General features: G+C 61.5%; 38 protein-coding genes and 1 pseudogene (1 of these 39 cut by a window edge). 18 read left to right on the forward strand and 21 right to left on the reverse strand.

Annotated features, from left to right (window positions below):
* On the forward strand, window positions 1-678 hold the 3' portion of the coding sequence (locus NHF53_RS20050) for a TetR family transcriptional regulator C-terminal domain-containing protein (RefSeq protein WP_252835758.1). The gene continues 24 nt to the left of window position 1, outside the view; 678 of the gene's 702 nt are visible here — the last part of the coding sequence; the start codon falls outside the window, past its left edge; its stop codon occupies window positions 676-678.
* 274 nt (window positions 679-952) lie between these two features.
* A complete protein-coding gene (locus NHF53_RS20055) occupies window positions 953-9,454 on the forward strand; it encodes a GH36-type glycosyl hydrolase domain-containing protein (RefSeq protein ID WP_252835759.1) in 8,502 nt (2,833 codons plus the stop codon).
* 95 nt (window positions 9,455-9,549) lie between these two features.
* Here NHF53_RS20055 and pyc read toward each other — a convergent pair whose 3' ends face one another.
* Together pyc and NHF53_RS20065 are read right to left on the reverse strand one after the other, a co-directional pair.
* Window positions 9,550-13,011 (reverse strand): pyruvate carboxylase, encoded by a 3,462-nt coding sequence (gene pyc / locus NHF53_RS20060; RefSeq protein ID WP_252835760.1) that lies wholly within the window; start codon window positions 13,009-13,011, stop codon window positions 9,550-9,552.
* Window positions 13,012-13,122: 111 nt separating this feature from the next.
* Complete coding sequence (locus NHF53_RS20065) at window positions 13,123-13,863, reverse strand: LuxR family transcriptional regulator (protein WP_112686316.1); 741 nt, start codon at window positions 13,861-13,863, stop codon at window positions 13,123-13,125.
* A 331-nt stretch (window positions 13,864-14,194) separates the two neighbouring features.
* Between NHF53_RS20065 and NHF53_RS20070 the strand changes: the two genes are divergently transcribed.
* Both NHF53_RS20070 and NHF53_RS20075 read left to right on the forward strand, forming a co-directional pair.
* Window positions 14,195-15,934: a glucan ABC transporter ATP-binding protein/ permease gene (locus tag NHF53_RS20070; RefSeq protein ID WP_252835761.1), complete on the forward strand. Its 1,740-nt coding sequence runs from the start codon at window positions 14,195-14,197 to the stop codon at window positions 15,932-15,934.
* Window positions 15,935-15,995: 61 nt separating this feature from the next.
* Window positions 15,996-16,763: an SDR family oxidoreductase gene (locus NHF53_RS20075; protein ID WP_252835762.1), complete on the forward strand. Its 768-nt coding sequence runs from the start codon at window positions 15,996-15,998 to the stop codon at window positions 16,761-16,763.
* 35 nt (window positions 16,764-16,798) lie between these two features.
* Here NHF53_RS20075 and NHF53_RS20080 read toward each other — a convergent pair whose 3' ends face one another.
* Genes NHF53_RS20080 through denD form a run of 3 tightly spaced genes read right to left on the reverse strand, consistent with a single transcriptional unit; the run spans window position 16,799 to window position 20,474 of the window.
* Window positions 16,799-18,583, reverse strand: coding sequence for an IlvD/Edd family dehydratase (locus NHF53_RS20080; protein ID WP_252835763.1), 1,785 nt, complete (start codon window positions 18,581-18,583; stop codon window positions 16,799-16,801).
* Window positions 18,584-18,594: 11 nt separating this feature from the next.
* Complete coding sequence (locus tag NHF53_RS20085; RefSeq protein ID WP_308218688.1) at window positions 18,595-19,494, reverse strand: NAD(P)-dependent oxidoreductase; 900 nt, start codon at window positions 19,492-19,494, stop codon at window positions 18,595-18,597.
* The gene (denD, locus tag NHF53_RS20090; protein ID WP_252835764.1) at window positions 19,491-20,474 is read right to left on the reverse strand and encodes a D-erythronate dehydrogenase; all 984 of its coding nucleotides are present in this window, start codon (window positions 20,472-20,474) and stop codon (window positions 19,491-19,493) included. Before denD ends, NHF53_RS20085 begins: the two co-directional genes overlap by 4 nt.
* A 136-nt stretch (window positions 20,475-20,610) precedes the next feature.
* On the opposite strand from denD, the gene NHF53_RS20095 reads away from it, so the two are divergent.
* The 6 genes from NHF53_RS20095 (at window position 20,611) to NHF53_RS20120 (ending at window position 27,075) form a co-directional block, all read left to right on the forward strand.
* On the forward strand, window positions 20,611-22,050 hold the full coding sequence (locus NHF53_RS20095) for an FAD-binding oxidoreductase (protein WP_252835765.1): 1,440 nt from the start codon (window positions 20,611-20,613) through the stop codon (window positions 22,048-22,050).
* Between the two features lie 35 nt (window positions 22,051-22,085).
* Complete coding sequence (locus tag NHF53_RS20100; RefSeq protein ID WP_252835766.1) at window positions 22,086-22,802, forward strand: FadR/GntR family transcriptional regulator; 717 nt, start codon at window positions 22,086-22,088, stop codon at window positions 22,800-22,802.
* A gap of 236 nt (window positions 22,803-23,038) precedes the next feature.
* A complete protein-coding gene (locus NHF53_RS20105; RefSeq protein WP_252835767.1) occupies window positions 23,039-24,205 on the forward strand; it encodes a fumarylacetoacetate hydrolase family protein in 1,167 nt (388 codons plus the stop codon).
* Between the two features lie 5 nt (window positions 24,206-24,210).
* Complete coding sequence (locus tag NHF53_RS20110) at window positions 24,211-24,744, forward strand: TRAP transporter small permease (protein WP_114362808.1); 534 nt, start codon at window positions 24,211-24,213, stop codon at window positions 24,742-24,744.
* Window positions 24,744-26,021, forward strand: coding sequence for a TRAP transporter large permease (locus NHF53_RS20115; RefSeq protein WP_114362807.1), 1,278 nt, complete (start codon window positions 24,744-24,746; stop codon window positions 26,019-26,021). Before NHF53_RS20110 ends, NHF53_RS20115 begins: the two co-directional genes overlap by 1 nt.
* Window positions 26,022-26,067: 46 nt before the next feature.
* The gene (locus tag NHF53_RS20120; RefSeq protein WP_252835768.1) at window positions 26,068-27,075 is read left to right on the forward strand and encodes a TRAP transporter substrate-binding protein; all 1,008 of its coding nucleotides are present in this window, start codon (window positions 26,068-26,070) and stop codon (window positions 27,073-27,075) included.
* A 66-nt stretch (window positions 27,076-27,141) separates the two neighbouring features.
* Here the strand turns inward: NHF53_RS20120 and NHF53_RS20125 are convergent, their stop codons facing one another.
* The 5 genes and pseudogenes from NHF53_RS20125 to NHF53_RS20145 all read right to left on the reverse strand — a co-directional run.
* On the reverse strand, window positions 27,142-28,062 hold the full coding sequence (locus NHF53_RS20125; protein ID WP_252835769.1) for a DMT family transporter: 921 nt from the start codon (window positions 28,060-28,062) through the stop codon (window positions 27,142-27,144).
* 35 nt (window positions 28,063-28,097) lie between these two features.
* Window positions 28,098-29,300, reverse strand: coding sequence for a mandelate racemase/muconate lactonizing enzyme family protein (locus NHF53_RS20130; RefSeq protein ID WP_252835770.1), 1,203 nt, complete (start codon window positions 29,298-29,300; stop codon window positions 28,098-28,100).
* Window positions 29,301-29,309: 9 nt separating this feature from the next.
* Window positions 29,310-29,972, reverse strand: a complete 663-nt coding sequence (locus NHF53_RS20135) for a FadR/GntR family transcriptional regulator (protein WP_252836016.1) — start codon at window positions 29,970-29,972, stop codon at window positions 29,310-29,312.
* A 134-nt stretch (window positions 29,973-30,106) separates the two neighbouring features.
* Window positions 30,107-30,598, reverse strand: a complete 492-nt coding sequence (locus tag NHF53_RS20140) for a helix-turn-helix transcriptional regulator (protein ID WP_252835771.1) — start codon at window positions 30,596-30,598, stop codon at window positions 30,107-30,109.
* Window positions 30,599-30,795: 197 nt separating this feature from the next.
* Window positions 30,796-30,978: pseudogene (locus tag NHF53_RS20145) on the reverse strand (IS3 family transposase); the annotation flags it as partial.
* A 452-nt stretch (window positions 30,979-31,430) separates the two neighbouring features.
* On the opposite strand from NHF53_RS20145, the gene NHF53_RS20150 reads away from it, so the two are divergent.
* From NHF53_RS20150 to NHF53_RS20170, 5 genes are all read left to right on the forward strand, one after another.
* The gene (locus NHF53_RS20150) at window positions 31,431-32,900 is read left to right on the forward strand and encodes an ABC transporter substrate-binding protein (protein ID WP_252836017.1); all 1,470 of its coding nucleotides are present in this window, start codon (window positions 31,431-31,433) and stop codon (window positions 32,898-32,900) included.
* A gap of 115 nt (window positions 32,901-33,015) precedes the next feature.
* On the forward strand, window positions 33,016-33,966 hold the full coding sequence (locus tag NHF53_RS20155) for an ABC transporter permease (RefSeq protein WP_252836018.1): 951 nt from the start codon (window positions 33,016-33,018) through the stop codon (window positions 33,964-33,966).
* Complete coding sequence (locus NHF53_RS20160; protein WP_252835772.1) at window positions 33,963-34,838, forward strand: ABC transporter permease; 876 nt, start codon at window positions 33,963-33,965, stop codon at window positions 34,836-34,838. The genes NHF53_RS20155 and NHF53_RS20160 overlap by 4 nt, the downstream gene beginning before the upstream one ends.
* Window positions 34,835-35,821, forward strand: coding sequence for an ABC transporter ATP-binding protein (locus tag NHF53_RS20165; RefSeq protein WP_252835773.1), 987 nt, complete (start codon window positions 34,835-34,837; stop codon window positions 35,819-35,821). Before NHF53_RS20160 ends, NHF53_RS20165 begins: the two co-directional genes overlap by 4 nt.
* Window positions 35,818-36,789: an oligopeptide/dipeptide ABC transporter ATP-binding protein gene (locus NHF53_RS20170; protein ID WP_252835774.1), complete on the forward strand. Its 972-nt coding sequence runs from the start codon at window positions 35,818-35,820 to the stop codon at window positions 36,787-36,789. Before NHF53_RS20165 ends, NHF53_RS20170 begins: the two co-directional genes overlap by 4 nt.
* Window positions 36,790-36,839: 50 nt before the next feature.
* Here NHF53_RS20170 and NHF53_RS20175 read toward each other — a convergent pair whose 3' ends face one another.
* The 5 genes from NHF53_RS20175 to NHF53_RS20195 form a co-directional block, all read right to left on the reverse strand.
* The gene (locus tag NHF53_RS20175) at window positions 36,840-37,700 is read right to left on the reverse strand and encodes a dipeptide ABC transporter ATP-binding protein (protein WP_114362794.1); all 861 of its coding nucleotides are present in this window, start codon (window positions 37,698-37,700) and stop codon (window positions 36,840-36,842) included.
* Window positions 37,697-38,548, reverse strand: coding sequence for an ABC transporter ATP-binding protein (locus NHF53_RS20180; RefSeq protein WP_114362793.1), 852 nt, complete (start codon window positions 38,546-38,548; stop codon window positions 37,697-37,699). Before NHF53_RS20180 ends, NHF53_RS20175 begins: the two co-directional genes overlap by 4 nt.
* A gap of 1 nt (window position 38,549) precedes the next feature.
* On the reverse strand, window positions 38,550-39,458 hold the full coding sequence (locus NHF53_RS20185) for an ABC transporter permease subunit (protein WP_252835775.1): 909 nt from the start codon (window positions 39,456-39,458) through the stop codon (window positions 38,550-38,552).
* Between the two features lie 14 nt (window positions 39,459-39,472).
* Window positions 39,473-40,477, reverse strand: coding sequence for an ABC transporter permease subunit (locus NHF53_RS20190; RefSeq protein ID WP_252835776.1), 1,005 nt, complete (start codon window positions 40,475-40,477; stop codon window positions 39,473-39,475).
* Between the two features lie 164 nt (window positions 40,478-40,641).
* A complete protein-coding gene (locus NHF53_RS20195) occupies window positions 40,642-42,237 on the reverse strand; it encodes an ABC transporter substrate-binding protein (RefSeq protein WP_252835777.1) in 1,596 nt (531 codons plus the stop codon).
* 501 nt (window positions 42,238-42,738) lie between these two features.
* On the opposite strand from NHF53_RS20195, the gene NHF53_RS20200 reads away from it, so the two are divergent.
* Window positions 42,739-43,326, forward strand: a complete 588-nt coding sequence (locus NHF53_RS20200) for a YigZ family protein (protein WP_252835778.1) — start codon at window positions 42,739-42,741, stop codon at window positions 43,324-43,326.
* A gap of 22 nt (window positions 43,327-43,348) precedes the next feature.
* Here the strand turns inward: NHF53_RS20200 and ftsZ are convergent, their stop codons facing one another.
* A complete protein-coding gene (ftsZ, locus tag NHF53_RS20205) occupies window positions 43,349-44,386 on the reverse strand; it encodes a cell division protein FtsZ (protein WP_252835779.1) in 1,038 nt (345 codons plus the stop codon).
* Window positions 44,387-44,621: 235 nt separating this feature from the next.
* Window positions 44,622-44,783: a hypothetical protein gene (locus NHF53_RS20210; RefSeq protein WP_170141835.1), complete on the reverse strand. Its 162-nt coding sequence runs from the start codon at window positions 44,781-44,783 to the stop codon at window positions 44,622-44,624.
* Between the two features lie 208 nt (window positions 44,784-44,991).
* Here NHF53_RS20210 and NHF53_RS20215 point away from each other — a divergent pair, with 208 nt between their 5' ends.
* Both NHF53_RS20215 and NHF53_RS20220 read left to right on the forward strand, forming a co-directional pair.
* Entirely contained in the window at window positions 44,992-45,387 is a 396-nt protein-coding gene (locus NHF53_RS20215; RefSeq protein ID WP_114362787.1) for a cupin domain-containing protein, read from the forward strand.
* A gap of 62 nt (window positions 45,388-45,449) precedes the next feature.
* Complete coding sequence (locus tag NHF53_RS20220) at window positions 45,450-46,205, forward strand: SDR family NAD(P)-dependent oxidoreductase (protein ID WP_114362786.1); 756 nt, start codon at window positions 45,450-45,452, stop codon at window positions 46,203-46,205.
* 15 nt (window positions 46,206-46,220) lie between these two features.
* Here the strand turns inward: NHF53_RS20220 and NHF53_RS20225 are convergent, their stop codons facing one another.
* The 4 genes from NHF53_RS20225 to abc-f all read right to left on the reverse strand — a co-directional run bounded on the left by NHF53_RS20225 (window position 46,221) and on the right by abc-f (window position 49,818).
* Window positions 46,221-46,679, reverse strand: coding sequence for an OsmC family protein (locus NHF53_RS20225; protein ID WP_252835780.1), 459 nt, complete (start codon window positions 46,677-46,679; stop codon window positions 46,221-46,223).
* A 39-nt stretch (window positions 46,680-46,718) separates the two neighbouring features.
* Entirely contained in the window at window positions 46,719-47,330 is a 612-nt protein-coding gene (locus tag NHF53_RS20230) for an N-acetyltransferase (RefSeq protein ID WP_252835781.1), read from the reverse strand.
* Window positions 47,331-47,492: 162 nt separating this feature from the next.
* Entirely contained in the window at window positions 47,493-48,026 is a 534-nt protein-coding gene (locus NHF53_RS20235) for a DUF992 domain-containing protein (RefSeq protein WP_252835782.1), read from the reverse strand.
* Window positions 48,027-48,195: 169 nt separating this feature from the next.
* A complete protein-coding gene (abc-f, locus tag NHF53_RS20240; RefSeq protein ID WP_252836019.1) occupies window positions 48,196-49,818 on the reverse strand; it encodes a ribosomal protection-like ABC-F family protein in 1,623 nt (540 codons plus the stop codon).
* Window positions 49,819-50,141 lie beyond the last annotated feature (323 nt).

Consider the following 50,141-nt stretch of genomic DNA (forward strand, 5'->3'; position numbering starts at 1 on the left):
CAGGAGCAGGAAACGCCCGCTCGACGGAGCTTCCATCGTGCTGGGGAAGCTGAGCGGCGAAAGGCCCTGATTCAGGCAACCCTCGACTGCATCAGCGAATATGGCTTGGAAGGCGCTACGGTTCGGCAGATTGCCGCGAGAGCTGGCGTGACTGGCGGCCTCATCCGTCACTATTTCTCCGGCAAGGACCAGATGCTAGAGGCGGCCTACCGCGAAATCATGGACACGATGAGTTCGGCGGCCTTCCATGCGCTGGAACACGCTGGCGACAGCGCACGGGTACGCCTGCACGATTTCATTGTCGCAAACCTGACGCCCCCAGTCACGGATCCCCGCACGATGTCGCTCTGGGCGGCCTTCATCAGTCACGTCCGGGTCGATCCGGGTTTTGCGGAGATCCAGCGCGAAAACTATCTGGCCTATCTGGCCGTCCTTCAGCAACTGGTGGAGAAATTCCTCGCGGAAGCCGGGCGCCCGGCCACCACAGAAACCTGTCGAAAGCTTGCGATCGCGATCAACGGGATGATCGACGGCCTTTGGCTCGAAGGTTCCTTGGCAGACGACCTCTTCGAGGACGACCCTCTGCCCGGCATCGCCCTTGCAGCGGTGGAATTGCTTCTTGGAGGCCTGAGCCTTTCGGAAAAGCATGGCGCCGACTCTGAAACGCCCGGGCGCTGAAGCAACGGGACAAGGAGAGCGATCAATGAATCGCGTCGCCCGCACGTCAACGCAATAGCTCTTGGCTACTGCTTTGAAATAAGGCATAAAAAAGCCCATTTTCCCGTAGAGGGCAGTCTATCTCCGTCTAGGTCCAGTTTTCTTTCACCAGCGTCATTCGCCAGCGGCTTGAAGTTCGGCATCGGAACATGAGCAAGGCCGTCGTGTTGACACGCCGGGGATAGAGGCAGGTCGGGACAGTCCGGCAATCATCTTTCTGACAGAACTCGAGAATATGTCCCTACCCATGACGTCGCTCACCTCGTCGCGCGAATTCGAGACAAAACAGATCGATCACAACGATTCGATCCGCGCTGCCTACTTCTCGAACGAAGAACTTTGCGAAAGCGCAGCAGCACTCGCTCGCGACGGTGCCAACGAGTTGCCGGCGCTCTTCGCCTTCGACTTCTTCGCGCGCCACAAGGAGAACGAACGGGAGATCCTGCGGGTCTACCGGGCAACCGCCGCCGACGTCGAAAACGGCGCGACGATCACGCCTGCGGCCGAATGGTTGCTCGACAACCACTATATCATCGAAGAGGCTATCCAGGAGGTCCGCCGGGACTTCCCGCGTCGGTTCTATCGACAGCTACCGACAATGAGGATCGGGGAACACGAAATCCCCCGCACCATGGCGCTCGCCTGGCTTTATGTCGCCCACACGCACAGCACCGTGTCCCAGGAAAGCATGACCGCGCTGGTCGAGGGCTTTCAGTCGTCGCAGACGCTTGAGATCGGCGAACTGTGGGCTCTGCCGTCCATCGTCCGGTTCGTCCTGATCGAAAACCTCCGACGGATTTCGACCCGCGTCGACCGCTCGCGCCGGATGCGGCGAAAGGCAAACGAGATTGCCGACGAAGTAATCCGCCTCAACGACCCCGCCGCCTGCAAGGAGCTCTTCAGCCGCATCGAACCGCTGGCAGAGGACAATACCTTCGCGACCCAATTCCTCTACCGCATGCGGAACGGCTCGCAGGACACGAGCTTTGCCGTCAACTGGCTGGAGGAGCATCTGGAACGCTCCGGCCGCACCGCCGACGAGGCGATGACGGCAGAGCATAACCGCCTATCGTCCGGCAACGTGACAACCGGCAACATCGTCAAGAGCCTTCGCGAGATCGACGACAAGGAGTGGTCCGTCTGGGTCGAGCAGGTTTCGCAGGTCGACAAGATCCTCGGCCAGCATACCGACTACCACGAACTTGATTTCGGCTCGCGCAACGCCTATCGCAACACCATCGAGCGCCTCGCCCGCCGTTCCGAAAAGACCGAGATCGAGATCGCGCAACTCGCAATCGACATGGCGGCCGAAGCCGCTCGCGATCCCGCACGCGTCGATGCACAATCCAATGTCGGCGGCTTACTGGTGGGATCGCAGCGCAAGCGCCTCGAACAGGCGATCGGCTATCGTCCGCCGCTGCACCTGCGCATCGCCAATCTCGTGCGCCGCATGAACTGGATGGCGATCGCTATTCCCGTGATCGCGATCACCATCGCGGTGCTGGCGGCGGTTGGCTGGTTCCTCGCCGACGCCGGGCTTTCGTCACCGCTGATCTTCGTTTTGCTTCTGATGCTGTCATTGCCGGCCTCCGAAGGCGCGACCGGCCTTTTCAATACGCTGGTCACCTTTGTCGTCAAGCCGGCCCGCCTTACCGGCTACGAATTCAAGGAAGGCATCCCGGAGGATGCGCGCACGCTGGTCGTGGTGCCGTGCCTCATCGCGAAGCGTGACGATGTCGATGAGCTCATTCGCAATCTCGAGGTGCACTACCTCACGAACCCGCGTGGCGAGATATCCTTCGCCCTGCTTAGCGACTGGCGCGACAGCCCGGTCGAAGAGACGCCCGCAGATCTCGAAATCCTCGAATATGCAAAGCGCGAAGTGGCGACCCTCAGCGCCCGCTACGCTCACGACGGCAAGACGCGTTTCTATCTCCTTCACCGGCGCCGGCTCTTCAACCCGGCCGAGGGCGTCTGGATGGGCTGGGAACGAAAGCGTGGCAAGCTGCACGAGCTCAATCTCCTGCTGCGCGGCGACCGCGACACGACCTACCTGCCCGGTGCCAACATCGTGCCGGAAGGCGTCCAGTATGTCATGACGCTCGATGCGGATACCCGTCTCATGCGCGACGCAGTGACCAAGCTCGTCGGCAAGATGCACCATCCGATCAATCGGCCGGTCCACGATCCGGAAACGGGCCGGGTCGTCAGCGGCTACGGCGTACTACAACCCCGCGTGACGCCGTCGCTGACCACCGGTGAAGACGCTTCGGTCTTCCAGCGCGTTTTCTCGATCAATCGTGGTGTCGACCCTTACGTCTTCACAGTATCTGACGTCTATCAGGACATCACAGGCGAGGGCACTTTCACCGGCAAGGGTCTCTACCATGTCGACGCCTTCGAGCGGGCCTTGAAGGGCCGAATCGATGAGAATACGGTTCTCAGCCACGACCTGCTCGAAGGGTCTATGGCACGGTGTGCTCTGGTTACGGACGTCGAATTCGTCGAGGACTTCCCGACCCGATACGAAGTCGAGATTTCCCGCCAGCACCGTTGGGCGCGCGGCGACTGGCAACTCCTCCCCTATATCTTCGATCCGTCACGCGGCATCACCGCTCTCGGGCGCTGGAAGATGGTCGACAACCTTCGCCGCTCTCTGACCCCGATGGCCTGGTTCCTGGCATCGGCGATCGGCTGGTACGCCATGACCCCGGTCGGGGCGGCGATCTGGCAGCTCCTGCTGATCTTCTGCATCTTCGTCGCGCCGACACTCTCGCTGCTTTCGGGCCTTGTTCCGCGCCAGACCGATATCGTGCCGAAGGCGCACTTCCAGTCGCTCTGGTCGGAGGTTCGGTCCGCCAATGCGCAAGTTGCCCTCCGCATCGTCTTCATCACCGATGCGGCATGGATGATGGGCGATGCGATCGTCCGCTCTCTCTATCGCCTCTTCGTCAGCCGCAAGCTCCTGCTCGAATGGCGCACCGCCGGCAGCATCCAGTCGGTCGCTCAGGGCAATATACTGACCTACTACCGTTCGATGCGTCACGCGCCGGCGCTCGCGCTCGCGGCGATCGGCCTTGCCTCGTTGTCCGGCAATTACGGCTTCCTCATCGGCCTGCCGTTTGCCACCTTCTGGCTCCTGTCGCCCGTTGTCGCCTGGTATGTCAGTCAATCGGCCGAGACCGAGGATCGCCTGTTCGTGCCTGAAGAGGTGACGGTCGAGCTACGCAAGATCGCTCGCCGGACCTGGCGCTACTACGAAGCGTTCGTAACGGCCGACGACAACTATCTGCCACCTGACAACTTCCAGGAAACGCCGGAGCCGGTTCTCGCCCGCCGCACCTCGCCGACGAATATCGGCGTCTATCTGCTCTCGGTCGTCTCGGCTCGCAATTTCGGCTGGATCAGTTTCGAACAGACGATCGAGCGGCTGGAGCAGACGATCGCGACCGTCGAGAAAATGGAGAAATTCCGCGGCCACCTCTACAACTGGTACTACACAGACACGCTGAAGACACTCGGTCCGCGGTATATTTCGGCCGTCGACAGCGGCAATCTGGCCGGCCATCTCATCGCCGTTTCGTCCGCCTGCCGGGAATGGGCCGAGGCACCGTCGGCCCACCTGCAGGGCAATCTCGATGGCATCGGCGATGTCGGCGGCATCCTTCTGGAAGCGCTTGCCGAACTGCCGGATGATCGCAAGACCGTGCGCCCGCTGCGCCGCCGGCTCGAAGAGCGTATCAACGGCTTCAACAACGCACTTGCCGCCGTCAAGCGCGAGCACGAATTCGCATCCATCCGGGTCATCAATCTGGCGGTACTCGCGCGCGACATCCAGAAGCTCGCCTCGAACCTCCACCACGAGGTGCGTTCCGAACAGAGCAGCGAGGTTACCCGCTGGACGGAAGCACTGGTCAGGGCCTGCGAGGCGCACATCTCCGACAGCACGTTCGATCTTTCCAATATCGAACCACTCCGTCAGCGGCTTGCGACCTTGCGCGACCGCGCCCGTGACATCGCCTTCTCGATGGACTTCGGCTTCCTGTTCCGTCCCGAACGTCGCCTTCTATCAATCGGTTATCGGGTCGACAGCCGTGAGCTGGACGAAGCCTGCTATGATCTGCTGGCCTCGGAAGCCCGCCTGACAAGTCTTTTTGCCATAGCCAAGGGAGACCTCCCGACTGAGCACTGGTACCGTCTCGGCCGCCAGGTCGTGCCGATCGGCGCCCGTGCCGCCCTGATTTCCTGGTCGGGCTCGATGTTCGAGTACCTGATGCCGCCGCTCGTGATGCAGGAGCGGCAAGGTGGTATCCTCAACCAGACGAACAATCTCGTCGTCCGGGAGCAGATGAACCACGGGAAGCGTCTCAACATTCCTTGGGGTATTTCGGAAGCCGCCTTCAATGCCCGCGACCACGAATTGACTTATCAATATACCAATTTCGGGGTCCCGACCCTCGGGCTGAAGCGCGGCCTCGGCCAGAACGCGGTCATTGCGCCCTACGCGTCGATCCTGGCCAGCCAGTACTTCCCGAAAGCTGCTCTGGAGAACCTCGAGCGGTTGCGCAAGCTCGGAGCGCTCGGCGCCTACGGCTTCCACGATGCGGTGGACTTCACGCCAACCCGCGTGCCCGAAGGAAAGACCTGCGCGGTCATCTACAACTACTATGCCCACCATCACGGCATGTCGATCGCGGCCATTGCCAACGTGGCCTTCAACGGGCACCTGCGCGAGCTCTTCCATTCCGATCCGGTGATCGAAGCGGCGGAACTCCTGCTGCAGGAGAAGGCCCCTCGCGAAATCCCTGTCATGAGTGCGAAATACGAACCCCAGACACCCGGAAAGGGTCAGGCCGATCTCCTGCGGCCGGAGATTCGCACGATCGTGGATCCCGCGACGAAGGATCGCGAACTGGCCTTCCTATCGAACGGACACTACTCGGTCATGCTCACGGCGACCGGCTCCGGTTTCTCGCGCTGGAACGGTCAGGCCGTTTCGCGCTGGAAGGCAGATCCGACCGAGGATCGCTGGGGCACCTTCATCTTCTTGCGCGACATGGGAAGCGGCGAGTGGTGGTCGACCACGGCGACGCCCCGGCGCGCCGAAGACGAGAAGACCAAGACGATCTTCGGGGACGACAAGGCGGAATTCTTCAAGACCGTCGGAGACATCTCGAGTTCCGTCGAATGCATCGTGGCGACCGAACACGACGCCGAAGGTCGTCGTGTCACGCTCCTCAACACCGGACCCGAGGACAGGTTCATCGAGGTGACGTCCTACCTCGAACCCGTCCTAGCCTATGAAGACGCGGACAATGCCCACACGGCATTCTCGCGGATGTTCATCAAGACCGAGTTCGGCCGACGCCGTGACGTCATCCGTGCAGAGCGCAACAAGCGCAGCCCCTCCGATCCGGACATCTGCGTCGCTCACCTCGTGGTCGACAATGCTGGCCCCGGCCGCCCGACAGAATTCGAGACGGACCGGCGCAAGTTCCTCGGCCGCGGCCGCAACCTTGCCAACGCCGCAGCCTTCGATCCGGGGGCGACGCTCTCGGGAACGGAAGGCTACACCCTCGATCCGGTTCTCAGCTTGCGCCGGGTCGTGCGCGTGCCGTCCGGCAAGAAGGTCAGCGTGATCTTCTGGACCATCGCGGCACCGAGCCGACCAGAGGTGGACCGGGCGATCGAGCGCTACCGTCACCCCGACGCTTTCAGCCACGAGTTGGTGCACGCCTGGACGCGTGCCCAGATCGAGTTGCGCCACATAGGCATCACCTCGCAACAAGCCGCCGCGTTCCAGCATCTCGGTCGTTATCTGGTCTACCCGGACAATCACCTGCGCGCAGACCCGGAAACCGTCAGAACTGGGCTCGCGTCGCAGCCCGCGCTGTGGCCTTTGGCGATTTCGGGAGACTTCCCGATCTTCGCGCTGCGGATCAACGACGACATGGACATGGAGATCGCACGCGAAGCGCTCAGCGCGCTCGAATTCCTGCGTCGCCGTGGCGTCGTCGCCGATCTGGCGGTCATCAACGAACGGGCAACCTCCTATGCGCAGGACATGCAACACGCATTGGAACGGCTTGCCGAAAACTTGCGCTACCGCCAGGCGGATGGCGGTCGGCAGCACGTGTTCACGGTGCGCAACGACCTGATGGAGGAAGGGACCACCCAGGCCCTGCTGGCGGCGGCCCGGGTCGTCCTCCATGCCCGAAACGGCAAGATCGTCGACCAGGTGAATCGTGCGGTTTCGCTGTTCGCGACGCCGCGACTGCCCGAAGGCGCTGAGCCCGACTGGGTCGGGTTGCCGCCGACGCAGCCGCGCAAGGATCATGGACTTCTGCCGAATGAGCAGAGCGGTCTACAGTTCTGGAACGGTTTCGGCGGCTTCGACAAGGACGGCGCCGAGTACGTGGTGCGTCTCGGCTCCAATGGAACAACGCCTCACCCGTGGATCAACGTGATCGCCAACGAACAGTTCGGCTTCCATGTGTCGGCCGAGGGCGCCGGTTTCACCTGGAGCCAGAACTCCCGCGACTACCAGTTGACACCGTGGAGCAACGATCCAGTTACCAACAGGCCGGGCGAGGCTTTCTACGTCTGCGACCTGACGAGCGGCAGGATGTTCTCGCCGACCAGTACGCTCAACCTCGACGAGACGAGCCGTTACGAAACCCGGCACGGCCTCGGCTACAGCGTCTTCAAGAGCCGGCATGACGGACTGGAGCTTGAACTGACGCAGACCGTCGATCGCAGCCGGCCAATAAAGCTGTCGCGGATGGTGATCCGCAATACCGGTAAGGTTGCCCGCACATTCAGGGTCTATGGCTATGCCGAATGGGTTCTGGGCAACAACGCTCAGAAGACGGCGCCGTTCATATTGGCCTCGTTCGATGAGGACACGGGCGCGCTCTTCGCGACAAACCGTTACGACATCAACTATCCCGGCCGTACGGCGTTTCTGGCGGCAAGCGACCCGGCCGGAAGCTACACGGCCAGCCGCCGCGAATTCATCGGCCGGAACGGCTCGATCGAACTGCCGCAAGCCGTTGCACGGCAATCAAAACTGCTGAACTCGATCGAAACCGAAGGCGATCCGTGTGCCGCACTCGCCCTCGATATCGAAGTGCCCGCCGGAGCAACAAAGGAACTCTGCTTCTTCCTCGGCGACTGTGCCACCGCGGCCGAGGCAAGCAAGCTGATCGCGGAGGTCCGCAAAGAGAGCGTCGTACGCATCCTGGATACGCAGCAGGCATTCTGGCATGACTTTACCGGCAGACTGCAGGTGAATACGGGCGACAAGTCGTTTGACTATCTGGTCAACGCCTGGCTGCCCTACCAGGCCCTGAGCTGCCGTCTGCTGGCCCGAGCCGGTTTCTACCAGGCGAGTGGTGCCTACGGTTTCCGCGACCAGTTGCAGGATACGCTGGCGTTCCTCACCGTCGATCCGAGACTGGCACGCCGGCAGATTCTGTACGCGGCCTCCCGACAGTTCGTCGAAGGCGACGTGCAGCATTGGTGGCTGCCTCAGACCGGTGCCGGGGTTCGTACCCGCATCTCCGACGATGTCGTCTGGCTGGCACATGCCATCGACAACTACGTCACCGCAACCGGTGAAAAGGCGATTTTGGATGAGCCGATTTCGTTCCTCGAAGGACCCGCGTTGCCGGAAGGCGAAGCTGATTCGTTCTTCTTGCCGCAATCGACTGAAGACCGCTTTAGCCTTTATGAACATGCCGCCCGTGCTCTCGACCTCGCGGTCGCACGCACAGGTGTTCACGGCTTGCCGCTGATTCTCGGCGGCGACTGGAACGACGGCATGAACCGCGTCGGACACAAGGGACAGGGCGAAAGCGTCTGGCTCGGGTGGTTCCTTGCAGGAACACTGAAATCATTCCTTGCCTATGCAGAGGAGCGCGGCGACAGCGCCCGCATCGCCCGGTGGACGGCGCATCTCACAGAACTCGGCTCCGCTCTTGAGAGCGCCGGTTGGGATGGCGAATACTACCGTCGTGGCTATTTCGACGACGGCACCCCTCTGGGGTCGACCCAATCGGAAGAATGCCGCATAGACTCGATCGCCCAGTCTTGGAGTGTTCTTTCGCGCCAGGCTCCACCGGAGCGTGCGACCGCCGCGATCGAAGCTGCGGTTTCCAAGCTGGTCGATGAGGAGGCAGGCATCGTCAGGCTCTTTACCCCTCCCTTCGAGAAGAGCGCAGCGGACCCGGGCTATATCAAGGCCTATCCGCCCGGCGTCCGTGAGAACGGTGGCCAATACACCCATGCCGCCATCTGGCTCGGCATGGCGCTGGCGGAACTCGGCCGCGATGCCGATGCCTGGCATTGCTTCAACATGCTCAATCCGTTGAAGCACGCGCTCGACATGGACGCGGCGGAACGCTACCGCGTCGAACCGTACGTCGTCGCGGCAGACATCTACGGCGACAACGCCTATCTCGGACGAGGCGGCTGGACCTGGTACACGGGCTCGGCAGGCTGGCTCTATCGCTTCGCAGTCGAGAGCATCCTCGGCGTTACAAAAAGGGGCGACACACTCTTCGTCCGTCCTTGCCTGCCGCCCGAGTGGAAGGGTTTCGAGGCGACGCTCACTATCTCCGACCGTGTATACGGCGTCGCAGTGAAGCGATCTGACGGAGGAAACTACGAAGTGACCGTCAACGGCAAGAAGCTCACGGACCTCGAACGCGGCTTCGCACTCGCAAAGTCCAAATAGCCGTTCGGCGCCGCACCGCCGTCGAGACGCGCGGACGAAAGAGCCCCGGAGAGCAATTGCTTTCCGGGGCTCTTTACTTTCGGTCTAAGGCGTCCTCAACCTTCGAAGACGACCAGCAAGTCCTTGGCGTCGATCTGGTCGCCGGTCTTCACCAGCACTTCCGCGATGACACCATCGCGATCGGCATGGATTGCAGTCTCCATCTTCATGGCTTCGATCGAGAGCAGAACGTCGCCTGCCTTGACCGTTTGGCCAGACGAAACGGCAACCGTTGAGACAACCCCCGGCATCGGCGCTCCGATATGTGCCGGATTACCCGCCTCCGCCTTGCGGCGAACAGCGCCGGCTGCGGCTCCGTGAGCACGGTCCGGCACCTTGATGCGGCGCGGCTGCCCGTTCAACTCGAAGAAGACGGTGACCATCCCCTTGTCGTTCACCGCCCCCATCGCCTGGTTGACGATGACCAGTGTCTTTCCCTTCTCCAGATCGACAAAGAGTTCCTCGCCGGCTGGCAGGCCATAGAAGTAGTTCGGTGTCGGGATGACGGAAACCGGACCATACGTCTCGGCGGCGAGCGCGTAGTCCGTAAAGACCTTCGGATACATCAGGTAGGATGCGAGTTCGAAGTCGGAGACCTTGCGTTCGAGCTTTTCCTCGATTGCGGCACGTTCGGCTTCGATGTCCGTTTCCGCGAGCAGCGAACCCGGCCGCACAGTGTAGGGTTTGTCTCCTTTGAGAACCTTCTTCTGTAGACCTTCAGGCCAGCCGAGCGGCGGCTGCCCGAGATCCCCCCTCAGCATCGATACGACCGACTCGGGGAAAGAAACATCCTTCTCCGGATTGACGACGTCTTCAACCGTGAGGTCCTGGCTGACCATCATCAGCGCCATGTCGCCGACCACCTTGGAGGATGGTGTCACCTTGACGATATCGCCGAACATCTGGTTGGCGTCGGCATAGGCCTGAGCAACCTCATGCCACCGTGTCTCGAGACCGAGCGAGCGGGCCTGCTCCTTGAGGTTGGTGAACTGCCCGCCCGGCATTTCGTGTAGATAGACTTCCGAGGCTGGCCCCTTGAGATCGCTCTCGAAGGCGGCGTACTGATTGCGGACGGCCTCCCAGTAGAACGATATGCGGCGGATCCAGTAGGGATCGAGTTCGGGATCTCGCTCCGATCCGCGCAGGGCCTCGACGATCGAACCGAGGCAAGGCTGCGAGGTGTTGCCGGAAAGCGCATCCATCGCCGCGTCCACGGCGTCGACCCCCGCGTCCACGGCCGCAAGAACCGTTGCGGCCGAAATCCCCGATGTGTCGTGGGTATGGAAATGGATGGGCAGACTCGTCGCCTCGCGCAAAGCCTTGAAGAGGATCCTTGCGGCAGCCGGCTTCAGGAGGCCCGCCATATCCTTGACGGCGATAATGTGAGCGCCTGCCTTTTCGAGCTCTGCTGCAAGCGCAGTATAGTACTTCAGGTCGTACTTCGCGCGCGCCTCGTTCAGGATATCGCCGGTGTAGCAGATCGCGGCCTCGCAGAGCTTGTTCTCCTCGGCGACGGCATCCATCGCCACCCGCATGTTGTCCACCCAGTTCAGACAGTCAAAGACGCGGAAAAGATCGATGCCACCGGCAGCGGCCTGGCGGACGAAGTACTTGACGACGTTGTCGGAGTAATTCTTGTAGCCGACGCCGTTGGCGCCACGCAGCAGCATCTGCAGCAGCAGGTTCGGGGCACCTTCACGGATGAGCGCCAGACGCTCCCACGGGTCTTCGGTAAGAAAACGCATCGAGACGTCGAAGGTCGCGCCGCCCCAGCATTCCAGCGAAAGAAGGTTCGGCAACGCACGAGCGTACGTACCGGCCACACGAGCGATGTCGAAAGTACGGATGCGGGTCGCCAGCAGCGACTGGTGGCCGTCGCGCATCGTCGTGTCCGTCACGAGGACACGCTTCTGGTCGCGCATCCATGCGGCAAATTTCGCCGGGCCCAGTCTGTCGAGCAACTGCTTCGTGCCGGCCGGAACCTCCCCTTCAATGAACGGAACGACCGGATCCGCGGCATCCTCGGGGGGACGCGGACGTCCTTTCACTTCCGGATGACCATTTACCGTAACGTCAGCGAGATAGGTAAGCAGCTTGGTTGCGCGGTCCTGGCGCTTCACCTGTGCGAAAAGCTCAGGCGTCGAGTCGATGAAGCGCGTCGTATAGCTGTTGTCGCGGAATTTCGGATGGCCGATGATCGCTTCGAGAAAGGTGAGGTTCGTCGCCACGCCGCGAATGCGGAATTCGCGTAGCGCCCGGTCCATCCGCCGGATAGCCTCTTCCGGCGTCGGCGCCCAGGCGGTCACCTTTTCCAGAAGCGGGTCGTAGTAGCGTGTGATGACAGCCCCGGAATAAGCGGTGCCGCCATCCAGACGGATACCGAAGCCGGTTGCGCCGCGATAGGCGGTGATACGGCCGTAATCCGGGATGAAATTCTGCTCCGGATCTTCGGTGGTGATACGGCACTGCAGCGCATGGCCGTTGAGGCGGATATCTTCCTGCTTCGGAACGCCGGATTCGGGCGTGCCGATCGCATGCCCTTCGAGGATATGGATCTGCGCCTTGACGATGTCGATGCCGGTCACCGCCTCCGTCACCGTGTGCTCGACCTGGATGCGCGGATTGACCTCGATGAAGTAGAATTTGCCGGTATCGGCGTCCATCAGGTACTCGACGGTGCCGGCACCGATGTAGTTGGTCGCACGGGCGATCTTCAGCGAATATTCGGCGAGCTCCTGGCGTTGCGCTGCGGTCAGATAAGGTGCCGGAGCGCGCTCGACGACCTTCTGGTTGCGGCGCTGGATGGAGCAATCACGCTCGTAAAGGTGTACGGCATTGCCGTGCGTATCGCCGAGAATCTGGCTTTCGACGTGGCGCGCATGTTCGACCAGCTTCTCGAGGTAAACCTCGTCCTTGCCGAAGGCTGCCTTCGCCTCGCGCTTCGCTTCGATGACTTCCCGCGCCAGGTCCTTGGGATCACGGATTGCCCGCATCCCGCGTCCGCCGCCGCCCCAGGACGCCTTCAACATCACCGGATAGCCGATCTCCTCGGCCATGCGCGCGACCTCTGTCATGTCGTCGGGCAGCGGCTCGGTTGCCGGCACCACCGGCACGCCGACGCTGATTGCAAGATTGCGCGCGGCAACCTTGTTGCCGAGCTGGCGCATAGTCTCGGCCTTTGGCCCGATGAACGTAATGCCGGCAGCGTTACAGGCGTCGACGAATTCCGGGCTTTCCGAAAGCAGGCCATAGCCCGGATGGATCGCGTCGGCCCCAGAAAGCTTGGCGACCCGGATGATTTCGTCGATGGAGAGGTAACTCTCGATGGGACCGAGATCACGGGCAAGATGCGGACCGCGCCCGACCTGGTAACTCTCGTCCGCCTTGAAACGGTGCAGGGAAAGCTTGTCTTCCTCGGCCCAGATCGCGACTGTTTTCAGTCCCAGTTCGTTCGCCGCACGGAAAACGCGGATGGCGATCTCGGATCGGTTGGCAACAAGAATCTTGGAAATGGTCAAATCGGTCTCCTCAGTCGATCGGCCACGGGCATGCTGCACCGCGAAATCTCCTTATCCTGTTGTCACAGGAAGTTCAATTTGTCCGACCGACTGAGAGAAAAATATGGCGCCTCAGGTTATCAGCCCGAGGCGGAACGCGAGCGCCACGACGTGCTGACGGTTCTTCGCATTCAGCTTGTCCTGGATCCCGTTCATATACCAATCCACCGTATGGTTCGAAATCTTGAGAATCCGGCTGATGTCGTTCGACGTAAGACCATCAGCCAGATAGTTCAGGACCTCCATTTCGCGACGCGTCATGCGCGTTTCGACCTTGCTGACGGACTCGAGTTCGCCCGATTGGCGCCGCAACTCCATCAGCCGCCAGAAGGCCTTCCTTGCAACGGCTTCGAAGAGCGTCATCTCGACCGGCGAAAGCTCTACGGGTTTCCCGCCGACGGTCATGTTGCCGAGAAGGCCGTTACGACCGTGGATCGGAAAGATATAGCCGTCTTCTAAACCGAAACGTTGGGAGTCGGCCATCATCCGCTCCATACGCTTGCGATGGGGGTCGCCGCGAAAAACCGATATCGTGTCGCGCCACCGAAAGCCGCGTTGCGCCTGGCCGAGGTAGCGAACGGTCGGATCGATGAGAACGTACTTCTTTGCGATGTAAGTCTCCGGCCACCGCTCGGGCCAGCGGCCTGCCAGCACCAGTTTCATCGGGTTCTCGTTTGGTTTCGGCTGGCGGACTATACCGTAATAGTCGAACTGATAGTGATTCAGCAGCTTTTCCAGCTCCGCCGTCAGATCCTCGGCATTCTTGCATTCGTCAGCCACGACCAGGAACTGAACGATCCGGTTTATGCTCATCTTTATCCCCTCTGACGCGCCGCGGCACCCATCGTGGGGAATGCCTTCGGATATTTCCACGAGCTCTTGTATCGTGCGGTGAAGCTAGACTACCAGAATCGGTTAGGACACCCTTAATTACGACATGCAAAATCTTGCCATGCAATCGAAAACTGGCTAGCGGAAAACCGCTGACTTATAGTCGCTATTGCCGAAATTACGCCCGACAGGTCCGGTTAAGCTGGAACACACGGACGCTCCCCCGTTCGACGAAGGGCTGCAACGATTTGTCCCTCGTCGGAAGGCGCGAACTAACGGTATACGGCTACGCGCACGAACTGAGAGAACACCATTGTCTTTGCTTCAAGTCTATATAAAAGCGCTGCGATATCTCGCAACCTATCGGATGAAGGTCGCGCTGGTCGTCGTCGCCAACATCATCTTGGCCGTCATAACGATCGTGGAGCCGGTGCTTTTCGGACGGATCGTGGACGCGATCTCGGAAAAGCGAGATGCCAGCAGTATTCTCATACTGTGGGGATGTTTCGGCGTATTCAACACCATCGCATATGTGTTGGTTGCCCGTGAGGCTGACCGCCTGGCGCATGGTCGCCGTGCCGACCTTCTCACGGAAGCCTTTGGGCGCATCATCTCTATGCCGCTCAACTGGCACCATCAGCGCGGAACCTCCAACGCGCTCCACACCCTGCTTCGCGCGAGCGAGACCCTCTTCGGGCTCTGGCTCGAGTTCATGCGCACACACCTCGCGACGGCCGTTGCGCTGGCGCTTCTGGTTCCGACGGCGCTCTCGATGGACTTCCGCCTCACGATCGTGCTGGTGGTGCTCGGGGTGCTTTACATGATCATCGGCAAGACGGTGATGAACCGCACAAAAGAGGGCCAGGCCTCGGTCGAGAGGCACTATCACACCGTCTTCTCACATGTGAGCGACTCGATCAGCAATGTCTCGGTGGTACACAGCTACAACCGTATCGAAGCTGAAACACGGGCGCTGAAGCAATACGCCGAACAACTGCTGGCCGCCCAATACCCGGTCCTCGATTGGTGGGCGATTGCCAGCGCCCTGAACCGCATTGCATCGACGATCTCCATGCTGCTCATCCTGGTCGTCGGGACGATTCTTGTTCAAGCGGGCGAACTGAAGGTCGGCGATATCATCGCCTTCACCGGTTTCGCGGGTCTTCTGATCGGACGCCTGGATCAGATGCGCGCCTTCGCGACGCAAATCTTTGAAGCCCGAGCGAAGCTGGAAGATTTTTACCAGCTCGAAGACTCGGTCCAGGAGCGCGAAGAACCCGCGGGTGCCGGCGAACTTGCCGATGTTCGGGGCGACGTCGAGTTCCGCAACGTGTCTTTCGACTTCGCCAACACCACACAGGGCGTCCATGACGTTTCCTTCAAGGTGAAGGCCGGCCAGACGATCGCGATCGTCGGGCCGACGGGCGCCGGAAAGACGACTCTGATCAACCTTCTTCAGCGCGTGCACGAGCCACAGGCCGGGAAGATCTTTATCGACGGCGTTGATATTTCTACCGTCACCCGCAAGTCTCTGCGCCATACGATTGCGACTGTCTTTCAGGACGCGGGCCTGCTCAATCGCTCGATCAGCGAGAACATTCGGATCGGGCGTGAGGATGCCACCGACGAGGACGTCATGAAGGCGGCGGAGGCCGCTGCAGCGGCCGAATTCATCGACAGCCGTCTGGCGGGCTACACCACACAAGTCGGCGAGCGCGGCAACCGCCTGTCGGGCGGTGAACGTCAGCGCATCGCGATCGCGCGGGCGATCCTCAAGAATGCACCGATTCTCGTGCTTGATGAGGCGACGAGTGCACTCGACGTCGAGACCGAAGCACGCGTCAAGGCGGCCATTGACCGGTTGCGCAAGGACAGGACAACCTTCATCATCGCGCACAGGCTTTCAACGGTTCGCGAAGCCGACATCGTTCTCTTCCTCGACCACGGCCGGATCGTTGAAAAGGGCGGCTATGATGAGTTGAGCGCCGGCGGCGGCCGCTTTGCCGCGCTGCTGAAAACCAGTGGCCTGCTGACGGAAGAGAAGAACGTCTGAAATACGCCGGAAAGCGGTGGCTGCCGCCTCGCCGGAACAGCAGGTTTCCAGGGAGAACGACTTGCAGGGTTATTCTTTTGATCTCACCGGCCGGACGGCACTTGTCACCGGCTCCTCGCGCGGCCTTGGTTATGCCATCGCCCGGGCGCTCGGCCATGCCGGCGCAACCCTCGTGATCAATGGGACCAACACGGCACGCCTGGAGGAAAGCGCCGCCAGCCTGAGAGCCGACGGCCTTTCCGTCAGAACTGGCGCCTTCGACGTGACAAACGAGGAATCGGTGGTCGGGGCCTTCGCCACGCTGGACGCCGAGGGGCTGGAGGTTGACATCCTTGTGAACAATGCCGGCATCCAGCTTCGCAAGCCGATGGTCGAGCTGTCGCTCGACGAGTGGCGCTCGGTCATCGACACCAATCTCACAAGCGCCTTCATCGTCGGACGCGAGGCAGCCAAACGCATGATTCCGCGCGGGCGCGGCAAGATCATCAACATCGGCTCGCTGATGAGCGGTCTCGCACGGCCGACCATAGCGCCCTATACGGCAGCCAAGGGCGGCATCAAGATGCTGACCCAGGCGATGACCGCCGAATGGGCGGAACACGGCATCCAGGCCAACGCAATCGGCCCCGGCTACATGCTGACCGACATGAACCAGGCCCTGACCTCCAATCCGCAATTCGACGCATGGGTGAAGGCGCGGACTCCGTCGCGACGCTGGGGCAAGCCTGAGGAACTCGTCGGCACGGCGATCTTTCTCGCCTCCTCCGCGTCCGATTACGTCAACGGCCAGATCATCTACGTGGACGGTGGCATGAGCGCCGTCATCTGAAGCCGGCTAAGGATACTGTGCCCCGCCGGCGAACGTTAGTGGTTATGCCGTGGCAGCTTTTCGGCCAGTTTGCGGAACTCCGGTGCTCCTTCGATCACCGCACCGTCAGACAGCTGGGTCACTGTCTTGCGATAAATCATCTGCCAGGGCGTCGCGTCCGGAGGCACCGCGGGCAGACCTTCCGTTTTGCGTCTTGCGATCTCGGCATCCTCCACAAGTGCATCACAACGGCCATTGTTGAAATCGATGCAGATGACGTCGCCATTCCTGAGCCAGGACAGCCCGCCGCCCGCCGCACTTTCGGGGGACGCGTTCAGGATCGAGGGACTGTCGGCCGTTCCAGACTGACGGCCGTCGCCGATCGTCGGCAGGCTCATGATGCCGCGCTTGAGGAGAGCGTCCGGCGGCTGCATGTTGACGACCTCGGCCGAACCCGGCCATCCACGCGGTCCCGCACCACGGATGACGAGAATGGTGTTCTCGTCGATTCCGAGCTCCGGATTGTTGATATTGCGGTGGTAGTCCTCGGATCCGTCGAATACCACCGCCTTTCCTTCGAATACGCCTTCGCGTCCCGGATCACGAAGATAGCGGGCGCGGAATTCTTCCGAGACGACGCTCATCTTCATGATGGCGAAATCGAAGAGATTGCCCTTGAGGACGAGGAAGCCGGCGCGCTCCTTGAGCGGCGCGTCGAACGAACGGATCACCTCGCGGTCACATGCCTCCCTTCCTTCAAGATTTTCCGCCATCGTCTTGCCGGTCACCGTCGGACAGCCGCCGTCCAGCTTGCCGGCTTTCAGGAGTTCCCACATGACAGCAGGGACGCCCCCCGCACGATGGAAACGTTCGCCGAGATAGGCGCCGGCCGGCTGTACATTGGCAAGAAGCGGGATGTCGTAGCCGTGGACCTGCCAGTCCTCCGGATAGAGCTCGACTCCTGCGTGCTTCGCCATCGCTGCGAGATGCGGCTGTGCATTCGTCGAGCCGCCGATTGCCGAATTGACGCAGATCGCGTTGAGAAAAGCTTCATGGGTAAGGATATCGGAAGGCTTCACGTCTTCGAGCACGAGTTCGACGGCGCGGCGCCCGGTCCGGTATGCCATCTGCCCACGTTCGCGGTAAGCCGCCGGAATGGCGGCACAACCAGTCAACGACATGCCGAGCGCCTCGGCCATGGCGTTCATGGTCGAGGCGGTTCCCATCGTGTTGCAATGGCCGACCGAGGGCGCGGAATCGAGCGCGGCCTCCAGAAACTCCTCGCGCGAGATCTCGCCCGCCGCATACTTGCGCCGCGAGCGCCAGATCACGGTGCCGGAGCCGACGAGATCACCGTCGTGCCATCCGTCGAGCATCGGGCCACCGGAGAGCACAATCGCCGGAATATTGACGGTGGAAGCGGCCATCAGAGAGGACGGTGTGGTCTTGTCACAACCCGTCGTGAGGACGACCCCGTCAAGCGGATAACCATAGAGGATCTCGACGAGGCCGAGATAGGCGAGGTTGCGATCGAGCGCTGCCGTGGGCCGCTTGCAATTCTCGAACAGGGGGTGAGTCGGAAACTCGATCGGAATACCCCCGGCATCGCGAATGCCGTCGCGGACGCGGCGGGCAAGTTCGAGGTGGTGGCGATTGCAGGGATTGAGATCACTGCCGCTCTGGGCGATCCCGATGATCGGTTTTCCGGACCTCAGTTCCTCCGGCGTGATGCCGTAATTCATGAAGCGCTCGAGGTAGAGCGCCGTCATGTCGGCATGGTCCGGGTTGTCGAACCAATCCTGCGAGCGCAATCTGCGCCGTTCCTTCTTGTCCTCGGTCATGTCTTCTCACCTTATGCCTTGTGTCCGTTCAACCGTTCGAGGTGGAGAAGCAAGGCACTGTGATCCTGCTCTCCGCCGCCGGCAGCGACGAATTCGGAAAACTCGCTTCGAACCCGCTCCGTCAGCGGCAGCTCGAGCGAATACTGGTCGGCCATCGACATGACCGCGTCGAGGTCCTTCAGCTGCAGACGCGAGGGGCCGCCTGGTTTGAAGTCGCGGGCGATCATCCGGGCACCGTGCAGTTCCAGGATCCGGCTTTCGGCGAACCCTCCGCGTATTGCCTCTCGGAACCTCTCCCGGGAGGCCCCGCCAGCCTCGACCAGCACCATCGCCTCGGCCACCGCGCCGATCGTGATCGCGACGATCTGCTGATTGGCGAGCTTGCAGATTTGCCCCGCACCGCTCGGACCGACATGGGTCACCCGACCGAGCACGGCGAAGACGGCCGCGAGACGCTCAACGACTGCCGCATCCCCGCCGGCCATGATCGCCAAGGTGCCGGCTTCTGCTCCGGCGACACCTCCAGAAACGGGTGCATCGAGATGGTGTATCCCGCGCGCCGCAAGCCGCGCCGCGTGGTCTTTCGCGATCGGCGGTGCGATCGAACTCGTGTCGACCAGAACGGTGCCGGGACGAAGGGCGTCCGCACAACCGGACGTGAAGAGAACTTCCTCCACCGCGTTACCGTCGCTCAACATCGTGAACGCGACGTCGACGCCGCGCGCAGCATCCACCGGCGTTGCAGCGACATCTGCGCCTGCCGAACGCAGCGCCTCCGCCTTCGACATGTCCCTGTTCCAGACCGTCACCTTGAAGCCGGCACCAAGCAGGCGCCGAACCATCGGCGCCCCCATCAGACCCGTACCGAGAAAAGCGATACTCGGAAGCCGATTGTGGCTGGTATCGATCACAGCTTTCCTCCCATCTCGTCTTCGATGTGAACGCGAATGATCTCATCGAACGACTTTTCGGCGACAAAGCCAAGAGCCGTCGCGCGCTTGGCCTCGAAGCCCGGCGCCCATCCGGCAACCATCTTCATGATCATCTCGTCCGGCTCACGTCGGATAAGCCGGACCGCCTTCTCGCCGGCAACTCGCCGGAGTGCCTCGATCTGCTCGCCGACGGTCGCACTCAGGCCCGGCATGGAGAGGTTCCGGCGGGGCCCGACCTTTTCGAGATCGATCGTGGCACCATGAACGAGGAATCCCACGGCCGAGCGCGGTGAAGCGTGCCAGTGGCGGACATCCTCGCTGACGGGCAGGACGGCCTCCTGTCCGGCCAGAGGCTCACGCAGAATGCTCGAAAAGAAGCCGGAGGCAGCCTTGTTCGGCTTTCCAGGCCGGATGCATATCGTCGGCAGCCGGATTCCGATTCCGTCAAAAAAGCCGCGACGGCTGTAGTCGGTCAGCAACAGCTCACAGATGGCTTTCTGCGTTCCGTAGCTGGTGAGCGGCGTCGAATGGAAGTCATCGGGAATGGGATAGGGCAAGGGCGCACCGAAGACGGCGATCGACGAGGTGAAGACGACACGCGGCCGATAGCCCTCATTGTTATTGGCCTCCCGAATCGCGTCGAACAGGTAACGGGTGCCGTCGAGATTGATACGATAACCCTTGTCGAAGTCGAGCTCGGCCTCGCCGGAAACGATCGCCGCAAGATGGAAGATAACGTCAGGCCGTGCAGCTATGAGTCTTCCCGCCGCGCCGGGAGCCGACAGATCGGCGACCTCGGTTACGACCCTGCCGGCGTACCCGGCAGGGCCTTCCGGCGCCACTACGTCCGCCAAGGTCATTGCCTCGATCGGATGACCTCCGAGGCTGCCTGACACAGCGAGACGGGCCGCGAGCTTGCGCCCAACCATTCCTGCTGCACCGATGATAAGAACGTGCATGAAGACTTCTCCTCCAGGGCGCACCAGATCGCGCATCAAATTATATTGTAAGGTTGTCTGATAACCTTATATGATCCGCTTGAGAATAGACTATTTGCTCCGCTGAGCCATACCCGAAGATCATGAAGGCCCGAAAATGCACAGCTCCTATACCACTGCCGATCTGCAGGCTGCTCTCCGTGCCCGCATGGGCGATGCCGCGATCCTTACCGAGGCGGCGGAAATGTTGCCCTTTTGCCGCGACTGGCACGGCGACGTCACCAGCAATGCTGTTGCGGTGATACGACCCCGCTCGACTGCCGAGGTGTGCGAAGCAGTCCACGTCTGTCGGGAGCTCGGCCTCTCGATCGTTCCGCAAGGTGGCAACACCGGCCTTGTTCTCGGCGCCATCCCGGATCGACCGGAAAGTCAGGTGATCCTGAGTCTGGAGCGGATGAAGGCCGTGCGCTCCGTCGACCCCGACGACTTCTCGATGGTCGTCGAAGCCGGATGCATCCTTGCCGAGGCGAAAGAGATTGCTGCTTCAAAGGGCATGTTCTTTCCTCTTGCACTCGGAGCACAGGGCAGCTGCCGGATCGGCGGCAACGTCTCGACCAATGCCGGCGGCATAAACGTTCTGCGCTACGGGATGACGCGGGAGCTGGTGCTCGGCCTGGAGGTCGTACTACCGGATGGAACAGTCTTCGACGCCCTCTCCACGCTCAGGAAGGACAACCGCGGGATCGATCTCAAGCAATTGTTCATTGGCGCGGAAGGTACGCTCGGCATTGTCACCGCCGTCGCCGTCAAGCTGACGCCCTGTCCTGATAGTGTGGCCACCGCCCTTCTCGGGCTGAACTCGCTGGAAGACGTCATGCAACTGTATCGGCGTGCGCGCCGCGATTGTTGTGATCTCATGTCCGCCTTCGAATTCATGCCTCCCATTGCCTTCACGCTCGCCCGGGAGGCCATGCCCGATCTCGCAATGCCGATCGGCGGAGACTGCCCCGTCTATGTGCTGATGGAAATTTCCGGCTCGGGCCTCGTCGACGTGGACGAATTGATGCAACGTTTCCTGGAGAATGTGCTGGAGGACGGACTGGTGATCGACGGCGTCGTCGCCGCTTCCGCCGCCCAGGCACGCAACCTGTGGCTCTTCCGGGAGGGAATGAATGAAGGTCAAGCGAGACGCGGAATGCATTTACGCACGGATATCTCGGTGCAGCTATCGCGCCTTCCCGATTTCGTGAGGGAAGCCGAGGCTGCCGTCGCGGCCGCCGCACCGGATTGCATCTGCGTGTCATACGGCCATGTCGGTGACGGTAACGTGCATCTGAACGTTATGCCTCCATCGGGATTATCGGCGGCCGAACGATCGGTTCGCATCCACACAGCCAAGAAGGTGATCAATGCCGTGCTCGGCCGCTATCACGGCAGCATCAGCGCGGAGCACGGCATCGGTCGGCTGAAGCGCACCGACTTCGAGGAGCGGTTGTCCGATGTTCAGCGCCACCTGCTGACCGCGATCAAGAAGGCCATTGATCCGGCAATGGTCATGAATCCCAGATGCCAATTGAATTTGGGGGAATTATCGTAGAATAAGCGAGGATTGTTCGGGAGGTAGTGTTTTCCATGGCGATAGACTTCAGCCAGATCAGGCGAAGCGAGCATCTACCGGCGCGGATTGCGACCCATATCGCACGCGAGATCGGTGAGGGCCGCATCAAACCGGGCGACAAGCTGCCGACCGAGCACATTCTGGCCAAGGCGTTCGGCGTCAGCCGATCGGTGGTGCGCGAGGCGATCGCGCAATTGCGCAACGAAGGGCTCGTCGAGACACGGCAGGGCGTCGGCGCCTTCGTGAGGGATATGCATACGCGTCCGACGATCCGGATCGAACAGGAAGAGCTCGTCGACCGCGAGAGTTTCCGAAGCCTCTTCCAGCTCCGCATGCCGCTTGAGATCGAGGCCGCCGGCCTCGCCGCGGTTCACCATGACTCCGAGGATATGAAGCAACTCAACGCTGCGCTCGATCTGATGACCGGAGCCGAAAAATGGACCGAGCAAGGCATTCTCGCCGATCTTGCGTTCCATCGCGCCCTCGCCGCCGCGACCCACAACGAATACTTCCCCCTTTTCATCGGCTTTATCGCCGAGCGGATCAGCCATGCTATCAACGCGGCACGTGCAACGGCCGTGCTCGAGGAGATCGTCGAGGTGACGATTGCCGAACATGTGGTGATCCGCGACGCCGTCGCGCTGCGCGATCCGCTGAAGGCACGCGACGCCATGCGCCAACACCTGCTTGGTGCTGCATCCCGGCTCGATCTCACACTCGAGACCTTCTAGCGGACAGCAGCGGCAGCTTCCCGCAGCAGATCACGCAAGCTCCGCCGTTCTTGACCGTCGGACCGTGCCGTGATCGGACCCGGCAACTTTCCCGCCCGGCGCTTCTTTCCACGCTGGACACGAGCAACACAGAGTAATAAAAGATCAGCGGTAATGTTGTCTGACATCCTGACAATACGGCAACGAACCGCTTCGGAGGGCGGTCCGATGAAACGGGAAGCTGGGGAGGAACAAGAATGAACATTGATCGTATCCTTCATGCGGAGACCATCCTGCCGGAGGAGGCCGATGCTCTGCTGGTTGGTCGCGTTTGGTCGAATGCCGCCGGCGGCCCCTGCCCGGTCCTCGTCTCGAGCGGCCGAATTCTGGATCTGACGTCGCTGGCAGCCACAATGGTGTCACTGCTCGATATCGAGGATCTGGTCGCGAGATTGCGCGAGCCGAAGACCTTCCCCGACCTCGGATCGCTCGACGATTTTCTGTCCGGCCGTGAAGGGGCCCTGCTTGCCCCCGTCGACCTACAGGCAATCAAGGCCGCCGGCGTAACCTTCGCAGACAGTATGCTGGAGCGGGTGATCGAGGAGCAGGCCAAAGGCGACCCGCTCCGCGCTCAGGAAATCCGCTCGCGCCTGGCTCCGGTTCTCGGAGACAGCCTGCGCGGTCTCGTCGCGGGTTCGCCGCAGGCTGCCAGCGTGAAAGCCCTGCTGCAGGAGATGGGTCTGTGGTCCCAGTATCTCGAGGTCGGTATCGGACCCGACGCCGAAATTTTCACCAAGGCACAGCCAATGTCCGCGGTGGGCTGCGGCGCACTTGTCGGCCTTCACCCGATCTCCTCCTGGAACAATCCGGAACCGGAAGTCGTTCTCGCCGTTCGGACCGACGGGCGGATCGTCGGTGCGACCCTCGGGAATGACGTCAACCTGCGCGATGTCGAGGGACGGTCGGCACTCCTGCTGGGGAAGGCCAAGGACAACAATGCCTCGTGTGCGATCGGGCCGTTCATCCGCCTGTTCGATCAGACCTTCACACTCGACGATCTGCGGCGGGTGAAGGTCTCGCTGAACGTGCGGGGCGAAGATGGTTTCGAGATGTCAGGTGAAAGTCCGATGGAGGCGATCAGCCGATCCCCCGAAAACCTGGTGTCCCAGATGCTGAACCGCAGCCATCAGTATCCGGATGGCGCAGTGCTCTTCCTCGGCACGATGTTCGCTCCTGTGAAGGACCGCCATGCCCCGGGCCTCGGGTTTACCCACGAAATCGGCGACCGCGTCGAGATTTCGACGCCGAAACTTGGTCGTTTGGTGAACTGGGTGGAACGCAGCGACGCCTGCCCGGAATGGACCTTCGGCACGACTGCCTTGATCCGCAATCTGGCCGCCCGTGGTCTTCTGGATAAGGTTTGAGGGCCATGCAGAAGATAATCGATACATTCTATCGCTTCCTGGAAATGCTGTTGATCTTCTTTCTGTCGGCGATGGCGGTGATGGTCTTCGTCAACGTGGTCATGCGGTATGGCTTCAACTCCGGTCTCAACGTCTCTGACGAGCTCTCGCGCTATTTCTTCGTCTGGCTGACCTTCGTTGGCGCCGTGGTGGCATTTCGCGAACACGCCCATGTCGGCGTTGAAACCCTGGTCATGCTGTTCGGCCGCAAGGGCCGGATCATCTGCATGATCCTCTCGAACATCATCATTATCGCGGTATCGGCGATCTTCTTCTGGGGCACGTGGAAACAGGCGCCTATCAATGCCAGCATGACCTCGCCCGTAACCAAACTGCCGATGATCTGGGTTTACGGAATCGGCTTCTTCACCGGCGCCGGCGTTGTTCTGATCGCGCTCGAACGACTGTTCCGCCTAGTGACCGGCCGCGTCACCGAAGAAGAGATCGCCGCTTTTGCAGGCGAGAACACGTCCCTCGAGCATCTGTCGGAGCGCGCCTGATGACCTTGGTCGTGTTCATTGTCTCGCTGCTCGGCGCCATGGCGGTCGGCGTCCCGGTGGCCTTCGCATTGATGTTCTGCGGCGTCGTGCTGATGTGGTTCATGGGCATGTTCAACACCCAGATCATCGCCCAGAACATGATCGCCGGCGCGGACACCTTCACCCTGCTCGCCATCCCCTTCTTCATTCTCGCGGGCGAACTGATGAATGCCGGCGGCCTGTCGCGGCGCATCATCGATTTTGCCATTGCCTGCGTCGGTCACATCCGCGGCGGTCTCGGCATTGTCGCGATCATGGCCGCAGTCATCATGGCCAGTATTTCGGGCTCCGCGGCCGCCGATACGGCAGCGCTCGCCGCCATCCTCATTCCGATGATGGCCAAGGCCGGCTACAACGTGCCGCGCTCCGCCGGCCTCATTGCCGCCGGCGGCGTCATCGCCCCGGTCATCCCGCCGTCGATGGCCTTCATCGTCTTCGGCGTCTCCGCCAACGTGTCGATCACCCAACTGTTCATGGCCGGTATCGTGCCGGGCCTGATGATGGGCAGCGCGCTGATCGCCACTTGGCTCATCGTGGTGCGCAAAGACAAGGTCGAGGCCCTGCCGCGCGCTCCGATGAAGGAACGTGTTCGTGCCACCGGCCGGGCACTCTGGGCGCTGGGCATGCCGGTCATCATTCTCGGAGGCATCAAGGCCGGCGTCGTTACCCCGACGGAAGCGGCCGTCGTCGCGGCAGCCTACGCCCTGTTCGTGGGCATGTTCATCTACCGGGAACTGTCGCCCAGGGAACTACCGCATGTCATCCTTCAGGCAGCCAAGACGACAGCCGTCATCATGTTCCTGGTGTGCGCGGCGCTCGTCTCGGCATGGCTGATCACAGCGGCGAATATTCCCGCTGAAATTACTGGCTACATCGAGCCCCTCATCAACCGCCCGACCCTGCTGATGATCGTCATCATGCTCGTGGTGCTGGTCGTCGGGACAGCGCTCGACCTGACCCCCACGATCCTGATCCTGACACCCGTGCTGATGCCGATCATCAAGCAGGCGGGGATCGACCCGGTCTATTTCGGCGTCCTGTTCATCATGAATACCTGCATCGGCCTGCTGACCCCGCCCGTTGGAGTGGTGCTGAACGTCGTCAGCGGCGTCGGCCGCGTGCCGCTCGGCAAGGTGACGGTGGGCGTAGCGCCCTTCTTGGTCGCGCAGGTCGCCGTTCTCTTCGCCCTGGTCCTGTTTCCGGATCTGGTCCTCGTACCTGCTCGCTGGCTGCACTGACAGCGACCTGAACCTGCAACTTCATCCAACTCAATGGGAGGAATCCATGAGAAATCTGCTGCTGACCACGACTGCCATCGTCTTTGCATGCTCTGCCGCCGTGCCGGCGTTCGCCGAATACAATGACCGCAATATTCGTGTTTCCAACGGGATCAATGCCGACCACCCGGTCGGCAACGGCATCGAAGCGATGCAGAAATGCCTCGACGAGAAGTCCGGCGGCAAGCTGAAGCTGACGGCCTTCTGGGGCGGCGCGCTCGGTGGCGATCTGCAGGCGACACAGGCGTTGCGTTCCGGCGTGCAGGAAGCGGTCGTGACCTCTTCGTCGCCCCTCGTCGGCATCGTTCCCGCGCTCGGCGTCTTCGATCTTCCGTTCCTCTTCACCAGCAACGAGGAAGCGGACGCCGTGATGGACGGCGAATTCGGCCAGTTCCTCAATGAAAAGCTCGAAGCGGCAGGCCTCGTGAACCTGGCGTACTGGGAGAACGGCTTCCGCAATCTTTCGAACTCAAAGAAGCCGGTGACCAAGTGGGAAGACCTGGAGGGCATGAAGGTCCGCGTCATGCAGAACGACATCTTCCTCGACACCTTCCAGAATTTCGGTGCCAATGCTACACCCATGGCGTTCGGCGAAGTCTTCTCCGCGCTCGAGACTAAGGCCATCGATGCACAGGAGAATCCGTACGTTACGATCGACACGTCGAAGTTCTACGAAGTGCAGAACTACGTCAGCGAGACCAAGCACGCCTACACGCCCTTCCTGTTCCTCTTCTCAAAGGCAATCTTTGATACCTACACGCCGGACGAGCAATCGGCCCTTCGCGAATGTGCGGTTGTTGGCCGCGACGTGGAGCGGAAGGTCATCCGCGAACTGAACCAGAAGTCGCTTGAGAAGATCAAGGCAGCCGGCGTCGAGGTCAACACACTGTCCCCCGAAGAGTATGCCCGCATGCTCGAGAAGTCGCAGGTCGTCTATGAAAAGCACAAGGACGAGATCGGCGCCGACGTCGTCGATCGTGTCCAGAGCATCCTGGCGGATATGCGCAAGAAGTAAGTAAGAACCTCCTCCCTGGAGTATGGACCCGCGTGAATCCCTCGTTGAGGGTGCACGCGGGTTTTCTCATTCGGGGATAGCAGGAAGAACAGCGTCCCGCTTCTTGAGCTGTCGCTCGCGGAAGAAGATGAAGAGACCGGAGGCGACGATCAGCCCCGCGCCAATCATCATGCTCATACGGGGCACGTCGCCGAAGAACATCCATCCGAAAACAACAGCCCAGAGAAGCAGCGTATACTGAAGCGGCGCGACCGTCGCAGCGTCGGAGATCTTGAGGGCGCGATTGACGAGCATGTGCGCCGCCATGGCTACGATACCCAACAGGCCGAGCAAGAGAAGATCGCGAACCGAGGAGACCGGCGCCCAGTCGAATGGGGAGAATGCGATACCGGCGAGGCCCGCGCCCACGATCTGGAAAAAGACGAGCGCACGGTCGGGAGTCTTGCGGAGGCCGCGCCCCGACAGCATCATGAACGCGAAGGCGGCACTGCCGACGATCGAGATGAGCGCAGGCAGTGTGAACATCGCCCGTGATGGCTCCAGTGCGATGATGACGCCGAAGAAGCCGATCGCGATCGCGCTCCAGCGCCGCCATCCCACTTTCTCGCCCAGCAGTAGCGGCGAGGCCGCCGCGACATAGATCGGAGCGGCTAGCCAGTAGGTCATCACGTCGGCCAGCGGCAGATACATGACGGCGTAATAGAAGCAGAGAATCTCGACGGTCGAGAAGACCACCCGAAGGATTTGCATGGACGGCCGCTCGATCTTCGACGGCGACGGGATGCCATGCTTCCAAAGGAAGGGCGAGAGGACGAGAAGAGCCGCAATGCTGCGGATAAGCACCACCTGACCAAGGCCATAGCTGGAGAGAAGCCACTTGCCCATGGCATCGTTCAGACCGAACAGAAGCATGCCGAGCAACATGACCAGGGGCCCGGCGATGGCAGGCATGCGGGTGGCGGACGAAAGGGTGGGGGGCGTTGACATTCTATCCTCTGCTGTGTCGGTGCCGGAACAGCGTTTCAGATACTCGCCGCATCTGATCGGCGGCGTGTGACTGTGAAGGCTCGGTCGAGCTCCGGGTGAAGCTCCGTTCCAAGTCCGGAACCGGGAGGAACGGTAATCATCCCGTTGCGGACCTCGGGAAGGGCAGTGACCAGATCCCGGTACCAGGTACGATAGAATGCTCGAACACTTTCCTGCACGAGCGCATTTGGTGCGTTGAGAGACAAATGGGTCGACGCGCACAACACCACCGGTCCCGTGCAGTCATGCGGGGCAACGGGCAGATGCCAGGCTTCCGCCATGGCAGCGATCTTGCGGGCTTCCGACAACCCGCCGCACCAGCTGACATCGAGCATGACGACACCCGCCGCGCCGGTTTCGAGAAGGTCGCGAAAGGCCCAGCGGGAGCCGAGCGTCTCCGAGGCCGAGATCGGTGCAGGCGACACGGCAGCATAGCGCGCCAGACTGGAGAGGCTATCCATCTTGATGGGGTCCTCATGCCAGAACGTCTGAAAAGGCGTGAGCGCCTTCGCGATCTGGATCGCCGGCAGGAGCTGCCACATCGAATGGAATTCGACCATGATGTCCATCCGGTCGCCGACGGCCGCTCGGATCTTTTCGAAGGGTTTCAATGCCAGTTTCAGATCCGGCGCCGAGATGTACTGGCCGCGCATCTTCTCTGCAGCTGCATCGAACGGCCATATCTTCATGGCGGTAATTCCCTCCTCCAGCAGGGAGTGGGCAAGCTCGTCGGCGCGATGCAGGAAGCCGTTCAGATCGTCATAGTCGCGCCCCTCGGAAAGGCCGTAATTCACGGTCGTCTGCCCGGTCGTCTTCTTGATGTACTCGGTACCGGCGCAGGTATTGTAGGTCCGGATCTCCCGTCTGGTGAAACCGCCGAGCAACTGCGCGACTGGCTGACCTGTCGCCTTGCCGAATATATCCCAGAGCGCGATGTCGAAGGCGGAGTTGCCCCGCACCTCGGCGCCCGAGGAGCGAAAGCCGAGATACCCGACGAGATCTGCTGCAAGCCGGTCGATCTCCAGCGGGTTACGACCGATTACTCGGGGCGCAATGTACTCGTGCACATGGGCTTCGACTGTCCCGGCGCCGAAAAAGGTCTCACCCAGACCGGTTATGCCCTCATCCGTATGCACCAGAAGCCAGAGAAGATTGGCGCGTTCGGCGACGCGCACGGTTTCGAGCGCCGTAATTCTCATAGGGTTTCCTCAGATCAGTCCGGCAACCAGAAGGGCCTTTGTGCTGTCGTCGAAGTGCCGGTTCATCAGATCGACGGCCGCGTTTGGATCGCCAGCGGCAATGGCCTCCGCCAGTTCCACATGCAGGCGCGCCACGACGCGGCGATCCTCGTCGCGCGCACGGCTGCGCCAGCCGATGGGCCAGGTTTCACGCATCACCTCGCGGAAGGCTCCGATGATCAGGGAAAAGACCGGATTGCGTGACGCCTGGGCGATTGCGAGATGGAACGCAATGTCGTGTTCCATGACGGCGGAAGGCTGGTCGAAATCCCGCTCCATAGACCAGGCGTGGTGCAGAATTTCGCGAACCTCCGCGTCGGTACGACGCAGCGACGCCAGTGCAACCGTGCGGCCTTCGATAGTTCGGCGAGCGTCATAGATGTGCTGCACCCCGATCTGATCGGTGATGACGCCATGCGCCATCATCATGGCCATCGTCTCGTCGTCGAGTTGCGCGACGGTCGGACGCTTTCCTGCTCCGAGATCGACCAGGCGAAGGGCCGCAAGAGAGCGAAGCGCCTCTCGCACAACCGTACGGGAGACATGAAGTTCTCTGGTAAGCGCTGATTCTGCCGGAAGGCGATCACCGGGCTTCAACGCATTCTCCCGGATGAATCGGGTGATCGCCGTCATCGCGACAGCAACAAAGTCACCGGACGATGCCGCGGCCGGTGGCAAGGTGGTGTCTTGATCCAAGTGTGTCTCCTACGTTTTCCGAAAACCTATAATACAGGTTTTGGAAAACCTAGCCCGCTTCGACAAAAAAGTCAGTGATTTCCGATTACGCTCTTCCTGGCGAGAATGGGGAATACGGCCAGTCCGTCCTCCTCACCACGGGGAAAGCCTCCGTCGCGGTGGCGTTTCTCGGCAGCCTTATAGCCAGCCGGACTGATTCCGATATATCGCTTGAACATGCGGGAGAAATAATAGAAGTCGGCATAGCCGACATATTCGGCAGCCTTCTTGACCGAGCCTCCGGCGGCAAGCACGCCCATCGCCCGCTCCATCCGCTTGAACTCCTGATATTTGTGCGGTGTCAGCCCGACCTGCCTGCGGAACTCTCGACGGAAGTAGTCCTGGTTGTAGCCGATGGAAGCAAGCGCGCTTTCGACTATACCGTCGTTCAGCGGATCGGCTGCGATCTGGCTCGCCGCCACCATCACACTGAGCGATAGCGCGTCGGGATTGTTGGCCGCGGCCTGCGACGGCCGGCGCCATCGCGGAAACGCGGCCTCGACGAATCCGATCAGCAAGATCATGAAAAGATGATGCTGCACGAGGTTTGTCGAAGACGGAGGCGCCGTTTCCCAGTAGTGCCGCACGAGAGGCTCAAGCATCAACCAATGTGGCATCTCTACAGAATGACGCAGATCCATCTGCGCGATTAGGCCGTAAACTCATAAAATCACTTTGTGTTTTTATGAGTTTACGGTCTAAGGCATTCCTTCGATCAACTGTAATACAGGCTCTCGGCAATGCCTTCACGGCGGCAGAGTGCGGCAATGCCGTCTTCCCCATGCAGGCCCTCCAGCACGATGCGGATTTTGTCCTCCGCCGAATGATGCTTGTTCGTGGCGCGGTGGATGTCCTTCATTGTCTTCTCGGCCGCCAATGTCAGCGGCCCGGATTTTTGTCTCATATTCGCTTCCTTTGAATGAGCTACGATGAGCCGAAAATCCTCTCTTCTCAATTAAACCAATTCTGTCTCACAGGCGCCGATCCGGGACAGTCGGAACCCTTGCGGCCCGACGACGTGAAGGGCGTCGAACCGTTGATGATGGCTGAGGCCGAGCGCCTCCTCCTTTCGCAGGCGGCGCTCGCCGACAGACGATAGAGCCGACGACGTCGACCCCTCTGATCTGACCGCCTGCACCACTTCTCGCCAATCCGGGGCGATAGCAGAGACTTGGCGATCATGCGCGCATGCTAGCGAGAGAAACGCCGTTGTGTGAGCGGATGCGAGATGCCAGTATTTCCGTCGAGAGTGCCGACGCAGGACGTCCGGTAAAGAGCTCGAGGAGGGGAATTTTGACAGCCAACGCCTTTCGAACCGCCGGGCACCATCTGCTGAACAGGTTTCTGTCCAATCTCGTGGCCGCTGCGATCCTCGTCATACCGGCGAACGCGCTCGGCGGGGCTTCGGACAAATCGCTTGTCCTCGGCATGACAATCGAGCCGACGGGCCTTGATCCGACGATCGCAGCGCCAGTTGCGATCGGGCAGGTCACATGGCAGAACCTCTTCGAGGGCCTCGTCACCATCGACCAGGACGGCAACATCAAGCCACAACTCGCAAAGAGTTGGAGCATCTCCTCCGATGGCCTTACCTATACCTTCAAGCTGCAACGCGACGTAACCTTTCATGACGGCGAAGCATTTGATTCCGCGGTCGCCAAGGCGTCTCTGGAACGCGCCCGCGGCGCAGACTCGGTCAACCCGCAGAAGCGCTTCTTCGCGTCGATTGCAGGGATCGAAACGCCGGACGCAGAAACGCTCGTATTGAAGCTCAGGGAACCCGCCGGGAGTCTGCTCTATTGGCTTGCATGGCCGTCATCGGTGATCGTGGGCACCAGGAGCGCAGAAAGCGACAAAACAACGCCGGTCGGGACAGGTCCCTTCCGGTTCGTCCGGTGGGTGAAAGGCGACAAGGTCGAACTCGCCGCCAATCCGGATTACTGGAACAAGGAGGTATCGGTCGGACTTCAGAAGGTGACCTTCCGCTTCATATCTGACCCGCAGGCACAGGCGGCGGCACTGAAGTCCGGCGATGTCGACGCCTTTCCGGAGTTCGCCGCGCCGGAACTCGTCGGAAGCTTCAAGGATGACCCGAACCTGACGACCGTCATCGGCAACACGGAACTCAAGGTCGTCGCAGGCATGAACAACGCACGCAAGCCGTTCGACGACAAGCGAGTCCGCCAGGCCCTGATGATGGCAGTTGATCGCAAGACGCTGATCGATGGAGCATGGTCGGGCTTCGGAACTCCGATCGGCAGCCACTATACGCCCAATGATCGCGGGTTCGTCGACTTGACCGGCATCCATCCTTACGATCCCGAAAAGGCGAAGGCACTGCTGGCGGAAGCAGGCTATCCGGACGGCTTCACTTTTGTGATGAAGGCACCGCAGATGGCCTATGCCAGCCGCAGTGCCGAGATAATGCAGGCCATGTTTGCGGAGATCGGCGTCACGATGACCATCGAGACAACCGAATTCCCGGCGAAGTGGGTGCAGGAGGTCTTCAAGAATGCGGACTATGACATGACGATCGTCGCTCATGCCGAGCCGATGGACATCGACATCTACGGTCGCGATTCCTACTACTTCAACTACAAGAATCCGATGCTGAACGACCTCATAGGGAAGGCCGAGCATACGGCTGACCCGGCCGCGAGAGACGCGCTCTATGGCGAGGCTCAAAAGATCCTCGCGGAAGACGTACCGGCCCTCTATCTCTTCGTGATGCCGAAGCTCGGTGTCTGGAACAAGAAGCTTGAAGGGCTCTGGGCGAACGAGCCTATCCCTTCGAACGTGTTGACGAACGTCCATTGGAAAGAGTGAACGCCATCCCCGGCAGGACTGATGTCCGGCACTGCAGCACGGCCCGTTGCAGGGCCGGCGACGCAGCGGAGCGGCGACGGCGTTCGGCTACCTGCGAATGCGAGAGATATCTGCGATGATGGCCTTGCTGGCACGCCGCATGGCGGCCTTGTTCCTGACGCTTCTTGCCGTGTCGGCGCTTGTTTTTCTCGTCATGGACGTGCTGCCGGGCGATCCGGCAGCGATCATGCTCGGCACGTCGGCAAGCCCGGATACGCTTTCCGCCCTGCGTCATGAACTCGGGCTCAATCAGCCGCTCGTGCGTCGCTATTTTGCATGGATCGCGAATGCGCTTCATGGCGATTTCGGCACGTCATACGTCTATGGCGTTCCAGTCTCCCAGTTGCTTGTCGAACGTCTTGCAGTGACCCTTCCACTTACGGTCATAGCGGTGACGCTCTCCCTTGCGATCTCGGTGCCGCTCGGAACCCTCTCGGCGGCACGGCACAATTCCGTGCTCGATCACGTCGGCGGCGTCATCTCGCAGCTCTTCATCGCCGTTCCGGGTTTCTGGGTCGCACTCCTGCTCATTCTTCTCTTCTCCGTCGGCCTTGGACTGATGCCGGCGGGCGGCTTCCCGGGATGGGAGAGCGGCTTCTGGGCGGCGCTGAAGTCGCTTGTTTTGCCGGCCGTCGCGCTCGCGCTGCCACAGGCCGGCGTCCTGACACGGGTAACCCGCTCGGCCGTGCTCGAAGTGCTGAACGAGGATTTCGTCCGCACCGCGCGGGCGAAGGGTCTGCCGCGAAGAGTTGCGCTCTGGCGGCATGCCGTTCCAAACGCCCTGATCCCCGTCGTCACGGTTCTCGGCCTGCAATTTACCTTCCTCGTTGCCGGAGCGATCCTCGTCGAGAATGTCTTCAACCTCCCGGGGTTGGGCAGGCTCGCCTACCAATCGCTGATGCAGAGGGACATCGTCGTTATGCAGGATATCGTCCTGTTGTTTGCCGGCCTCGTCGTCATCGTGAGTTTCGTGGTCGATCTTTCCTATCTCTTCCTTGATCCACGATTGAGGCAGGTAAGCACATGACGTATCCTGGCGAGAGCGAGGCGGCGATGGCCGCTGAGCCGGCGACCCGCCGGCTGCCGGGACGAGGCGCGGGAGTTATTGCTGGCGGGGCTGTGACCAGCACTCTCGTCGCCGTCGCGCTGATCTCACTGGTCTGGACGCCGCTCCCCTCGGGCAAGATGCAGATCGCGCACAAGCTGCAGCCGCCGCTGTCCTATGGTCTGCTCGGGACCGACCAATACGGGCGCGATGTCCTGTCCATGCTGATGGCCGGCGCATGGAACTCGCTGTCGATCGCTGCCGCGGCCGTCGCCCTCGGCGCGTCGATCGGGACTGTGATCGGGATGTTTGCCGCCGCCAGACGTGGTCTTCCGGAAGCATTCATCATGCGCGCGGCAGACGTGATCTTTGCTGTTCCGCCGATCCTGTCGGCGATGATGCTCGGCGCGTTTCTCGGCGCGGGACGGACGACGGCGGTGATTGCCATCGCCGTGTTCATGGTCCCCGTCTTCGCACGTGTCGCCGCCGGTGCGACACGGCAGATCTGGTCGCGCAACTATGTTCTTGCCGCACGCGGCGCAGGCAAGGGCGATTTGCGCATCACCATCGAGCATGTGTTTCCCAATATCGCGAGCCAGATCATCGTACACGCTACGATCCAGCTCGGTCTCGCAATCCTGACCGAGGCGGGTTTGAGCTTCCTCGGGCTCGGGACACCGCCGCCCGCGCCGACCTGGGGCCGAATGCTCGCTGATGCGCAGACCTATCTCGAAACCGCTCCATGGCTCGCCATTCTGCCCGGAAGTGCGATCGCCGCGGCCGTCCTTGGCTTCAACATGCTGGGCGATGGACTGCGCGACCTGTTCGATCCGCGAACCGAGGGCCGCCCATGAAGGGTGAAACCCTGCTTGCCGTCGACAGGTTGACCGTGTCGCTCCACGGAAGCGATGGCGCGGCATCCTCGATATTGCACGACGTGTCGTTCGACCTGCGCGAGGGCGAGACACTCGGAATTGTCGGAGAATCCGGCTCCGGAAAGTCTCTGCTTGCCCTTGCGATCATGGGCCTGCTGCCGACGACGGCCATCCCGGAAGGTCGCATCACCTTCGAGCAACGGAACTTGCTGACGCTCTCGGACGACGAAATGTGCCATGTCCGCGGAAACAGGATCGGCATGATCTTCCAGGAGCCGGCAACCGCCCTCAATCCCGCCATGACGATCGGCGACCAGGTTGCGGAGGGGCTCGTCTGGCACAGAGGAATGAGCTGGCGGGCTGCCCGTGCCGAGGCACTCCGACTGCTCGACCGGGTGCGGATTCCGGATGCCCGCCGCCGAGCGGGAACATACCCGCACGAAATGTCCGGCGGGCAGCGCCAGCGCGTCGGCATCGCGATCGCCCTCGCGCTGGAACCGGCCTTGCTCATCGCGGACGAACCCACGACGGCTTTGGACGTCACCGTGCAGGCGGAGATTCTCGACGTTCTCGATGAACTCGTCCGAGACCAGGGTATGGCTCTCATCTTTGTCAGCCACGATCTCGGCGTCGTCGCCAGTACCTGCGAGCGCATGATCGTCATGTATGCAGGACGGATCATGGAGGAGGGAGCGACACGCGCGGTTCTCGCCGATCCGGCCAATCCGTATACGCGCAGTCTTCTGCACGCCGTGCCGCGTCGTCTCGAAAGAGGACAGCGCCTCGCTACCATTCCGGGAGCGGTGCCGCGCTTCACGCATCTTCCGCGCGGTTGCGCCTTTTCCGATCGTTGCCCGGAGCGTGAAGTGCGTTGCCGTGAGGTGGACCCGCCCTGGATCTCGCTGCCAGAGGGAAGAGGGAGCCGCTGCATCCATGACCCAAGCCGGGAAACGTCCCGATGAAAGCCCCGCTTCTCGACGTGCAAGAACTGACGCGTGACTACGTCTCACACACCGTGTTCTCGTCGCCACATCGCCATCGTGCACTCGACTCCGTGTCGATCCGCATGGAGCCCGCGAGCATTTTCGGCCTGGTCGGTGAATCCGGTTCCGGAAAATCGACGCTCGCGCACATCGTTGCGGCGCTCGACCGGCCGACGTCCGGCAAGGTCATGTTCGACGGTGACGACCTTTTCGCACTACCCGCCCGGCAATTAATGCGCCGGCGTAGCGCGTTCCAGATGGTATTCCAGGACCCGTTCGGGTCCCTCGACCCACGCCAGAGGATAGGCAGGACCGTGGCCGAGCCGCTCCATGCCTTGCCGGCACATCTCGGTCGTCGGCAGATTGAGGACAGGGTAGCCGAAGTATTGGAGAGTGTCGGACTGTCCGTCGACCATACGCGCCGCTACCCGCATGAGTTTTCCGGTGGGCAACGCCAGCGCATCGCGATAGCTCGCGCACTGGTAACCGAGCCGAAGCTGGTCATCGCGGACGAGCCGGTCTCCGCGCTCGACCTCTCGGTTCAGGCTCAGATACTCAATCTCATTATGGATTTGCGCGAGCGCCGTGGCGTTGCATTCCTCTTCATCAGCCACAATCTTGCAGCAGTCGATTGCATCGCTGACACCGTGGGCGTGATGTACGGCGGCCGGATCGTGGAAACGGGACCGGCCGACGAGGTCTTTCGAACGCCGCTCCATCCATACTCGCAGGCCCTGGCGGCGGCCGAGCCGAGTGTCCAAGTGCAGCATCGGCAGAAGCCGCAGGTGCGGCCGCCGCGCAGAGTGCCGGCAGGAGAAAACGATTGCGCGTTTCGATCGAGGTGCCCGCTCGCCATCGAACGATGCGCGACGGAACGCCCGGAATTGCGTCCGGTATCAGCCGGACGCTCTGTCGCCTGCCATCGCCCGAGCCTCGACAGGACCTGATGCTGAACCGGCGGCATCCGCAATGGCAGGGGCCGCCAGCAGCCTGATCATCAGCCGGCAGCCTTCAGCCGGCCCTTCGCGACGAGACGTGCGCGGATCGATTCGACGTCTGCCCGCGGTGTCGCCGCAAACAGCGTTTTCGTATACTCATGCTGGGGGTCGGAGAACACCGCGTCGCGCGTGCCGTATTCGACGGCCTCACCGAAATACATCACCATGACCTCGTCAGCGATATAACGAACCACCGAAAGGTCGTGGCTGATGAAGACGTAGGTCAGCCCGAACTCGTCCTGCAGGTCGGCGAGCAGGTTCAGGACCTGCGCTTGGACGGAAAGGTCGAGGGCTGACACCGGTTCGTCGAGCACCAGCAGCTTCGGATTGAGCATCAAGGCGCGGGCGATAGCGATGCGCTGGCGCTGGCCGCCGGAGAACATGTGCGGGTACCGATTGTAGTGCTCCGGTCCGAGACCCACCTTGATCAGCATCTCGGTGGCGCGCTCCCGTCGCTCCGCTGCCGACATGCCGGTATTGATCTGCAGGGGTTCACCGAGGACGTCACCGATCTTCTGGCGCGGATTGAGCGATCCGTAGGGGTTCTGAAAGACGATTTGCACCTTCCGACGCATCTCGGGGGTCAGATGCCCCGGACGGGTGTCGACCTTGTTTCCGTCGATAAGGAGTTCGCCCGAAGTCGGTTCGTCGATGAAGGTGAGGATGCGGGCGAGAGTCGACTTGCCGCACCCGCTTTCACCGACAATCGCCAGCGTCTTTCCGGCCTCCAGCGAGAAGGACACACCCTTCACGGCATGAACGATCTTCTCCGGTTTGAAGAGGCCGGTCGGCACATGATAGTCGCGCTTGATGTCGCGGATCTCGAGCATCGGCCTGGTCTTTTCCTGCGTGGCGCTCATGCGTCTTCTCCCGCGGCTTCCGCTCCGGTCATGAAGTCGGAGACCGTCGTCAGGCGGTCACCGGTTGCATTTTCCGGCAGCGCGGACAGCAACGCCTTGGTGTAGTTGCTCTTCGGCGACTCGAAGAGCGACAGGACGTCGGCTTCTTCCATCTTCCGTCCCTTGTATTGGACAATTACCCGATCGGCCGTCTCCGCCACCACACCCATGTCATGGGTAATCATGATGAGGCCCATCCCGTTCTTCGCCTGCAGCGACATCAGGAGGTCGAGAATCTGCTTCTGGATGGTGACGTCGAGCGCTGTGGTCGGCTCGTCGGCGATCAGAAGCTTCGGATTACAGGCGATTGCCATGGCGATCATCACGCGCTGGCACTGGCCGCCGGACATCTGGTGCGGGAAATGGCCGAGCCGTTCTTCGGGATTGGGAAGGCCGACCTGGCGGAGAAGTTCCACCGCTCGCGTTCGGCGCGTCTTCCTGTCCATTCCCATATGCACGCGAAGAACTTCCTCGATCTGGAAGCCGACCGTGAAGCAGGGGTTGAGGCTTGCGACCGGCTCCTGGAAGATCATCGCGATGTCCTTGCCGATCAGCTCACGACGAGCGGCCGGCGAGAGATTCCGGATGTCGCGCCCCTCAAACAGCATGCGATCGGCAGTGATCTTCGCCGTCCATGGCAGAAGCCCCATCACGGCCAGCATGGAGACGGACTTCCCCGAGCCGGATTCACCGACGATCGCCAGCACTTCACCGGCATCGACCGAGAGCGAGACGCCATCGACGGCCTTGAACCACCCCGTCGCCGTTTCGAACTCGACCGTCAGATTCTGGATTTCGAGCAGGGCCATGTCACGACCTCTTCATCTTCGGATCGAGTGCATCGCGCAGGCCGTCGCCCATCAGGTTGATGGCCAGCACCGTGATGAGGATTGCAAGACCGGGGAAGGTGACGACCCACCAGGCCCGGAGGATGAATTCGCGCGCTTCGGCAAGCATCGTTCCCCACTCGGGTGCCGGGGGCTGGGCGCCCATACCAAGGAAGCCGAGTGCGGCCGCGTCAAGGATGGCGTTCGAAAACGACAACGTCGCCTGGACGATCAACGGCGCCATGCAGTTCGGCAGGATCGTCTTGAACATCAGGCGAAGCGGGCTTGCACCGGCGAGGCGCGCGGCCGTCACGTAATCACGGGTCTTCTCCGACATCACGGCTGCACGGGTCAGGCGCACGAAGTGCGGCTGCAGGACAAGCGCGATCGCGATCATGCCGTTGGTCAGGCCAGGGCCGAGGATCGCGACGAGAACGAGCGCGAGCAGAAGCGACGGGAAGGCCAGGATGATGTCCATCAGGCGCATGATCGCGGTATCGAGCCAGCCACCGTAGTAGCCGGCGACGACCCCAATCGCGATGCCCGTCGTCAGCGACAGCGTGGTAACGAAGACGCCGATGAAGAGCGAATACTGCGAGCCGTAGATCAGGCGCGAAAGGATGTCGCGACCAACGGGATCGGTGCCGAGCGGATAGCTCCAGTTGCCGCCTTCGAGCCAAGCCGGGGGCAGCAGAACCGCGTCGCGATACTGCTCGAAGGGGGAATGCGGCGCGATGACGCCGGCGAAGACGGCGATCAGCACGAGGGCGACGAACACCACGAGGCCGATGACGGCGCCGCGGTTTTCGGAGAAGTAGAACCAGAACTCGGCCAGCATCTGGCGACGCAGCTGAGCGCTCGAAACCGGCTGGCTGTTGGTTGTCTCTGCCATGGGATTTTATCCTTCTAGTGGCGGATGCGCGGATTGATCAGGCCGTAGAGCAGATCGACGATCAGGTTCACGACCATGATGATACCGGCGATCAGGAGGAGGCCTCCCTGGATGACCGGGTAGTCACGGCGGAACACGCTGTCGACCATCCACTTGCCGATACCCGGCCAGGAGAAGATCGTCTCGGTAAGGATGGCGCCGGCGAGCATCACGCCGATCTGGAGGCCGATCGTGGTGATGACCGGGATCATCGCGTTGCGCAGCGCATGCAGACCGACGACGCGCATCGGAGACAGACCCTTGGCCCGGGCGGTCCGGATGTAATCTTCCGACAGGACTTCGAGCATGGCGGAGCGCGTCTGACGGGCGATGACGGCGAGCGGAATGGTCGCCAGCACGATCGACGGCAGGACCAGATGGCTGACCGCCGAGGCGAAGGCGCCCTTCTGGCCCGACAGCAGGCTGTCAATCAACATGAAGCCGGTGACTGGCGGGAAGAAGAACATCAGCGAGATGCGACCGGATACCGGGGTCCATTGCAGGATACCGGAGAAGAGGATGATCAGCAGCAGGCCCCACCAGAAGATCGGCATGGAGTAACCGACGAGGGCGATGCCCATCATGGTCTGGTCGAAGAAGGAGCCGCGCTTGATGGCCGCGATGATGCCGGCCGGGACGCCGATCGCGATTGCGATCAGGATCGCACAGAGCGAAAGCTCGACGGTTGCCGGGAAGAGCGCGAAAAACTGGTCGATGATCGGGCTTTTCGACACGATCGAGGTGCCGAAATCACCCGTCAGCACGCCGCCGAGATAGTCGAAATACTGGACCGCGATCGGCCGATCGAGGCCAAGCTGCGCACTGATCTGAGCGTGGCGTTCGGGCGACATGACACGCTCGCCAGAAAGCAGCGCGACGGGATCACCGGGAAGAAGCCGGATGAAGGCGAAGGCAATGATCGAGACGCCGATGAAGGTCGGGATCAAGACGGCGAGCCGTCGCAGGAGAAAGCCAAACATTTGTGAGACCCGTTGTTTTTTTGAGAGGTCGAACCGCGGCCCCATGGCCGTCTCGGTTTGCCCGGACCGCTTCAGCGGAGCCTTCGAGCATGACGCGAGATCGATCCCGCATCAACGACAAACGCCGCGGGCCAAGGCCCGCGGCGAAATAGTGACGGTTCCGATTACTCGGCGATGTCGACGTTTTCGAAGGTGAAGTCGCCGAGCGGGCTCTGAACGAAGCCGGAGACTTCCTTGCGCATCGGAACGACCGAGAGCGAGTGGTCGATCGTGGCCCAAGGCGCTTCGCGCTTGAACACGAGCTGTGCTTCTTCGTAGAGCTTGGCGCGCTCAGCCTGGTCCGACGTGACCTTGGCTTTCTTCACCAGGGCGTTGAACTCTTCGTTGCACCACTGGGCACGGTTGTTGCCGCCGACGGCTTCGCAGCCGAGCAGGGTGTCGAGGAAGTTGTCCGGGTCGCCGTTGTCGCCGGTCCAGCCGAGCATGACGGCACCGTCACGATCCTTGGCCTTCGAACGGTCGAGGTATTCGGCCCATTCGTAGGACACGATCTCGACCTTCACGCCGATCTTGGCGAAGTCGTCCTGCATGATTTCAGCGGCGCGACGTGCGTTCAGCATGTAGGGACGCGAAACCGGCATCGCCCAGATCTTCATCGACAGATCCTTGACGCCGGCGGCTTCGAGTTCCTTCTTCGCCGCGTCGAGGTCGTAGGAGTCGTCCTGGGTAGCCTGGTTGTAGGACCACATCGTCGGCGGGATCGGATTCTTCGCCGGCGTTGCCATACCCTGGAAGACGGCATCAACGATGGCTTCCTTGTTGATCGCCTTGTTGAGCGCCTTGCGAACTTCGACCTTGTCGAACGGGGCCTGGGTCGTGTTGTAGGCGAGGTAGGCGACGTTCAGGCCTTCCTGCTCCATGACGGTGAGGGTCGGATCAGCCTTCATCGACTCGACATCGGCAGCGTTCGGGAACGGCATCAGGTGGCATTCGCCGGCCTTCAGCTTCTGATAGCGGACCGCAGCATCCGTGGTGATCGCGAAGACGAGGTCGTCGATCTTGGGTGCGCCACCCCAATAGTCGGCGTTCTTCTTGTAGCGGATGACGGCGTCCTGCTGGTAGCCGACGAAGACGAACGGTCCGGTTCCAACCGGCATCTGGTTCAGCTGTTCCTTCTTGCCTTCGGCTTCGAGCTTGTCGGCGTATTCCTTCGAAACGATCGAGGCGAAAGGCATCGCGAGATTGGCGATGAACGGTGCTTCCGGACGATTCAGGACGAACTTGACGGTCAGGTCATCGACCTTCTCGATTGACTTGATCAGTTCCGGGAAGCCCATGCCTGCAGCATACTCCCAGGAGGTGCCTGCGACGTACTGGTTCCACGGATGGTCAGCCTTGATCTGGCGCTCCAGCGAGAAGATGACGTCGTCCGCGTTGAGATCACGCGACGGCGTGAAGAATTCGGTCGTGTGGAACTTCACGCCCGGACGCAGCGTGAAGGTGTACTCGGTGCCATCAGCGTTGACTTCGTAGCTTTCGGCCAGACCGGCCTCGGCTTCCGTCGTGCCCGGCTTGAACTCCATTAGGCGGCTGTAGACCGGATGGGCAGAGGCGTCGAAGGTGGTGCCGGCAGTATACATGCCGGGGTCGAAACCTTCCGGCGAACCTTCCGAGCAGTAGACGAAGGTCTTGGCGCTCGCGGCGCCGGCGAAGAAAGTCGCCGAAAGCAGTGCAGCAGCGATACCCAGTTTATACTTCATAGTGTGTCTCCCAATTGAAGAGGGCCGGACCGCCGGCCCGGGTTGTTTCAACGGCTCGCGGTTCCGGCCGAGGGTTGGCCGCATTCTCCGAACTCTCTACACACACGCGTTCGCCACCTCGCCACGAGAAAACCCGAGGCGGTCCCTTTCACGATCGAAGCAAAACCGTTGGTCGGCTGCTCTGATTGAAGAAACTGAGAGGGGGAGAATTTTGTTCGGGTCGAGCCGATCGTCATTCGTGTTTTCTTGAATTGGCACGATTTTAGTATTTTTCTACCACCAAAGCGGTATGGGGCGCAGCATAACGATTACAAACCACTTGTCGAGCCAGTGACACGAACTTGCCCCAAAAATGTGTCTGAAAGGGCGAATGAGGCGTTTTTCGGCGATTTTGAGGTCTTTTTTGGACGCGACCGTCCGTTACAGGCCCGAAACTCGCTGGAGTCATAGAGCTAGCCTTCCCGATGCGGGTGTCCTAAGTCGTGTACCGGGAGATCGGGAATGTACACGCTTGAGAGCACAGAAACCTTTGAACAGGAAATCAAGAAAAGCCGGTTCCAGGCCGTCTCCGCTCCGGTCGCCACCGAGGCGGCGGCGAGGGATTTCATCGAAACCTGTTCAGAACACTCCGCCGGGCACAACTGCTGGGCATGGCGTATCGGCTCGAGATACAGGTTCAGCGACGACGGTGAGCCGACTGGAACGGCTGGAAAGCCGATTCTGCAAGCGATCGACGGACAGTCGCTGGACAATGTGGCTGTCGTCGTCAGTCGATGGTTCGGCGGCATCCTGCTCGGCAGCGGGGGTCTGATTCGCGCTTATGGTGGAACTGCAGCGACCTGCCTTCGAGCGGCGCAGAAAATCCTTGTCGTTCCGCGAGTACCCGCACAGGTGCGGGCCGGCTTTGCCGACTTGGCGCTCGTCAAGGCGCGCCTGCTTGCCGTGCCCAATCTCAGGATTGAAGAGGAGACCTTCACGGCTGAAGGTGCCGAACTCGCGCTCGCACTTCCGGCGCACGAAATCGCAGAGGTAAGCAGACTGGTTGCCGACCTTACAAGTGGCCGGTCGATGCTTCTCACATCGACCTAGGCAATAGCGCGCGACAACGCCGCTATTGCAGCAATCGGGCCATGCCGTCGCTCATGTGCCCCTCGCCTCCGACAACTGCTGCTTCTTCCGCCGAAAGCGGATCGCTCAGTCCGGTCGCGACCACCGAAACCCTGAACTTGCCGGCAAGGCTCTGGTCGAAGATCGCGCCGACGACGATGTTGGCGTCGTGGTAGACCTCGTCGCGAATGCGGGTAGCGGCCTCGTCCACTTCGAACAGGGTCATGTCCGTTCCGCCGGAGATCGAGATCAACACGCCGCGGGCACCCTTCATCGAGACTTCGTCGAGCAGCGGGTTCGATATTGCCGCCTCCGCCGCCTTCATCGCGCGAGCCTCCCCGGAGGCTTCGCCCGTTCCCATCATGGCGCGTCCCATGTCGCGCATCACCGTCTTGACGTCGGCGAAATCGAGATTGATCAGGCCCTCTTTGACGATCAGGTCCGTGATACATCCCACGCCGGAATAGAGCACCCGGTCAGCCATCGAGAAGGCGTCTGCAAAGGTCGTCTTGGCGTCTGCGACGCGGAAGAGATTCTGATTGGGAATGACGATGACGGTATCGGTGCTTTCCCTCAGGCGTTCGATGCCCTCTTCCGCAGCCTGCATGCGGCGCCGGCCCTCGAACGTGAAGGGCTTGGTGACGACCCCGACCGTCAGAATGCCCGCCCGACGTGCCGCTTCCGCGATCACGGGTGCAGCACCGGTTCCGGTGCCGCCGCCCATACCCGCCGTAACAAAGCACATATGCGTGCCGGCAAGGTGATCCATGATCTCGTCGATCGACTCCTCGGCTGCGGCACGGCCGACGTCGGGCAAGGAACCGGCTCCGAGCCCCTGAGTCACGGTCGCGCCCAGCTGGATGATCCGTGCGGCCTTGGACATCGTCAACGCCTGGGCATCCGTATTGGCGACGATGAATTCCGCGCCCTCCAGCCCCTCGGCAATCATGTTGTTGACGGCGTTGCCGCCGCCGCCGCCGACACCGATGACCGCTATCTTGGGCCGCATTTCGGTAATCTCCGGTTTCCTGTTGTCCGTCATGCTCGTCTCCCGGAGCCGTTGAAGCCGCTCAGCGCGAGGCGCAGGCGGCTGGAATTGGTACTGGCCGGCCTCCGGCCGGCACGATGCGAATCACCGCGCAAAGTCTAGCATTCGAAAAACGGCATGATGCAGGCAAAGCTGAATGTCCATGGCATTCGACGAAGTTGCGCGGTCTGCGGCCGGGGTCCGGACCGTCGTCGGCAGCGGGCAATGATGGAAACGTCAGTTCGCTGCACTAGTGCAGCGTTTCGCCTTCCGCCTCGTCGCGCAGGATGCGAAAGGCATCGTACAGCGCCTCCACGAGGATATCGGTCAGTTCATCGCCCTTGTTTTCGGCGATGAGGACTTGCACGTCGCGGTCCTGGCGATGGAAGAAGTGATCGGCTTCGTTCGACATATCATTGTCCCCTCAAAGGCCGGTCGACATCCCGGCTGATCCTTCGTCCGTAAGAGAATTCGCTTGCGCAAAGCTTGAGCCGGGCGGAAAGCTACAAGTCGGAAAGAGCACTCAGGACTGCGCTGACAGGTACGAATCACCGACCGCCGGTATGGAAGGCCTATGAGGCGCCGGAATGACGGAAGCTGCAACGAGTGGGAGGACACAGGTGGAAATCATTCGCTGCGGATCACGAGCCTCCACCGTACCCTCGCCGGCCTATTTCACCGGTGCGGTCCGTCAGGACCCGATCATCGATGCTCCAGAACCGGCCCGCTTGCGTGCGCTCCACGTCACCTTCGAGCCCGGCGCGCGTACCGCCTGGCATACTCATCCGCTTGGCCAGACACTTATCATCACTGCCGGACGCGGATGGGTGGCGGCCTGGGGAAAACCACGGCGCGAGGTGCAGGCAGGTGACGTCATCTGGTTCGCTCCCGGCGAAAAGCACTGGCACGGCGCGACCTCCACGACGGCAGTCTCCCACATCGCCATCCAGGAGGCTCTGAACGGAGTAGCGGTCGAATGGCTGGAGCAGGTGAACGACGCCGACTATGAAGGTTGATCAGCGGTGAGCCGGAAGCCTAGACCACTCCGCCGTACGCGGGAACAGATCTGGAGAAACAAATGACCGACGCCTTCGCGACCTATCCCAGCCTTGCCGGCAAGACGGTGCTTGTGACCGGCGGTGCCTCCGGCATCGGCGCCGAAATCGTCCGCGCTTTCGCAGCCCAGGGCTGTCGCGTTGGTTTCATCGATCTCGACGCGCAGGCCAGCGCCAGCTTGGCGTCAGAAGCGGGCCAGATCGACTACGAGATTTGTGATTTGAGGGACGTCGCCGCACTCAAGGTCGCCTGCGCGGCGCTCCGCGGACGTCTCGGTCCGGCGTCTGTCCTCGTCAACAATGCCGCCCGCGACGACCGGCACGACTGGCGCGATCTTACCCCCGAGTACTGGGACGACCGGATGAATACCAATCTGCGCCACCAGTTCTTCGCCATTCAGGCAGTTGCGCCGGACATGATCGCTCTCGGCGGCGGCTCCATCATCAACCTGGGCTCCAACAGCTGGTGGGAAGCGGCAGACGGCTTTCCCGCCTATGCGACAGCCAAAGCAGCAGTGCACGGACTAACACGCACGATGGCCCGCGAGCTCGGTCAATATCGCATCCGCGTCAATGCCGTCGTTCCCGGCTGGATCATGACCGATCGCCAGAAGGAGCTGTGGGCGACGCCCGAAAAGCTTGAGGCACATCGACGCCGGCAGTGCCTTCCGGATCTGATCGATCCGGTCTACGTCGCGCGCATGGTTCTCTTTCTCGCCTCCGACGATGCGCGCATGTGCACCGCCGGCAGCTACATGGTCGAAGCGGGCTCCATTTGAGAGGCCGCCATGCGATCATATTCCGGCGTCGTGACATCCGTCGGCGCCGGCGACTGTGATCATGAAGTCCAGCTGCCCCTTGATGGTGTTGCTCACCGTGCAGATTTCCTCTTCGGCAAGACGAGCGATTTCGTCTCTCGTCGCTTCATCGAAGTCCCCGGCAATCCTGAACACGACGTCAAAGCGCGCGATGCGCGAGGGTTCGTCCGATGCCTTTGAGCCTGTGACGTGCACGGTGACACTCGTGAGGCGATCCAGCACACCGAGCCTGCTCGCCGCGATGCGGGCACTCATCGCCAGACATGCCGACAACGAAGCGTAGAGCAGGTCGAGCGGGTTGAAACCCGCCTCCGCGGCTCCGGTTCTGATGTCGATCACCCCACCCGTCTCCGACACGACATGTGGAAAGCCAGTGCGCCCCATAGTGGCCGTCGCACCCGTGGGCCGTACCTTGATCTTCGGGGCGCTGCTCATCCTGTTACACCTTCCAGCTTGCTCAGGTCGTGAGGAGATCTATAGCAGGCGTCCGAGCCATAAGGCATCGCCTCTTTCGCCCGGAACTTTTAGCTCCGCAAAGCCTGCGCGTGTCCAGAAGCGGGTACCTCTGATATTCGCAGGACTGACACCGACGTGTGCCGCGCGCACGCCATACACCGCCGCTGCGGCAACCCAGGCCTCCAGGAGCGCAAGTCCGACGCCCTGGCTTTGCAGCCTCGGCAGGACGTTCAGGTGCAGGTGTGCAGGATAGTCTTCGCACACAACGGCGGGATCTGCCTTTGGGTGATGGAGGAGGTGGGCCAGACACTGGTCCGGGGTCCAGTCAGAGCGACAGGACTCGTCGGGATCGACGTATCTTCGCCGCAAAGGGGGCCACCAGTTCCGTTCGAGGCGGTTTTCCCACGATCGGGCGTCTTCGACGCCGACGACATAGCCGCCGATGCCTTCCTGGTCTGTAACGACAAAGGCCAGATGCGGCTCCAGGAGAAGGTACGGCGCCGCGTAGATATGGCCGATCAACTGCGGATCCGAATAGAGCTCCGACGCATCACGGCCTGAATCGCCGGTGGCGAGACAGATGCCGTAAACCGCATCGAGATCGTCCTCGCGGGCCGGACGGATGAACACCAGAACCTCTCTCCAAAGAAACGACGTCAGAAGAGCGTCCGACGCTAGATTACCTTCCGCCGCGCCTCAAGGACGATTTCGATGCGAGGCCGTGCCGGCTGCGACGTCCAACCCGCTCGCTGACAAAGGCGGTGCCGGTGGAGACTCCCGCCGCGTCTTCGTTCAGCCGGCCGGCGTCAAAGTGACGGAAGTGCCGGTGGCTGCAAGATTGAGCCCGAGTTGCCCGGTGAGACTGATCGTCTGCAAGTGGATCGAGCCCGACGTTCCGCCGACCAGGATATTGGCACCGACGCCCGCGCCGAGCGTCGCCTCAGCCGTGGCACCCTGGTAGAGGCCGCCGAGCGAGCCCAGATGGTATCCGGCGGTCGGCGCAAAGACTGCCCAGACCAGTCGGCTGCGTGTCGTGAAGCCGACATCGATGCCCATTTTCCGCACGACGCCGACATAGCGGTCGAGCGGTTCACTGCCGATTGCGGACGTGAACGCGCATTCCACGTCCTTGGCGGACCCCAGGCCGTAACCGACACCACCACCGATCGTGCAATCAAGATAACCGATCCGAACACCACCACTCGCCCCGCTCTCGCGGAAGGTCGGCGCCGGCTCGACCCGTGTGATCGCGTCAGCGGAAATTGCCGATCCTGCGCTCGTAGCGAGCGTCAGCGCGGCAAGTGCCGCGGCAAGAATCTTCTGCATCCCTGTTACTCCTCTTGTTGGCCTCGATGCCCGCAAGCGGGTCTCTGCCCGAAGCGTCCGGGCAGTGTTGGGGAACGCGTATGGCGAAAGAATGATCCGCTACGCCGCAGCGCGGCGATACACGAAATAGTGAGGCCGAGACCGTAATCCTCCGGCCGGACATGTCCCGTCAAACGCGCAGACCCGGCGCCTCCTGCCCGGTGCGTTCGACGTATTCGGCATACCCGCCGCCATATTGGTGGATGCCGTCCGGTGTGAGTTCCAGCACGCGATTGGAAAGCGCTGACAGAAAGCGACGATCGTGAGAGACGAACAGCATGGTGCCCTCGTAAGCCGAGAGTGCTTTGATCAGCATCTCCTTCGTATCGAGATCGAGGTGGTTGGTCGGCTCGTCGAGAACGAGGAAGTTCGGCGGGTCGAACAGCATCGCGGCCATCACCAGCCGTGCCTTCTCGCCGCCAGAGAGCACCCGGCAACGCTTCTCTATGTCATCACCTGAAAAGCCGAAACAGCCGGCGAGCGCCCGGAGCGGTGCCTGCCCGGCCTTTGGAAAGCGCTCCTCCAGCCATTGCAGTATGGTGCTCTCGCCGGCGAGCAGGTCCATGGCGTGCTGGGCGAAATAGCCGAGCTTGACGCCGGCGCCGAGCGAGACATTCCCCTTGTCCGGCACGGCAGTGCCGGTGACCAGCTTGAGCAAGGTCGACTTGCCGGCACCGTTGATGCCCATAATGCACCAGCGTTCGCGCCGCCGTACCATGAAATCAAAACCGTCATAGATCGTCCGGCTGCCGTAGGCCTTGTGGACGTTCTTGAGATTGACCACGTCTTCGCCGGAGCGTGGCGCCGGCAGGAATTCAAAGGCGACCGTCTGTCGCCGGCGTGGCGGTTCGACGCGGTCGATCTTTTCAAGCTTTTTCACCCGGCTCTGAACCTGCGAGGCGTGCGAGGCGCGGGCTTTGAACCGCTCGATGAACTTGATCTCCTTGGCCAGCATCGCCTGCTGGCGCTCGAACTGGGCTTGCTGCTGCTTCTCGTTCAGCGCCCGCTGTTCTTCGTAGAAGCCGTAATCGCCGGTGTAGGTCGTCAGCGTGCCACCGTCGATCTCGATGATCTTGGTGACGATCCGGTTCATGAACTCCCGGTCATGGGATGTCATCAACAGCGCGCCGTCATAGCCTTTCAGGAATTCCTCCAGCCAGATCAGGCTTTCGATATCGAGATGGTTGCTCGGCTCGTCGAGCAGCATGACGTCCGGGCGCATCAGAAGGATACGGGCAAGCGCCACACGCATCTTCCAGCCACCCGACAGATTGGCGACGTCGCCGTCCATCATTTCCTGGCTGAAGCTCAGTCCCGCCAGAACCTCGCGGGCGCGTCCCTCGAGCGCATAACCGTCGAGTTCCTCGTAACGCGCCTGCACCTCGCCGTAGCGCTCGATGATCGCGTCCATTTCATCCATGCGGTCCGGATCCGACATCGCCGCCTCCAGCAGACGCAACTCCGCCGCCACGACGCTGACCGGCCCCGCCCCTTCCATCACCTCGGCAACGGCCGATCGTCCGGTCATCTCGCCGACATCCTGGTCGAAATAGCCGATCGTCACACCCTTCTCGACGGAGACCTGCCCCTCGTCGGGCAGTTCCTCGCCGGTGATCATCCGAAAGAGCGTCGTCTTCCCCGCCCCGTTCGGCCCGACGAGCCCGATCTTCTCGCCACGGTTCAGCGCTGCCGAGGCTTCGATGTAGAGGATGCGGTGGCTATTGGACTTGCTGATATTGTCGATACGGATCATGGAGAAGACGGCCTGGTTGGTTGCGGGCACCCGTATGGCATGGGCAGGCGCAACTGTCACGCAGGCGGACGCAACCTGATCGCCGTCCTGGCCTGAGGCATGGGGCTGGGTCCTCGACCACGTCTTGCGTATACGCCAAGACAAGCGCAGTGTTGGAGAGTTCTAGGAGAGCGAACCAGAAGCGGAATGCAGCTTTGTAGAATCCAGCCTACTCGGATGTCCGACCTGAGAGATAGGTGACGAATTGTACCGGAGACATGGGTAACACTTTTCGCTTTTTGCGGGAGGTGTTGATGCCGTGGAGAGAGACTTCGGTGATGGAG

Origin of the sequence: Ciceribacter sp. RN22, from assembly GCF_024054295.1 — a bacterium.
Lineage (GTDB): Bacteria > Pseudomonadota > Alphaproteobacteria > Rhizobiales > Rhizobiaceae > Allorhizobium > Allorhizobium lividum.

What these genes read in the sequence shown, in the direction of transcription:
- NHF53_RS20200 (WP_252835778.1), top strand. Translation starts at nt 42,739, where the DNA reads ATGTACACGCTTGAGAGCACAGAAACCTTTGAACAGGAAATCAAGAAA.
- ftsZ (WP_252835779.1), bottom strand. Translation starts at nt 44,386, where the DNA reads ATGACGGACAACAGGAAACCGGAGATTACCGAAATGCGGCCCAAGATA.
- NHF53_RS20095 (WP_252835765.1), top strand. Translation starts at nt 20,611, where the DNA reads ATGCACAGCTCCTATACCACTGCCGATCTGCAGGCTGCTCTCCGTGCC.
- abc-f (WP_252836019.1), bottom strand. Translation starts at nt 49,818, where the DNA reads ATGATCCGTATCGACAATATCAGCAAGTCCAATAGCCACCGCATCCTC.
- NHF53_RS20100 (WP_252835766.1), top strand. Translation starts at nt 22,086, where the DNA reads ATGGCGATAGACTTCAGCCAGATCAGGCGAAGCGAGCATCTACCGGCG.
- NHF53_RS20065 (WP_112686316.1), bottom strand. Translation starts at nt 13,863, where the DNA reads ATGAGCATAAACCGGATCGTTCAGTTCCTGGTCGTGGCTGACGAATGC.
- NHF53_RS20195 (WP_252835777.1), bottom strand. Translation starts at nt 42,237, where the DNA reads ATGAAGTATAAACTGGGTATCGCTGCTGCACTGCTTTCGGCGACTTTC.
- NHF53_RS20170 (WP_252835774.1), top strand. Translation starts at nt 35,818, where the DNA reads ATGAAAGCCCCGCTTCTCGACGTGCAAGAACTGACGCGTGACTACGTC.
- NHF53_RS20140 (WP_252835771.1), bottom strand. Translation starts at nt 30,598, where the DNA reads ATGATCTTGCTGATCGGATTCGTCGAGGCCGCGTTTCCGCGATGGCGC.
- NHF53_RS20160 (WP_252835772.1), top strand. Translation starts at nt 33,963, where the DNA reads ATGACGTATCCTGGCGAGAGCGAGGCGGCGATGGCCGCTGAGCCGGCG.
- NHF53_RS20125 (WP_252835769.1), bottom strand. Translation starts at nt 28,062, where the DNA reads ATGTCAACGCCCCCCACCCTTTCGTCCGCCACCCGCATGCCTGCCATC.
- NHF53_RS20080 (WP_252835763.1), bottom strand. Translation starts at nt 18,583, where the DNA reads ATGACCGAGGACAAGAAGGAACGGCGCAGATTGCGCTCGCAGGATTGG.
- NHF53_RS20235 (WP_252835782.1), bottom strand. Translation starts at nt 48,026, where the DNA reads ATGCAGAAGATTCTTGCCGCGGCACTTGCCGCGCTGACGCTCGCTACG.
- NHF53_RS20185 (WP_252835775.1), bottom strand. Translation starts at nt 39,458, where the DNA reads ATGGCAGAGACAACCAACAGCCAGCCGGTTTCGAGCGCTCAGCTGCGT.
- NHF53_RS20210 (WP_170141835.1), bottom strand. Translation starts at nt 44,783, where the DNA reads ATGTCGAACGAAGCCGATCACTTCTTCCATCGCCAGGACCGCGACGTG.
- NHF53_RS20225 (WP_252835780.1), bottom strand. Translation starts at nt 46,679, where the DNA reads ATGAGCAGCGCCCCGAAGATCAAGGTACGGCCCACGGGTGCGACGGCC.
- NHF53_RS20180 (WP_114362793.1), bottom strand. Translation starts at nt 38,548, where the DNA reads ATGGCCCTGCTCGAAATCCAGAATCTGACGGTCGAGTTCGAAACGGCG.
- NHF53_RS20220 (WP_114362786.1), top strand. Translation starts at nt 45,450, where the DNA reads ATGACCGACGCCTTCGCGACCTATCCCAGCCTTGCCGGCAAGACGGTG.
- NHF53_RS20055 (WP_252835759.1), top strand. Translation starts at nt 953, where the DNA reads ATGTCCCTACCCATGACGTCGCTCACCTCGTCGCGCGAATTCGAGACA.
- NHF53_RS20130 (WP_252835770.1), bottom strand. Translation starts at nt 29,300, where the DNA reads ATGAGAATTACGGCGCTCGAAACCGTGCGCGTCGCCGAACGCGCCAAT.
- NHF53_RS20175 (WP_114362794.1), bottom strand. Translation starts at nt 37,700, where the DNA reads ATGAGCGCCACGCAGGAAAAGACCAGGCCGATGCTCGAGATCCGCGAC.
- denD (WP_252835764.1), bottom strand. Translation starts at nt 20,474, where the DNA reads ATGCACGTTCTTATCATCGGTGCAGCAGGAATGGTTGGGCGCAAGCTC.
- NHF53_RS20135 (WP_252836016.1), bottom strand. Translation starts at nt 29,972, where the DNA reads ATGACGGCGATCACCCGATTCATCCGGGAGAATGCGTTGAAGCCCGGT.
- NHF53_RS20155 (WP_252836018.1), top strand. Translation starts at nt 33,016, where the DNA reads ATGATGGCCTTGCTGGCACGCCGCATGGCGGCCTTGTTCCTGACGCTT.
- NHF53_RS20110 (WP_114362808.1), top strand. Translation starts at nt 24,211, where the DNA reads ATGCAGAAGATAATCGATACATTCTATCGCTTCCTGGAAATGCTGTTG.
- NHF53_RS20190 (WP_252835776.1), bottom strand. Translation starts at nt 40,477, where the DNA reads ATGTTTGGCTTTCTCCTGCGACGGCTCGCCGTCTTGATCCCGACCTTC.
- NHF53_RS20165 (WP_252835773.1), top strand. Translation starts at nt 34,835, where the DNA reads ATGAAGGGTGAAACCCTGCTTGCCGTCGACAGGTTGACCGTGTCGCTC.
- NHF53_RS20120 (WP_252835768.1), top strand. Translation starts at nt 26,068, where the DNA reads ATGAGAAATCTGCTGCTGACCACGACTGCCATCGTCTTTGCATGCTCT.
- NHF53_RS20105 (WP_252835767.1), top strand. Translation starts at nt 23,039, where the DNA reads ATGAACATTGATCGTATCCTTCATGCGGAGACCATCCTGCCGGAGGAG.
- NHF53_RS20115 (WP_114362807.1), top strand. Translation starts at nt 24,744, where the DNA reads ATGACCTTGGTCGTGTTCATTGTCTCGCTGCTCGGCGCCATGGCGGTC.